The following is a 55538-nucleotide window of genomic DNA, read 5'->3' as shown; positions in this document are numbered from 1 at the left end:
TTCTTCGTTTTACTGCGAAAAACCACTCGATATGACGTTTTTTATAATCAAATAACCTAAGATTCGTCATTACGAACGATAGTGAAGTAATCTGTTTATAGTGTGATGTTACTGTTGTTGGAAGAAACAGATTGCTGCATCATGCTTCCTCGCAAAGACGTATTAAAAAAATAGTGTTTTCTAGTATATCTCGATACAATTTTTCTTCGTTTTACTGCGAAAAATCACTCAATATGACGTTTTTTATAATCAAATAACCTAAGATTCGTCATTACGAACGATAGTGAAGTAATTTGTTTATAGTACAACGTTGCTGTTGTTGGAAGAAACAGATTCCAGCGTCATGCTTCCTCGCAAGGACGTATAAAAAAGTTAGCGCGAGTTTCTCGAAGTAAACTCGCGCTAATCATATTTAACAAACTAGTTCTTTTAGAATGTGTTCAGGTACTTGTTTGTAATCTTTCAATTTTAACGTAACTGAACCTTTTCCACTAGTTAAAGTTCTCAGTGATGAAATGTATCCGAAGGTTTGTAATAATGGTATTTCTGCATTTACTTTTCTTCGGTTTCCATTTTCTTTGATCGAAACTATCATTCCACGACGTTTATTAATGTCAGAAGTCACATTTCCTAGATAATCTTCAGGACAATTGATTTCTGCATCCATGATAGGTTCTAACAATACAGGATTTGCCTGTGTAGCTGCAGCTCTAAATGCTTGACGCGCTACAGTTTCAAAATCCGCACTGCTGGAATCTTTTTCATGCATTTTTCCATCCAACAAAGTAATTTTCATCGCTTCTAATGGATAGTCCAATAAAACACCCGATTGCATAGCTTCTCGGAATCCTTTTTCTGCAGCATTGATACAATCTTTAGAAATTACGCCACCTTTGGTTTCGTTTACAAATAACAGTCCTTTTTCTGCATCTGTTCTTGGTTCCATAGTAAAGGTAATTTCTGCAAAGCTTCCACTTCCTCCGGTTTGTTTTTTCAACAATTCGGTATGTTTCACGCTACTTGTCAGCAACTCACGATAGGAAACTTTTGGATTTCCTTTGTTAATCGCTACTCCGTAATCCGTTTTTAGCTTTTCGATACGAACTTCCAAATGCAACTCTCCCATTCCATGTAATAAGGTTTGTCCGGTTTGGTTATCGTATGAAGCACTTAACGAAGGATCTTCATCAAGTAATTTCGCCAATGCGTCTCCAAAATTCTTTTCATCATTTTTAGAAACAGGTTCAATAGCCAAACTAATTACAGCTTCCGAAACTTCTATCGATTCTAAAGCAAATGGCTTCCCTAATTCACATAAAGTATCGCCTGTTTTCACATCTTTTAATCCAATAACTGCCACAATATCTCCAGCAGTTGCGCTGGTTAATTCTGTGAACTTATCTGCTTGAATGCTTAAAATTCGACTCACTCTATTTTTGGCATTCGTTCTAGAGTTTAAAACCTGTGCTCCTACCTCAATACTTCCCGAATACAAGCGTACCATGGCCAGTTTCCCAACATATTTATCGACAATTACCTTAAATACAAAAGCTGATAATTGTTCCTCAACCGTGCAATGTAACGTTGCAGTCTCATCAGTTGTTAAATCAACACCTTCAACCGTTTCAATATCCTGAGGTTTTGGTAAATAATTCGCAACAGCATCCAATAAAGGTTGTACGCCAATATATTTATACGCAGAACCACATAACATTGGAACGGCTTTTCGTTCCAACGTAATTCTTCTTATGGCTCGTTGTAAATAGGCTACAGAAATCGCGGTTTCTTCAAGATATTGTTCCATAATAACATCCTCAAAATTCGCAATGCGTTCTAGTAAAATAGTGCGCCATTTTTCTGCCAATGCAACGAGTTGTTCAGGAATATCTGTTACAATACTCGATTTTCCATAATCGTCCGCATTCCAATACATAGCTTTCATTTGCAATAAATCGATCACACCTTCAAAATCGTCTGCATCTCCTATTGGAATTTGAATTGGTAAGGTTGTCGCTCCAAATTCCTCTTCTATTTGTGATAACACTTTGAAATAATCGGCTCCAATTCTGTCCATTTTATTGATGAATCCAATTTTTGGAATTCCATAACGTTCGGATTGACTCCAAACTGTTTCTGATTGTGATTCTACTCCAGAAGCTGCACAGAATAAAGCAACTGCGCCATCCAATATTCGTAAAGAACGTTCTACTTCAATGGCAAAATCAATATGTCCAGGCGTATCAATAATATTGATTTGATACATTTCTTCATTGTATTCCCAATCGGCTGAAATTGCTGAAGATGAAATGGTAATTCCGCGAGAAGCTTCTTGTACATCGCTATCGGTTACGGTATTTCCATCATCAATATTTCCGGGTTTATGAATGTTTCCTGTGTAATAAAGGATGCGTTCGGTTGTGGTTGTTTTCCCAGCATCAACGTGCGCTATGATTCCTATGTTTCGTATGTCTTTTAATCGTTTCATTTTGTTCTAATTTAATATTTTTTGTAAAAAAGAAAGCCTCTCGATATCGAGAGGCTTTCCGCTAAGTTTGTACAATAGCAATCCTCTCCTACGTTTGTAGAATGATTTTAGTTACTATGATTTTTAATGTAAACATGATCTTTAGGATTGTTCTTTTTGTTAAATTTAAAAAGCTATTGTAAATAGTCGATTGAAATTCGGTAGAACAAAAAAGGCTTCCTAAAAAGAAAGCCCTATGAAATATATGAAGATTTATCTTTTTAGAATACCAGTGTTGCCCTACCAAAAAACACAGTTCTGATAGCGCCGTTTAATGCAATGATGTTAACGTTTGTTGTTTTCATTTTTGTAAAATTCTATCGCAAATATATATTTTTATCGCGAATAAAAAAATTTGAGTGTTTTTTTACTTGAAGAACATAAAGGTAACCCAAACAATGACAGAGGATAAAAATATTCCAATGGTATTGGCTGCAAATGCTTGTTTTCGTTCAATATTGAACAAATAGGTTGCAATCGTTCCTGCGTATACTCCAGTTCCTGGTACAGGAATCATTACGAAAAGCATCAATCCCCAAAAGCCGTATTTTTGAATTTTGTCTTTGGCGCCTTTTTTTGCTCTTCTCGCTACCCATAACGCTGCTTTTTTGTAAGATCGGAAGCGTAAAAAGTATCTATTTACGTGATTTAGGAAAAATATCATGACCGGAAACACTAACACATTTGCAACAAATGCCGCTATAAAAATTATATACGGATTTACGTCAGATTGCAATCCAATAGGAATTCCAACTTTGGCTTCTCCTAGTGGCGAAATGCTCCACAGCATGGTTATAAGAATATCTTCAATCACAATTTTATTTTAAAAAGGACTGCAAAATTACGTCAATTTGTACTGTGAACAAATTTTACTGATGTAAAGTTTTGGTAAAATTTATTTTATATTATTATCGTTATTCAATCTTTTTAGATTTATGAGAAAATCCCCACTATAGTTCACTTTTTGTATCTTTAGAATTCGCTTCAATAAAAAAATATGACTCCAATACGAACAATTCATCCTGACTTTGAAGAATATTTACATTTAAAACCAACTGAATGTATTGAATTATTTGTTGATCTAAGAAATCTTGTGTTGGAATTGTATCCAGATGCCAATGAGATTTTATACCATACACATGCGCTTACTGCTGTATTTTCTATTTCTGAAAAGCTTTCGGATGCCTTTTGTATGATTCCAATCTACAGCAAGCATTTAAACTTAGGTTTTAACAAAGGAACCTTGTTGGCTGATAAAACGAACTTATTACAAGGCACAGGAAAATTGATTCGACATATTCCTATCGCAACTACGGTTGATTATAGAAATGATGCGGTAAAAGAACTTCTGAACAATGCCATTGAACTTGCCATCTCAGATATGAAAAAGCCTTCAAAAGTTAGTAGCAACACAATTTCTAAGATAAAAAAGTAACTTTTTGCTTATATTTATACTTATAGAGTATTAAAAGCAACATACTTATGATTTCATGGATAGCAGCATTTCTTGGAGAAATTTTTATCATTTCAGAAGAACTAAAGTTTTATAAAAAGAAAAAAGAACAACGTGCGTATGAGAAAGCGAATAAGCTTCCCAAAAAGCGGATGTTTTCTCCACTTACACAAGCATTTGTAATTGTACCGATTATTGTTTTTGCAACTTCGTTTCTATTTTATTCGTTTGTAAAACCAGTACAGCAAGAGCGAGATACAAAAGATACCTTACGCTCGCTTTCGTATTTACTCCATCAAGATAAAGAACATAATGGTGTATATCCTGAAAATATTAGCGAACTCTCTCGTAAAAATCCAATTTACGGCGATATGACAATTGATAGTTGGCAACAAGGAATCATGTATCAAAAAACTGAAAACGGTACATCGTATACCTTAGTTTCAATAGGAAAAGATGGTATTTTGAATACCGCAGATGATATCACGATGAGTCCAGTAGATTAATTCCAGTTTAGATATTGTTTTTTTAGTCAATTTTTCCCACAAAATTGTATATATTTATGTTTATATGAAAAGCATTGTATCCTTTCAAAAAATAGTTTCTTATATCAGCATTGTTGTGTTTTTTTTGGTGACTTTTTTATTTTTTACTTCATATACAACTTTAAAAAAAGAACGCCGAACGAAATGGCGATTGTATAGATGTGCTGAGTTTTTAGCATCTGAAAAAACCAGCGTTGATGAATATCCGTATAGTTTGAGATGTTATGTAGATAAAGGCTTTAGAATTAAAGACGGCTGGGGAAATGTTTTTAAATACGAATGTATTGATGACGGAAAAGATTATATTTTATTTTCTGTAGGCAAAGATGGTATTCCGTATACAGACGATGATATGCATGCTAAAAAACATCAACCTCGTTATTATTAATTCGTAGCTTTGTATACACACAATTACTACTACAAAGCACTATGAATCCTCTGAATTTATTTATTACATGGCTTGAAGAAGAACGCCAGCAACAAGAGTTACGATTTCCAATGGCGTGCTGCTTGTCTACCATCGGAGTGGACGGATATCCAAATGCTCGTTTTGTTTCACTGAAAGAAGTTACTCCAGAAGGTTTTATTATTACAGGAACACTTTCGTCTCAAAAAGGACGTGAATTGAAACAGAATCCAACTGCTGCACTTACTTTTTGGTGGACAGCTACCGAGCGACAAGTACGTATACAAGGTGATGTTTTTGAAATATCTAAATCGCAAGCTATTCAATATTTTAAAGAACGAAATCGGGATTCACAGTTAGTTTCTACTGTTTTCGATCAGGGAAAGAAGATTGAAAGCTTTGAAATTTTAAACGAGATTTTTCAACAGAAAAAAGAAGCTTTAACTACGGAAACAATCGAACTTCCTGATGATTGGAGTGGAATTTGTATTCGTCCAAAACGAATAGAGTTTATGGATTTTAAAACGAGCCGATTGCATGAACGCACTGTTTTTGAAGGTGAAATAGACAATTGGACATCGTATTGCATTCAGCCATAATTATACTTACATAACTGTAAATCAACTCATTTATGACATTTTTAAAATAAAAACATAAAAAAATGCAATAGATTTAAAAAGTCACGTCTTTTAAATCGAAAGACCATTACAAAAGGTTAGAAGAGTTTGGAATCAGAAAACAGTAAAAAGCTACAAGATTTTTTTGGGAGAGAATATAATTCTCTTAAGTTTTTTGTGAACACTAAAATCAGTGATTCTGTAAATCGCAATGCAGAAGATATTATACAGGATGTTGCTTTAAAACTATTTTCTGGAGCAGATCGATATGCTCCTATTAATAATGTGGCAGGTTTTGTATACAAATCTATCCGAAATAGAATTATTGATATCATGCGAAAACCCAAAAAAGTAGATGCCGTAGAAGTCGATAGTGAGTTTTCTGAGATTGCCTTGATGCTGCATCAATCTACAGACAATCCTATTACTGAAGAAAAGATTTCCATTCTAAAAAGATGTATCAAACAATTAAAACCTCCGTATAGAGATATCATTATTGCGGTTGATATTGAAGGATATACGTATAAAGAAATTTCAAACGAAACTGGAATTCCAGAAGGAACATTAATGTCACGAAGACATAGAGCCATTGGAATATTGTATAAAAAAATTGAATTAGAACTTAAAAAATAACGAATATGAAAAATTATTTTGCACATAAATTTAGAACAAAATCTCCTATAGAAATTGTTGCGATGATCATTTTTGGGATTATCGCCATTACCGGATTGGCCATTTTGTTTGGCTATGTAATTATGTGGTTGTGGAATTGGTTGATGCCAGAAATTTTTGGTCTCCCGGAAGTTAGTTATTGGCAAGCAGTTGGTCTGTTTATATTATTCAAAATATTGCTTGGTGGTTGTAGCAGCAGCAGTTCTTCTAAAAAATGTGATTCTAAAAGTCATAAGAAATCGAAAAGCGATTTTTCGAAATGGGAACACTATGATAAGTTTTGGGAGGAAGAAGGTGATGAACTATATATGGAATATGTAAAGCGTAAGGAAAATAAAATAGAACCTGTAGATGAAGAATCTGAATAAGGAAATAAACGTTGTTAGTATGGAAATTTTAATCTTTCAAACAGATATAAAATCAGTAGAAAAAGTAGCGATGCTAGAACCTGTTTTTAATAATCATGCCGATATTTTAAGTTGGTCTGTTGATCTTGAAGATATTGATAAGGTGTTACGAATTGAAGCCAATGCCTGCTTGACTGAAACAGCCGTTATTGAGCTAGGAAAAGCGCATGATTGTACGATTGAGGTATTGGCAGATTGATTCGTAAGCATTCAAAAAAGCGTTTCTCACCATCAAAAAAGAAAAAGCGGGTAAAAAACCCGCTTCTCTTAAATTCTTAATGTTTATCAATTGTACAACAAAAGGAGACAACAATTACACTGATGTTTAATCCTCCTTTTACTTCGTGCTTTTTAAAATTTGAAACTACTGTTTTTTTCAATTTTAACGATGTAAGACTTCTTTTTTTCATAATATAAATATTTGATTATCACGAAATATAGATAAATCAAATAGAAACTACTTACGGGAATACCATAATTCAGATAGTACCGTTTGAATTTTAGAATTACTCAAAGTAAATAATTAACTTCTTCCTTTAAAAACTTCCTGAATTGTATCATGCTGAATTTCATTAAAATCTGAAATCACCATGTTGGCAATGCTATAATCTTGGTTTTTGGAATGCTGACTGTCATAACCCACACAAAAGATTCCTGCAGCATTGGCAGCTTTAATTCCGTTGGTAGAATCTTCAATCACCATACAATTGGAACGTTGATATCCAGTAGCATGCGCCGCTTTTTCAAAGATTTCCGGATGCGGTTTGGATTGTTTTAAATCTGCTCCACTAAATTTTGCAATGAAGTATTGATTCAAATCAAAACGATCAAAAACATTGTCAATCGTCATCATAGAAGCCGAAGAAGCTAATACCAACTTTAAGTCGTTCTCGTAATATTCTTTTATAATATCCAATACGCCGTCAATGAGTTGCAAACTGGAATCGTTGGCAAACAAGTATTTAAAATTATCACGCTTTGCATACATTAAACTCTCTGGAGTCTTTGTCAGTTTAAAATGATCTACCAAACGTTTGCAGATATTAATGGTTGATTGTCCTGTAAATGATTGATATAGCGCTGGAGAAACCTCGATTCCTACTTGATCAAACATTTGATAATACGCTTTATGATGTAAAGGTTCTGTATCTACAATAACACCATCCATATCAAATAAAACTCCTTGTAACATGCTTCTATTTTTGGCGAATATACTAAAAGTGCAATGATTATTTGTATGCAAAAGATTATCGAAAAGTTACCATTTGCGCTTTATCGTAGGTTTTATTTTTTGAAAATTTAGTACTATTGTACTCTCAAAATAATATTTTATGACCATTCACGATTTTACGACACAATCTTCATTATTAAATCAATTTATTTCAGAACTACGCGATGTTTCTATTCAAAAAGATTCTATGCGCTTTCGCAGAAATATTGAACGTGTTGGTGAAATTTTGAGTTATGAATGTAGCAAAGTTCTTGAAAATACTTCGGAAAGTGTGACCACTCCTTTAGGAACCAAAGAAATGAGTCTTCCTGCAAAAGATGTGGTAATCTGTTCTATTTTACGTGCTGGTTTGCCATTGCATCAAGGAATTTTGAATTATTTTGATCAGGCAGAAAATGCTTTTGTTTCAGCCTATCGCGATCATATTGACGATGGAGATGAATTTGAAATTGTGGTGAATTATATGGCAGCTCCGTCTTTGGAAGGAAAAACATTGTTATTGGTGGATCCGATGTTGGCTACAGGTCGTACCATGAAAAATGTCTATGAAGTATTGTTACAACAAGGAACGCCAAAAAACATTCATATCATTTCTGTATTGGGTTCTACGGAAGGCGTTTCGTATGTAGAAACACATTTTCCAGAAGAAACACACTTATGGATTGCTGCTGTGGATGATACGTTGAATTCTCGCGGATATATTGTTCCAGGATTGGGCGATGCTGGCGATTTGGCGTATGGAACGAAGCGTTCGTAAAAGTGAGATTTATTAAGGTAATTTCAAAAGAAACACAAAAACCCTAGCCAATTTCGCTAGAGTTTCTGTCAAAACAATTAAAAAAAATTACTGTGCAAGTATTTGATATTGTTCTATTTCTGCTTCAGTCATCCAATGAATATTATCCGCGGAAGCTGCATTGATTGTGAAAAAATAAAAATCTGTTGACCACTGATTCGAATAACCTACATTTTCATAATATTGAATATATCGTAAATGTTCAGTACTGTCATTCGGATAATCAGTAGCTTCATTTCCGCTACCATCTGCCCAAGAATGCACACCAATTTGCGTATTGTTTCCGCTCGTTCTTTGTATGCCCGCTAAGAAAAAGTCAACACCTCCAGAAGCAATCAATCCATTATCAAGTATATGTGTATTGATCTGTAATTGGTGAACCCTTGCTCCTACTTGTAAATTTATTTCATCATCACTAGAACCTGGAACTTCTGCCATATTGATGCGTTTTATATTTGGATGTCCCGCTATCATATTATTGAAATCGTCCAACGTTCTACTTTTAATTTCTCCGTTCATCACCACTGTTTCACCGTCTGATTGTACTGTAAATATGTCGAATACTGTTGTTTGAGAAAAATCTGTTGTAGTAGTATCATCATTCTTGCATGATACCAATAACAGTAGTAAGCATGCAAACAAAGTGTAGTGTTTTATAGTTTGTGTTTTCATAGCCATTCTTTTTAGTTATTCTGTAATTTCCAGTCTTTGATTTCTTTTTCAGACATATAATGAATGTTCTCTGGCGGTGCAGCGGAAAGTGTATAGAAATAAAATTCTGGTCCGTTCTTTGCTCCTAGCATTTGGGTAAAATAAGCGATTTGGTACTGATGTGCTGGATGATCTTTCGGCAATTCGTCTGCTTTGATATCTTCTCCTGCCCAAGAATGTACGCCTAACTTTGCTCCTTTTTCGATGATTCTTTTGTTTCCTGCACAGAATAAATCTACGCCACCAGAAGCAATATCACTGTCCGAAAGCACTTTTGTATTTAAACCAGCTTCTCTTAGAATTCTACCTGTATGCATATTCACGGCATCATTGATAGATCCGTCTACTTGCGTTAACACAATTGTTTGTACATTTTTATGATTCTCTATGATATTTTTTATTTGATGATACGTGATCGTTCCTAAAGTACCCGAGAGATACGCTTCGTTGCCTTTCACTTCTATTTTACTGTTTCCAGCTCCCATAACCGCTTCATTTCCTTTGATCGTGATTGCGTATTGCCCATTGACACCTTGCAATTCTCCATCAATTTCTACATTAAAATCCTCATCAATAGTTCCTACGACAATTCCTTGTGCAACCATTTCTGGCTCTATATCACTGTTCATAATGTCTCCTTTCATGTAAATTCCTTGTGCCTCAAAGCTTCCTTTTTTCTCTCCCATGATATCTTCTTGTGAAGCAATGACTAAAATTGTCTCTTTCATATCTTTAAAAGATGTTACTAACAACACATTTTCATCTTCTTGTTCTGGAAAAAAGAAATCAATAGCATGTTTTTTATCATTGATCGTAATGGTAGCATCTTTCAGCAATTTCATTTGTGCAATAACAACACTGTCTATATCTTTTTTGGAGATTCCTTCATCTTTAAATCCTTCCCAACATTTATTGTTGTACCAATAGCCATCTTTCGCTTCGCAAGTTTGTTGTGTAGTTGCACTGACCACTTTTTGTCCGTTACAAGAAGTTATCACACAAAGAAATAGCACAGGCAAACTCCATAGTATATTTTTCATACGTATTATTTTTTTAGATTATTGTTTCTTTAAATCCCTTAATAAGTAATAACTGAGCAAGATTATTCCTGGTAAAATAATGACTAAGTCAACTCGTATAAGTACATTTTCAAACGCTTCTGTCCATTTGATGACTTGTAATTCCCATATCAGGAAAATTGTCCAAATAATGAGCAGAAAGCCTAGATTTTCTTTTTTGTAGTTTTTGAAATTCATCTTCACTTTTTTGGCAGTTGGTTAGCTGGGAAGATTGAAAATTATTCTTTCGTTTTTTGTGTTTGTTCTTTTACACGCTTAAAGATGTATCTGGTAATATAAATTCCTTGTCTATCTTCATCGCCTCCATCACTTTCTACACCACTTACTACAAAAGCTAAGTCCCAACCTTCTTCAACCATTCCGTTGATTTTTGAACTGACAACTGCGTCATTTGCAGCAATGTTTTGAAAACGAATTCCTCCAATATTATAGAAGTTTAAGAGTTTGGTTTCTTCAAAATTCTTGACACGAATGTCTTTTCTTTTCGATTTGTTTCGCTTGTCATTTTCTTCCGTACGATTGGAAGTGAATTGTTTGTAATCTCTATTTTCTGAAGCCGATATTAAACGAGATCTTCCCAATCCGCTAGATACAATTGACTCTACACTTGTAATGACTTTGTATTCATATTTTTGTTGTGCGTTTACGCTGAATACTGAACCAAGGACTAAAAGTCCCATGAGAAATACTTTTTTCATAATTGTTTTTTTTAATTGATATTTGATTTTGTGATTTTGTTGATACAAAGATGAAATATAGTACTCTGAAAAGAGTCTTGGAAAGCGAAATGGAAGTCTGAAATCGTGATTTTAGACTCTTTTACATAATTCTGGACTGTACAAAAATAAGTTAAACTGCTTGTTTATAAGCGTTTGGAGTTTTTCCGACAAATTGTTTGAAAACTGCGTAAAAAGTAGCTTTGGAACTAAATCCTGACTCAAACGCAATTCCTAACATGTTCAAATTGTCATATTCAGGATCTTTTAAAAGTCGTTTTGCCTCTTCTACGCGATAGTAATTTACAAACTGATTGAAGTTTTTGTTGGTATGTTGTTTTATGAGTTGTGAAAGATTTCGTTGCGGAATTCCGATGGCTTTGGCAAAATCAGCTAATGATAAATCAGATTCTTTGTACAGTTTATCAGTTTCCATAAGTGCAATGATTTGCTGACTTTCTGCTGTAGATAATGCTTCTAAACCATTTTTTTCTGCTACAGGCACGTTCATTTCATTGGTTTGCATGGCGATTTTTGATTGTTTCAAACCAGAAATTCCAATCCAAAAAATAAATAATACATTGATGGCTGATAGTATTGGATAGGTATAATCTTCAAAGAAATTTTCTTCTTGAAAAACTTCTATAATCCATAAAAAGCTAAAAACTAGCATGAAATAAGCGACTCTTCGTGCCCAAATTAGGCGTTTTCCTGCAGTATTAGAATACAATGCATTTACTTTTTTGTTATGCTTATGAATGTGTTTTATTGTCTTTATTACGTAGAATACAGAATATGGAAATGATAAGATTATTAGTATGATAAACGGAATGATGAAAAATTCATTTTCGTGTAATTCAATTTTTGTGGCTGTAGGCAATAAGAAAATGATCGAAATCATCACAAATTCAATAATTCCAGGAAGAAGAACCGTTAAAATATGCCGATTTGAGAGTTTTATGTCTGTAATGTGCTTTACATATAAGTAAAACAACGGCATGGTTAAGTAATGAAAATTTACAGGTAAAAATAATAAGGAAGGATAGTGTTCTATGAGGTTTGTATCGTCAATAATTGTATCAAGCAGCTCAAAGCTAAAAGCAATCAAAAAGGCTCCTAACAGTAACGTAGGTCTGTTCTTTTTGTTTTCAATCATTAAATAGACACCCAAAAACAATCCTTGAACTAAACCAAGAATATCTACAAGACTCGTAATGGTATAATTAATATTGTCCAAATTTTAAGTACGACTAAATCTTATTGAATAATGATTTTTTTGGTGATGGTTTTACCGTTCGATATAATCTTAGAAAGGTATACACCTGTGGTCAAATTTAGATTAATTTTTGTGATTCCAGAAAAATTTTGTGCATGTAATTTTCGTCCGTCAAGTGCGTAGATTTCAATAGAAGCTTCTTCTTGTATCCCCGCAATTGTAATATTATTTTTTGTTGGATTTGGATAGAGTTTGATCGTTTCTGTGCTAAACTCTTCATTGGATAATGGTTGCATCCAGACAACTCCTGTTTGATTTCCCCAAAGATGTTCGGCGAGTTCAGGATGATCTATGAACGGATTTCTATTGACTTGCCAAGTATATACGACATTGTTTCTATTCATTTCAAAATCATCTGGCGGATCGTTTCTATGCCAATCTAAAAGTGTGGCTAAATCACCTATTTGTCCTTCCACAGAAGGAAAACCGTTTTCTACAGATAATCCGTTGTAACGCACTGCTAAGAAGAAAATACTTCGAGCGACATCGCCACGAAAACTTCCTGCGGTTCCAGTTGGTCCAGTGTATTGTCCGTAATGCTGATTTCCTCTTGAACTGTTTTCCGGTCCGTCGCTGGCTCTTAGTGCATGTCCATCAGAATTCCCATGTCGTAATGAATCTGGTTTGGTTTCCCAAAATACAGCTCTTCCATCCGCTACATCATCTGCTTCAATACTATTGTATCCTGCTAATGATCTTGGAAACGTATGTTCTCTATTCCAAGTTCCGGTATTGTTTGAACCAGTTTGTACATCTAGTTTTGCTCTTCCTTGTTCTGTATATACCAACCAAACTTGATTGCTATTTGCTGGATTTTGATCTGCTTCTCTTAAAATTTCATATACATCTGCATACGTATGCGCTCGTACGGTCATTGGATCGGCTATAATTGCTTGCATAGCATCTTTTAAATTGTCATCTGCCAAACCATCCATGGTATCATAATATCCATTAGGCGCAGTACTTGCTACAACTCCGAACGTAGGATTTAGTGGTGTTCCAAAAGGTGCCATTGTAAAATCATCGTCTACCGCACGAATTAAAACTTGGTCATTTAATATGATATATTCTACTGAAAAGTTTTCTACCAAATCAATTATAAGTTCTTCATCACCTTCATCCAAAGTATCATCAACCAGTGTAATCATGGTTGTCGCCATAGTTTGCCCTGTTGGAATTGTTACAGTAGTTGATCCTGTAAAGTCAGCAGCATCAAAAGTTCCATTGTCAAGTGTAAAAGTGATGTCTAAATCTGACATTACAGCAAATTCAGTCGTAAATTCAATTGTAAACGTATCTCCTTCGTTATATTGATCATTGGCAACATTGATTCCGATTCCGTTTAAAACCACGCCACTTCCATCATTTAATTGTCTTGGTGTTGGTGTTCCTGTAAAATATGATCCATCAGTTTCGTTTCGCTGAATGGAATTTGTGTTGTTGTTTCCGCCTTCGCTAATTTGTGTGGTTAAGCCTAATAAACCAAGTAATCCTGTATCATCTGCTTCTCCCGTATCATATACAATTGCATCAACTAAATCTGTCGTCGTAGCTTGTGTTCCTTGTGGAAAATCGAAACTATTTGCTTGATAGATGGCAACTGCATCTGCTCCATTTTGAATGACATTAGAACCAATTAAAAGTTGTGGTACAGGTGAAACTGTACTGCTTCCAATGAGTAATAAACCGTTGACATCAGTGACTTGTCCATCTAAATCTAAAGCAAAATAACTACTATCATTCCCTGAAGTAGAGCCGTTAAATAAGACGACAACATATCCATCAAGCGGAAAGTTTGGCGTTGCAGATTTCAATTCAATAAATTCGCCAGTATCCGTGCCTGGTGTATCACAATCAATTTCATTAATAACCACTGCTTGACTGAATGCTATTTGAGTTATCAATAGCAATATATATAAGGGATATAGTTTTTTCATTATTCTACTTTTCACAAAAGTACAATAATACTCGTATAAACCTTTGATTATAGATAGAATTCACTAAAACCTGTTAAAAAATAATATTCTGATACTATGAAGATTAACGACTTGTATCTCCAATGGTAATGGTAGTATTCAATACAATATCGCTTGCAGGAACATCTTCTAATTTTGATTCTAAACGAAGTAATAAGATTTTGGCGGTTTGTTTGCCAATTTCCTGTGGATGTTGATCGATATATGATATTTTAGGATAGCATAAATCATTTTGCGCGGTATTTACATATCCAATTAAAGAAACTTCTTTTCCTGGTGCTAAACCGTGTTTTTGTATGACACTATTACACAATAGAGAAGCATCAATATCAGCGGCAATAAAACCGTCTATTTTACCTTCTTTAAGGGTATTTTCGAGTGTTCGTTGCAATTCTTTTAAATCTTCAAAGGCAATTACCGTAGGATTGTTGGTTTGCGATAAATATCCTTCTTCACGCGATCTGCCAACAATAAGTGTTGGAATTGAAGATACAAAGGCAATGTTTTTACAATCCTGATTTTCAAGATATTGATATGCACTTATAATGCTGTCATAATCATTTACTTGTACCACATCAAATCCGAGTGGTTGCATAGGAATACGATCAAATAATACTAAAGGAATTCCTTTTTGCTTGATGTTAATGATATGATCAAATGTTTTCTTTTTGTTGGTTTCTTCCGCAATACAAATTAAAATTCCATCTACATTTCCGCGTGAAAAATAGTCTAAGCATTCTTTTTCTCGTTCTAAACTTTCATTGCTTAAAAACGTGATGATATTGTATTTTGAAGAGCTTACCAATTCGTCAATTCCTTTTAGGACAGAAGCAAAAAAAGGATTTTCAATATTTGGTAAAATAACACCTATTTGCATTGTTTCTTGCTTTTGCAAGCGTACAGCAATAGGATTAGGAGAATAGCCTCTGAGTTTGGCTAAGTTTTTTACGCGTTCTTTGGTCTGTTCACTTATTTCTTCACTATCGTTCAATGATTTTGATACTGTTGAAACAGATATATTCAATTCTTTTGCAAGCGATTTTAAAGAAACTACGTTTTTCATTTATGGTATTTTATGTGATATGACTCCGTAAAAGTAATAATTTAACATTTCAAAGTATAAAAAGTGTGCCTATTTTCATAGACACACTTTTCTATTTGTGTACTTACACTTAGTTTTTCACTAATTTCACACTACTAGCACCTTTGTCAGTACTAATTTTAGCAAAGTAAATTCCTCCTTGCAATGACGTAGCATCAATAGTTGCAGAAGTAGCTTTTGGATCAATTGCCATTACTTGTCTTCCAGCAATATCAAATACTTGAATTGTATTGATTACAGTATCTTCTGTTACAATATTCCAAGAATCGTTTGTTGGATTTGGATATGTTCTGAACGATGAAGTATTGAATTCATCTACACTTAATACTGTGTTTTTGTGTAAATAAATATTGTCGTACCAAACATTTGTCAAGTTAGCTGTTGTAATACCAATTTGAGCAACATCACTTCTTGTAAGGTTTCCTGCTACCACTCCACCAAGAGCTGTAATATCGATATCAACAGAAACCCAAGTATTAGCTACAATTGCAGGCGTTGTTCCTGTATTGATGTTTACTTCTAATGCAGAAGCTTCTCCGCCTCCACCAGCAAAATCAACTAATTTTACATTGAAAACGTCTCCTACTAAATCAACATCATCTGTGTAGAAATCGAAATGTATGTGTGTAAAGTCTGTTAAATTTTGTCTGTTTGTAGAAAAGTCTATTCCTTGACATGGAATTCCAGTATTCTTTTTAAATGTATTGTTACCGTCAACTTGTACTTCTGTGATTGCTACACCACACCAACCTGCATCGTATGTACCTACTGCAATATTTGGATATGCATCACTATAGATAGAAACTACATCTGCAGCCGGTCTGTTTGGTGGTTGAGGAGCTCCTGTTGCTGGTCCGCTGATCACAAATGATACTGTATACGTTTGCATTACCGTACCATTTTGAGAAGTCACCATAACAGTTGCATCACCTGGAACTGCTGGAGCTTGGTTGATACTTACCATTGCTCCTGGATCTGTTGGTGTTGCTGTTGTAATTTGTGGAACTACGGTTGTTCCAGGTGCTAAATCTACTGTGTAATCAAATACTCCTGAACCAAATCCTGTTAAAGGAGCTGAATCAATTTCTAAAGCACTTAAAGTAGCGTCTGAACCTGCTGCAGTTGGATTTTTCCAGAAATATACATTGTCAAGATAAATATCTACAGGCACTGTACTTCCTGCTCCGTTTGCTGCAAATTTCATTTGAAAAACACTATCCCATGTCATTCCAGTAAAGGCTGATTTTGGAATATCGACACTTGTCCAAGTCCCAGATGTGTAAGCAATAGAAACTAAAGTTTCTCCTGATCCTGATCCGTTGTTAATTGGACTCACCTGAATGTCCGTTGATCCTGGGCTTGCAGATGTCCAGATATCAATATGCAAAAATTCCATTTGAGAAGCATCGGTTGTTGTAACCTCAGTACCTTGATAGTTAAAATTAGGGTATGCTAATAATAATTGTCCTGTTCCTGGATCGTAGCTAGGATTTACCATCGTATGACCAGATTGTCCCCAGTTAGGGTCATAGTTTGTTGCAATATTTGTATAGGTATCACCGTATACAGAAATTACATCTACAGCATCATTTGTAGGCGCTGCCGGATTTGTTGTTGGTTGTGCAAAAGCTATTGCCGAAATCAATAGCATGCAAAAGAACGTAATTTTCTTCATAATAGTATATTTAAAATTTGAATTGTTCGTGTTTGTCCCAAAGTCCCCAATACGCACCAACGTCTCCTTCGTCACCTATTTTCCACGATTCGTCGAAAGATGAGAAATAAAAGATTTCGATGCCTTCTTCTTGAGCCCATTTTTGGGTGTTAATAAAAAATTTAATGGCATTCATATCAGATGGATACGCACCTTCTAAGCTTGTTCCATTGTTTGGCCATCCAGTTTCAGTAATGATGACTTTTTTGCCATCTCCTGCACGTAATGCTCTGTTGTACATATCTTTCATGTACAATAGTGAGTAATCTTGGTCACAGCCTTCCCAAAAAGGATAGCAATTGGCTAAGATTACATCGCAGGCTTCTGTAATTTCTGGACGTTCAACGAATTCGTAGTAAGCATCTACATAGCCTACAGGAATTCCATTCAATTCTTTTTTAGTATCGTAGATAAATTTTAGCAGTTCATCTTCTTCTAAATCACCTCGATACATGACTTCATTTCCGACGGCAGCAATATCAACATAGTCATTCTCTGCGAGTTTGACGAGTCCTTCAATTTCTGCTTCGTTCGTTTCTGGATTGTCTCCTAACCATGCGCCCACTAAGGTTTTCATACCCATTTCTTTGGCGATTTTAGGAATCAATTCATTTCCTTCAGTACATGAAAACGATCGTACCCAGTTTGTGTAGGGTTTAATAATTTCTAAACGGCGTCTTACTTGTACTTCAGAAAGTGTATCACCTGGCTCTTGCCCTTCAGCATAAGGACTAAAGCACATACCGTGCATTCCTGTTTTGAGGGTTTTTCGCCACAATTGTTTTAAGTCCTTGAGAGAATATCCCTCGAACTCTACAGCTGCTAGTGAAAAAAATTTTTCTTTACGTAAAGACATTGTTTGTTGTGTATTAAAATTTGAGTTGTTCATGTTTGTCCCAAAGTCCCCAATATGCTCCAACATCTCCCTCATCACCTGTTTTCCAAGATTCATCAAATGATGAGAAATAGAAGGTTTCTATATTGTCTTTTTCGGCCCAAACCTGCGTGTTAATAAAATATTTCATGGCATTGATCTCCGAAGATTCTGCTCCACGCAAACTTCCTCCTTGACTTGGCCATCCAGTTTCTGTTATGATTACTTTTTTACCTTTGGCAGCATCCGATGCTTGTCCAAACATTTGCTGCATATGTGCTAACGAACCATCAATATGGCAACCTTCCCAATATGGATAACAGTTGCTTAGAATGACATCACTGATTTCTACCAATTCTGGATGCACAGAGAATTCGTAATAAGCATCTACATATCCGACTTGAACATCTGGCACCGCGTCTTTTACTCTTTTGATATAATCTAATAGTTCTTCTAATGTTAGATCGTTTCTGTACAACACTTCATTTCCAACGGCAGCAATATCTACAACACCTTCTTTTGCCAATTCGATTAAAGCTGCAATTTCTTTTTCATTGTCATCTTTGTCATCTCCTAGCCAAGCACCAACCATTGTTTTCATACCGTGCTTCTTAGCATATCGCGGAATGTGTTCATTTCCTTCGATACAAGAGAAAGAACGCACCCATTTTGAGTATGATTTTAATATTTTGATTCTTCTTTCTACTTGTTCTTCACTGATGATATCGCCAGGCTCTTGCCCATCTTCATACATACTAAAACAGATACCGTGCATTCCTTTTCTGAGCGTAGCTCTCCAAAGTTTTTGTAACTCTTCAGGAGAATATTTGTCAAAGTCTATTCCTGAGTGTTCGGTGAAATTGATTCCTCCGTATAAGTGATAATCTTCGTCTCTATATGACATTTCTTAGTTTTATTCTGATTGTTTGATTTATAATTCTCCTCTTCGTTCTACTAATTTGGCTTTGATTTCTAAAGCTCTTTTTTCATTTAAGCTATATTTCCACATAACCCACATAGCTAAAGCAGCTGTTATAACTGGTAAAGCAATATCAGTAATTCTCATACCTAGTATGGCATCTTGTGTTTGAGTGTCTGCTCCAGAAACATATCCTAATAATTTTAAAATAAGTCCAGAAGTAACTAATGCTATACCTTGTCCAACTTTAATCATCCACCAATAGATTGCTCCAAAAGTTCCTTCTTTACGTGGCATTCCATTTTCAAGTTCATCTAAATCGCAGACATCTGCTGTCATAGACATCATTAGTGTAAATAAACATCCCATACCAAATGCCATTAAAGGAATTGGAAGGAAGATCATGTACACATTATCAGGGTCAAATCCCCACCATTTTAATATGTATCCTATGATAGATATACCTGTTGCGTATATAAAAGCTTTTTGTTTTCCATACTTACTCGCCATTACATTGATTATTGGAATGGCAATAAATGCCGTAAATGCAGCAGTTACCGCTGGAAATAATGTCATCCACAGTCCTGCTTGACCAAAGTCACCTCCAAACATGTGAAAAGCGATGATAAATAATCCAAATTCTGCTACAATTTGATATCCGTTGAATACAAGAAAAGTAGCTACACAGAGTTTTACGAATGGTTTATTTTTTAGGACAAGTTTAATTCCGTTGAAAATTTTCCCCATGCTATTCCATAATGCTTTTGGTGTAATTTCTTCTCTTCCTTCCATCTTACTAGAGTCAATTCCTCTACAGAAGAACGCAGGTAATATTCCCAATAGAATAATGATTACTCCAGATATTAGCGCTATGGTTCGAACCGCTGCTGGTGTATCGGTAAAGAGTTCTTCGTTTGGTAAAAGCAGATATAAGAAAGGAACAAGCATCCAAGCTATTTGACCAATGGTATTCGCAAATCCCATCAATCTTGTACGCTCTTTATAATCGGATGTCATTTCATATCCTAAAGCAATTAAAGGCGTAGAAAAGATTGTATTTCCAAATATTAATAAGATGGAGAATATCAGTAAATACCAAAAATTAAACATTTCGGAATTACTTTCATCTACTTGCCAAAGTATTGCAAATATGATTCCTGTGAAAATTGCTCCTATGAAAATATAAGGTCTTCTTCTTCCATATTTAGAGCTTGTATTATCAGATATGTATCCCATTAAAGGATCTGTAATAGCATCAAAAATCCTTGGAATTCCAACAATTAGTCCTGCTAAGAAAGGGTCCATTCCGAAAGCTTTTGTTTTAAGAATAAAAACAAATACTCCTAAAAGACCTGGTATTAAATTGTTGACTAAGTGACCAGCTCCAAAGGCTGCTTTTTGACCAATTGGAACTCTATTTCTAGATGCGTTTTCTACTTTTGCCATAATAATTGGTTAGTTTTAATTGGTTATCACGATGGTTTGAATCGCTTGTGGGTTAATTGATATAGTCTTTGATGTTTCACCTAGATGTAGTGAAAAATATTTTTCAGTTTTACCTTCATTGAATACTACGACTGCAATGCTTCCATCAGGATTTTTCGCAGCAGTCACCATTAAGTCTTCGTCTGTATTTTGTGCATCAATGATTTTTGCACCAGGACGAATGTACTTGCTAAAATGTACCATGGTGTAATAGATTGGTGTCATGTATACCTCATCTGCATCTGGATCTACAATGATGGGTGCTATACACCAGTTTTTGAACCAGTTTGGCCCTCCTTGTCGGTCTAATACCATGTTCCAGTCTACCCAACCATCAACCCAGTTGTTTAAACAACCTATAATGTCTCGTGCATAGCGATTGACAGGTGCGTATTTTGGGTGTAAGTATTTTTGATTTTCCGGAGCCCATTTCCAACCCCAATCAGTGGCTTCTTTTTTCCAATACCAAGCATCATCTTTCCACACAGGAACTTCGTCATCAATACAACCTTCTGTTTCTATGAGATATTTGTTTGGTGCTTTGTTGTGTGCATATTGCAAATCTTCTGCAAATATTTCATAGGTACTTTCATACCAGTGAATGGCAGTTCCGTCATAATATTTTGAAGAAGCTTCATCTTTGTACATGACATCTACCCATTCTTTGAGTCCAGCACGATTTTGATCGTATCCTAAAATGATTAAATCACCTTTGCCATCTTTTTCAAGTTTTGGTCCAAGGTGATGTTGTACAAATTCGGTCATTTCTTCTGGAGTAAAGTGCATACTTTCCCAGTTGTTTCCGTTTCCATGTGGTTCGTTTTCAACGGTGAATCCCCAAATATCAATACCTTCAGCTTTGTAAGCATCTGCATATTTTGAGAAGAATAATGCCCATGTATCGTAGTATTTTTTTAAGAGCTTTCCGCCTACCCAATTGTTATTGTCTTTCATCCAAGGTGCTGCTGACCAAGGAGACGCAAAGATTTTGAAACCATCTTGTGAAGCTGCCATGGCATCTTTGATCATAGGAATGAGATCATCACGATCTTCTTCTATGGTGAAATGCTCTAGGTTTACATCATCCGCTACAGGCGTATATGAATAGTTTGTTAGCGAGAAGTCACAAGAATTCATGTGTGTACGCGTGAGTGAATAGTTGGCTTGATCTTTATCGAAATACGCTTTTATGATGAGATCTCTGTTTTCTTTGCTTAGTTTGTTCAATAAATACGCAGAAGATTCTGTAAATGCGCCTCCAAATCCTGTAATGGTTTGGTATTGCTTTTCAGTATTTAGAACGATCGAAGTCGTTTTCGTTATTGTATCTTTTGGTGTGTTGAATTTTGTCAGTTTCGTAAGTTTGTTTCCACTTTCAGAAGTTTCAAACACTTCCGCATTCAACTGCAACACTGCTTTTTCTTCTTTTTTATCTTTGTCTTTGCACGCTGTAATCATAATGAGTAGCATTAAAAGGCTATATGTTTTTAGTTTTTTCATGGTTAGTGATTTACAACTAGTTTAGCTTTTACTGGAGGCAATTGTACTTCTAGTAAAAGAGAATCCTTGTTACCGTTATACGTTTTTATGATTTGATTTCCATTTCTGGTCAATCCTTTAAACACACCTTGATCTACTAGATTCCAAAGTGCATATTTTGCTTTTCCATCGATGGTAAATAGTCCGAAATGATTTTCAGATCCTCCAGGATTTCGTGCATCTTTCCATATTTCATCAAACGCTTCAAAATAGAAACAAGACATTCCTGCTTTTTCTGTCCATTCACGCATATGCTTGTAATAGATAGCTTCTTTGTATTCGTCTGTTGCTTTGCTTCCCGTATCACCATAGTGTCCATTAGAATAGGAAGCCCATCCAGTTTCACCAATATGGATTGGTTTGTTTACTCCCAAACTTTTCATGTAGTTGTGCACACTATCGTATTGAGAAATGGCATATTCTTTTGCTTTTAGCATGGCATAGTCTATTTTTTCAAGACTTGAGCGTTTTCCATCATCTATGGTTCCCCAAAATATTGGGTGATAATGTGTATCATGCATTGGATAGGTATGCATTGAAATGTAATCAACAGCTTTGATCAGTTTGTTTAAATCTTCTACATGATAGATTGTATCGCCTCCGCCCCAAGAGGCAAAGTTGTCTGAACTTGTAATCCACAAGTCTTTGTCAAGCTTTCCTTCTTGCTTAAGATTTTGCAGATGATTCACCCATTTTAAGATGACACCAGGTTGCACATAGTAACTTGCAGCCCATTTGACCATGGCTTCATTACCAACAGCAATTATTTTAATGATATCTGGATATTGATTCGCCAATGCGACAGCTCTTTCGATTTCGTCCTTGTTTTTTTCACTTTCCTGATTGTGATCGGGAGTTTGCTCTGTCCAAGCATTTTTACAATCAATCCACGCTCCTAACATTACATACATCTCAAAATTTGTACTTTCGTTTTTCAGTTCCCTGATTGCTTTTAAAAGGTTAGCTGCGTGTGGTAGTTGTACATTATATGTACGTAAAACTCGGATGCCCATCGCATGGAGAATCTTCATATCATCTTTGAGCTCTGCTATGGTAGGTTGTACATCGCGTGTTTTGGTGCGATATCCACCATAAGAGATAGCTACATAGTTTTTATTTCCTAATATATCTTTAGCGGTCACTTGTTTCTGTGTTGATGGTTCTGATGACGTTTTCTTTTTCTGCGTCTTTTCACAAGACACTATTAAGAGCGTTATCAATATGTATTTAGATATGTGCTTTAATGTTCTCATGACTGTCAAATATTTTTTACTTTAAATGATCTTTTTTGATGTGTACATTAATTTGAGTTACAGCTCCAGCTCTATCAAATACTTTTTGACTTGTAGCTTCGTCTAAACTTAAGCTGTTGAATGATTGCACACTTCCATCACCAAGATGAACTTCTAATGCATACTGATCTGCAATAGTGTATACAATTGGCACTTGACAATACGTAAAACATAAAGATCCTTTTGCTACAGAAAGTTCTGTTGTTCCTGAATTGATGCTTATATAGTTGAATGTTTTGTCTTCTAATAAGAATTCATCTTTACGCAACATACATGGATCAAAGAATAGTTTTCCTTCGTTTACAAATACTCCTAGTTCGCCAAAACGACTTAAGATATCTTCTTTTACTTGTCCTGTCATTCCAGGTTGTTGTGCTCCTTTTCCAGCTGGCGTATGTGAATACGGATCTGTTGGGAAAGCTCCATATAAGGATGGTGATTTATGCACTCCAATTCCTTCGTTGATTTCGTAATAGTGTTCTAATAATCTACCAACGATTTCATCACTTTCTTTATCGCGAATTGCTTTTAAACAGCATTCTAATACGGCTAATTGCAGTTTAGATACCATGTGCCAGTAGATTGAACCTAATCCTTCATATCCGTAGAAGGTTCCGGAACGACCTGTAAAGGCTTTGTGGTTGAATACTTCTTCAAAGATTTCTAATACATAAGAAGCATCTTCTTCGGCAAGTTCTTGATATGGTGTTTCACTTAGTTCTTCTAAGGCAGCACTTAAGTCACCTGCATTTTTAAAGTTTCCATTAAAGTGATATTCACCGTTTACATCACGTGTTATGATACTAGCATCAGCATCATTCAATAGTTTGTTTAGCAATGCTGATTTTATAACCGCTTGCTTTGGTATTGTGTTACGCTCAATAAATCCTTTGAGTTCTTTATTTGGATAGAGTAAGTAACTATACTGATCTGGTCGGAATAGTTTGCTAGATTTTAATCCATCTAATACCGCTAATGCTTCTTTTGATGAGATATATCCTGAACTTAATACTGCAACTTGACCTTCTAGCATTTCGTTTAGATACGAAATAGAGACTTCATCATTGTTTTCAACCGTCATTAAGTTGTATGCGTGATATAGATTGTCTTCTCGCTTGTTAGCTTCAATAGCATGTTCTAAGTATGTTAAACTCGTAGTGACAAAAGATTGAATTTCATCAATAGTAATGCTAGACTTACGACCTGTGAATGCATGATCATAAATTTGCTCTCTATATATGCTTCCTGCTTTTCCTAAACCATCTAAAACCGTTTTACGATCTTGATCGTTAATTTTACCTGATAAGATGTGTTGGTTTTCAGTAAGTGTTACCGCTACTTTGCGGAAGAAGTCTACTAGTTCTTTTGAGATTTCTACTTTATCCGTAGTCGATTTGTCAAAAACAGTTTCAAAGAATTTAAGGAAACGACGTAGGTAACATAATGTGACCATAGACACTCCATTTCCTACCAATGCATTGTTTGCATCGTTCCATTCTGGACGTTGTGTATTCATCCAAATTCCTCCTTCTGGAATGAAGTTAGAAATTTTTGCCAGTGTTGTAGCTAATATTTTTTCGATGAAGTTTACTTTAACGATGAATCTGTTTTCATCACGAAGTAAAGCACCATCTGCTCCTAATTCTTCACGTTGATCGTTAATTTTATGATCGGATGCTTCATCAAATTCGATCGTATCTTTTGGATTCTTTAGTAAGTCCTGATATTGCTTAATTCTGTAAGGAACATTCGCATATACAAATAAGTCTTTATCAAAAAAACTTTCCAGTCTTCCTGGTTTGTGATTTTCTATAATTTCTAAAAACTTTTGTAAGTATATGATTTGGTGATCGCCCCAATATCCAATGTACGACCAAGGATCATCTGGTTCAATGGTTTCCCAATCAAAGCCGCCTTTGGTTACACGATACGGATTGTATCCATCGAAAGTTGTTGCATTTAAGAACTTGTGAATCATACTTTCGATAAATTCTGGATATGAATGTGCTAGCGCTTCCCAGTTTTGGAAAATATCGCGCCAGTTTCCTTCATAATCTAATATTTTAGAACCATCTACTTCACTTCGCGTGTTGATAGAGAATTTGTTCCAAGGACGACTTGGATCTCCGTGACGACGACTGAATTTTAATGGCATGTATTCCAAACATAAGCGTCTGAAGTTTTTATCAGTGCTTTCGTAAGCAATCTTTTGTATTTGTGCTAATGAGAATTCTGCTGGTAAAGCATCAATAACATTTTCTGAAGTTCTTGCTACTTTTTTATTGGCTTTTGCCAGATAGTTTTTAAAGTCCCATTTTTCTATTTGATAGTTGTTGTCAAAAATTCCACCACGCATGATATTGAAAAGCGTATTAGAGAAATGACGTGTATCTCTGAATTTATCGGCTGTTAATTGCATACTATCTGAAGCTGCATTTAATGCTAATAAATCTTTTGTTCCTTGATCAATAGAATCTTGAATCTTTTCAGCTAAATCTGATTCATTTTTGATACGATTTGATAAGGCTGCAATATCATTATGATCTTGATTTACATTCGTAACTGTCATCCAATGTTTACTTTCAGCTGCTTGCAAATGCACTTCTGTATTGATGAAGTATGCACCTTTTTCTGCTTTTACATCTATTTCTTGTTGAATTGGATGACGTTTACGATATGCTTTTAATTGTAACGACGACAATAAGTATTGTGCGTTTTCTATGCCTAATGACCAAACTATGTTTGCTTTTAAAGCTTCGCTAGGTTCTGCTTTATCTACAATAATTGCGCTTAACGCAAAGATTCCCAAACCAGTACTTTCTTCAAGTTCTGTTCGTTTGTAAGCATCTACCAGATTACTACTTGCATTTTGCAAATCTGAACCAACTCCGTATGGCAAAATGTTTTGAATTCCATCCAATACATTTATCTGTATAGCTTCTTGGGCGTTATTGATGAGATTCGATTTTTTTACAAATCCGAATTCATCGCTAGAATTCCATTGGTAACGAAACGTAAGTTCTAAATCGTGGTTGATTTCTTCGAACATTACTTTGTTTCCGTAATTGTTTTTATACAAATTACGTGTTACATGGTACATGCCTTCAAAACGTTCTGAGAACGGTTCCCATAAATGGTTTTTACTATTTTTTGTGACTTGAAAAATAGATTTGCTTCCAGTTATTTCAGCAGATTCTGTGATTTTATCATCTGTGTAATATGGAAATAACGAAAATTCAGCGTTTTTACGTCCTGCGGTTAATCCGCCATTACTAGATATGAACATCCAATGGTCGGAATCACTTACGATACTCATAAAAAATGGTCGAATGGTATCGCTATTAGAAATTTTGTAAAAACGTTCGTTGTCTATGTGTACTGTTTCTATTTGAGACATATTTGATAGAATATCTTGATCTAAGCTTGCTTCTTTAATCATTATTGGTCATTATTTTCACTTCTCAGGGAAGTAGGGGAATTTTATTGTGTTTCGTTTGATTGTTTATTCTTGAGTGATATCATCAAAATAGTAAACATCACCATCGCAAGGTGCGTTTCTATCAAAATAGATAATCATACTTTTAAAAGTTCCGGCATTGACACCTGTAAAATCAAAACTAAGTTCTTGCCACTGTCCTACTTGTGTGATTGTTGCAATTCTTTCTTGGAAAGGATTTACGTTTGGAAAAGGCATAAACTCTAGTCTTAATGTAACATCTGTCACTTGCGTTTGTGCTAAAACTTTCATTTTAAAAGTTTTGTTCGTAATTGTTGAAAAATCTAATGCTGTAGCCAATTCAACACCTACTCCAGACCAAGTTTGGCAACCAATGGTCTTGTCATAGATTTGTACAAAGCAACTGCTGTTTACATTGTCTAATACTGGATTTGCTACAATAGCACCGCCGATATCTCCAAAGGCATCAAAACCTGTATCATCACTTAGAAAATTCCAGTTTAAATCACCATTTGCAGGATCTGTGTTTTCTTCGGTTTCGTCAATACATCCATCAATCGTGAATGTTTCTTGAAATGTACTAGACTCACCATTGTCATTAAATGCTGTTAACACCACTGTATAGGTTCCATTAGAATATCGATTTACAGGATTACTTAATGAAGACGTTGTTCCATCACCAAGATCCCATGAATACGAAGTAGCATTACTGGAAACATTGATAAATGAAATTGTTTTAGAATCTATTTCTGTTATAAATTTGGCTTCTAAACCTATTAGTGTGACTCCACTTTCATTGTCATCTTCACATGAAGTAAACATTGCCAATGACAATACTACCAAAGAAAGTAGGCTTATTTTATATTTTAAAAATTTCATGTCTTTGTATTTTTTAGTTATAAACTCTTATGTAGTCAACAAGCATTCTTTGTGGGAACGTAGTATTTGCATCTGGGCTACCAGGCAAGTTTCCTCCAACAGCTACATTCAAAATGATATAGAATGCATTATCAAATACCCATGTTCCTGCACCATTCGTTTCTTCTGCAATTGTTTCTGGTGTAATGCTTTGATACAAAACATCGTCTACATAATAATTAATTCGTCCTGGGCTCCATTCGATCCCAAACACATGAAAGTCTGTATCAAACCGATCATTAGTGAGTTGATATTCTTTTGAGATTGATTCTGCTCCAGAGAAATTAGGTCCGTGAACACTTCCTAAAACAACTGTAGGTTGATCTCCTAAATATTCCATCACGTCAATTTCTCCGCATGCTGGCCAAGGGTTTTGACTACAATCATTTCCTAATAACCAGAAAGCTGGCCATAAACCTTTTCCTTGAGGCAGACGAATTCGCGCTTCAAAACGACCGTATTGTTGCTCAAATAATCCTTGTGTTTTTATTCTTGCAGAAGTATATCCTCCTGCGGTATTTTCTCTAGCAGTAATTACTAAAAGTCCGTTTTGAACTTCTACATTTTCAGAATTGCTGGTATATATTTGAAGTTCATTGTTTCCCCAACCGGCTGGTAAGCCTTGTTGTGTTCCGTCACCTAAGTCATACGTCCATAAGCTTGGGTCTGGTGCTCCATCAATATCAAACTCGTCAGACATTACTAAGTTGCTTAGCGTAGCCACAGTTTGAGTCTCATCTGCTTCACAACTAACAAAAACAACACTCGAGATGATTGTTAATGCTAGCATACTATTTTTTATGATTTTTTTCATTTATCTTATTTTATAAATTCTTAATAGAAATATATGTTGTCGACTAAGAATGAAGCTCCATTCGAAGAAACAAAAACAATGTAACCGATATTAGCTAGGTTAGGATTCCCTGCTCCACCACCACCTGTAGGCAATGTAAAAGCACTTAAAGGGATATCGATACCAACCCACTGACCTTCCATCAATTGGCTACTTACGTTAAATCCACCTGCAGTTCCGTCGCCGAAACCATTGTCGGTATCGTCTGGACCAAAATCGATGAGTTCCATCACAAGTGCTGAGCCAGCTCCGCTTGTTAATTGGATGTCTACGTGAACCATTGTTTCACCTGTGACATTTACCGTTCCATCCCATCCAATTCCAATGAAGTCAATTCCTTCATAGTTTACATGGCTGTTACCTTCAAAAGTTTGTACTGAAATACTTTGTGTATTTGAGCCTGCAAAGACTCCTGGATTGAATCCAGTAACACTAGGATAAGATTCACTGTATATAGAAATCACATCTGCTTGTGCTTGGGTTGGATCTGGTGCATTTACAAAAGAACCTGTAGAATTTAATGTCAAAGATCCATTCGCTGTTGCATTTCCTATGCTTCCTGTAATTGTAGCTGTACCCGCTCCAATTAAATTTACATCACCAGTAGCACTTACCGTAGCTACAGAATTGTCAGATGACGTAAAATCAAAATAAGCTCTTGATGCTTCTACAGATATATTTTGACCGTTACCCAAGTTAAACGTAGCTCCTAAACCATCGATTGTTTGTGTATATCCAGTAAAGTTGTCTATTTCTACATCTTGTCCGTTTAGAATAAAAGGATATAGTAAATTTGTAGTTCCAAGGTTTTCAAATTTTAATTCATCTAGCCAAAATGTGTAGCCAATATTGTCACTAAAAGAGTTTGCATCGGCTGGATTGTCATTTCCTAAAGCATCGAAAGATCCTGCAGAAAATAAGAACATTCCTCTTTCTTGAACTAATCTTGAAGGATCAGGAATTGGAATGACATACTTTCTCCATCCGCTTGATAATTGAATTGCTGTTGAAACTGGATATGTATCTGTTAAGAAATCGGTTCCAAAACCAACTTGAATAGTTCCAGTTAGTGAACCTTTTGCCCAAAAAGTTAAAGCATCGTATCCTGTAAGATCTCTACCTTCTCCACGGTCTCTAAAAATTCCACCTATAAAATTACCATCTGGGTCATTTGGAGCTGGCACATCAATACGTATAGAGGATGATCCTGCATACGCTTCATTTTCATCTGTTCCAAAACCTTCAGTATTTGCACCAACAGCGGGATCAAACGAGATGAAAAATTCATCTGTTAAACTCACAGGAGCATCAATAAATATATCTGGTGTATTTGGGAATGTCGCTTCTATAGCTTCATCCGATATATCTCTTTCACAGCTTACCGTTAAGGCTATTGCAAAACCAGCAAGTAGTGTGTTTTTTAAATATGTTAATACTTTCATTTTTATAGCTGATTTATTATTTTCCGATATTGATATGTATGTATGTTCTTATTTCCCATTCTGTTCCATTGTCAAATCCTACTGGACTTAATACTGGTGTGTTTGAGAATTGACCTGCTGTAGCGTTTGGCGAGTATCTTGGCGAAAACTCGTCTAATGAACGCCATGTTCCGCGAATTCCGATTCTTGTACTCGGTAACACGAACCAATCTGGTTTTCCTAATGATGTAGAGATATCTAACATTAACTGTGTTGGATATGTTAGGTTGAAATCTCTATGGTAATCAAATGGTCCCCAATCATTAAGTTTTACATGTGTTTCTACTTTGATGTTGTTGTAAATCATTCGAACATCTCCACCAAATCGTTTGATCAGTCTGTTATTATCACCATTTGCTTGTGCATTTCCGTAGTAGAAGTTTCCAATGATTCCTAATTCCGGTGATACTTTAGATACCATACGTGAGTTGATTTCCCATAAATCTTCCGCTGGTACTGTATTTGGGAATGCAAAGAATGTACGATTTGCGTTGAATCCGATATGTGCATCTTGTTGTGTTGGTAAGTGACGGAATACAAATCCTAAGTTGGCTGCAAATTTTGCATCTTCTGCTCTGTCATTGTTCCACTCGTACATCCAAGTTCCTGGAGTAGGATCGTATGTGAATAAGATTTCACCCGCAGTCATTTCACGGTTTCCTCCTCGTACAGCAAATGGATCGTCAATTACATTACGTAATCTTCCTGGCGCTTGTACATCTGTTGGCATAGCGTCTACTAATGGTTTTTGATACATGAAGTTTGGAGCTATTTGAAAGTCTCCCATTGTATATGTAAAACCAGATAAGAAGTTAGACATGTTTCCGCTACCAGAGTCTCTTAATCTCCATCCGGTAAAAGTTTGTGTTTGATCGGCTCCACCATTGGCAACTAATCCCATTACACTACCTTGTGCGTACCAGTTGAATCGTCCGCCTTCATATGTAATTTTTGCTTTTGCTCCCCAATTGTCGCTAGATTTAATTTTGTCTTCAACGACTGTATAGTTTCCAGAAGTTCCTCTAACATCTTGGTATACACTACCATTTAGAGGATTTCCTCCCCAGATTCCTCCAACTTGTAATCCAATTTTACCAAAGTCTTTCTCAATTGCTAGAGTTGCTCTTTCTATTGGCCATGCTGGAATTACACCACTTCGGACTTGATTGGCATCTAATACACGACGTCCAGTCTGATCAAATTCAAGATCTGTTTGCAAGTCTCTGTGATAAATACCTGTAACATCCCAACCTTTGATATTTTTTGTATACTTGAATAACATTGTTGGATTTGCTCCCCACCAAAGTTGTGGACCAAATGCAGCTTTTGCACCTGCTAATGCTCCTTTACCATCAACTTCAATTCCTAAAATTTCACCTCCGTAGATATCTAAGTTAGGACCGTAGTTTGCTTCTGGATATAACCCGAAGATATCTCCTTCATATCCCCAGTGATAGTGTCCTGTACGGTAAAATCCTCGTACATCCGCATTTTTTGTTTTCCATTCAAATTCAGCATTGTATACTCGTACTCTGTTGAAATCAGCAACTTCTACATCAATATCGTTTCCTCCATCAACACCAACAATTGTGATAGGTCTTCCTGCATTTTCATAGAAAATTTCGTTGATTGGATTTTCTGCAACATTTCCTAGAATATTGAAGTTTACATTGGCTCTCATGTTTGGAGCAGGATTTCCTTCAATTCCTACGTAATACGATTGCATGTGATCAAAACCTAATTGATTTGGGAATACATTTTCATTCGGGTTTTCTGTGTCTGGCGTAGTAATTAAACTTCCACCTGTATTGAATGTTGTGAATTCGGCTCTTAATTGGCTTATGCGTATTTTTTGGTTACTTCCGCCACCCATAGCAGCTTTGTCTCCTCTTGCTCTTAGGACAGCATCCATAATTTGAATGTTGTCTATATGATTTTCTACGAAGTCTTTAGATATTCCTTTATCGTAAGGATTAACTTGGTGAACTTCTTTTAATGCGTAGTATGCGGCACGAGGATATAACGTGTATAAACCTCTTGCATTTGTGGGACCTTTGGCACAGATACCAAACCACTCTTCGTTCATGTTATTGTCTCCTTCTTTTGCTTGGTCTCTAGAGTATCCTCCATTTGGCCAAGAAGCATTGTTGTCATGAACGTCTAAATTTTTTGTTTGAAGATATTTCCACCAACCATCAGAGAATTGGAATGTAAATCCTCCTAATGAGTTTTGAGCTCCACCAACACCTGCGGCATTTGCGTAGATTTCTTTCCAGTTTCCAACCATGTAGTATGCTTGTGAATATTGATCTTCTTCGTTATCTCTTGCGTTGAAAGCATCTGAACCAAACTCTGCAAAAAGAATTGGCATGTCTAGTTCATTTTTTACTCTTGTAAATGCATCTCCAAAAGAAACGCCTCGATACATGTTTGTACCATATATATCAACGTCTGTACATTCTTGCTTTACCAAGTCAGCATATAACATATCTCCGTTACAAATTGCCACTGGATGCGATGTATCAATTTTCTTTACTTCTAATGAAGCATCGTTGAAAGCTTTGTATAATGCACGTGCTGCTTTTATTTTGTTTGAATCAATTCCTTCAATTGGAATTGCTTCTGTTTCTGCTCCTGTCCACGATAAATGATAGTTGTTTTCGTTTCCTATCATATATAATAGTAGTCCTGGCGTATTTTTGTAAGTATTGGCCATATCAATGGCTTCCTTCATCAATACTTCTCTAGTTGCAGGATCAGCGTAATCCGTTTGTGGAGTCCAAGCTCCGTTTATGGTAAGTCCATAGGCTCCAAAAGTAATGTTGAGCATTGTGTAAATACCGTAGTTTTCGTAGATATACTTAATCCACTTTGGTTTTAGGTTATAGGTCCTAATTGCATTTACACCCATGTTTTTTAGCAATGACATTTCTGCGTCAAGTGCTGACATAATAACATCGTCTGATCTATTCCAAATTCCTGGATCGGTAATTGTGGAACCAATTGGCACATAATCCCAGTTCATACCATTGATCATAAAATCTTTTCCGTTAACTACCAATTTCATTCCTTGATCTGTTTTCTTGACAGTAACATTGTCAGCTTGAGAAAACATAGATGTTGTTAAAAAAATCAGTGCTAAGGTTAGAAAGGTTTTTTTCATCTGTTTGTTTTTAGTTTGTTAATTTGGTCAGATGGAATTCGCGAAGGATCTTTATATTAAGGTAGGTTAGATCGTTTCAGCTAATTACATTGTCTATTTAAATTCTTGATGGTTTATTTCGAGCCTAGACTCTACTTATTTTATCTGTTACTAAAACTATATATTATTATTGCGAAATCTTAAATATGAACCACAACAAAAAACATACATCTCAATAAAACCGTACTAAAATTGCGTTATTGTCAATTTAATCCCTCTGATTTTGCAGGATTGATAATGATTTTAAAGTTTACTTTTTTTTTAATTAAAACAGCGCAAACACTTGATTTTCACTATATGTTGTAGTAATGTTGTAGTGCTTGTATAGTCTTTTGTATATGCTTTTTATAGGTTTATAGACTTTTTCACTGTTTTGTGCCATTTTTGATATGTAAAACGATATCGATGTCGTTTTGAATTATTCGTATTTTGCTACTCTATTTTTTGCTTATTTGATGATTTAGTATCACCTTTTTGAGAAAATGTACCAGTCCGCTTTTCAAGCTTAAGTTTTGTACATTTTGCATTTTTTTCTTGCTCTGTTTGTTCTTTCCGAATTCGAAAAGAACAAACATTAAGCAAGCTTGGTTGTTATAGCTGTATCCAAGTAAATTTTAATTATTGATACACTCGTACATAATCAATCTCCATTGAATCTTGAGTGAATGCTGGATCAATTTCTCCTCCTAAAGTTCCACCCATAGCGACATTTAAGATTAGGAAGAAGTCTGCATTGAATGGTAGTGTAACATCATTACTAACTGTATGGTATACAAAATCGTCTACTAAGAAAGTAATTGTTGTATCTGTCCATTCAACCGTATAGTTATGAAATTCTGTCGTAGATGTTGGCAATGCTGTTGTTGCTCCATCTCCAGCTCCTGGCGAAACTCCCGGATGGTGTACCGTTCCTAAGACTGTATTTTTGTCTTGTCCTTTTTGTTCCATGATGTCAATTTCTCCACAGGTTGGCCATCCAACCGTATCAAAATTGGCTCCGAGCATCCAAATAGCTGGCCAAGTTCCTTGTGAAGCAGGCAATTTAGCACGAACTTCTACTCTACCATATGTAAATTCATAAAGGTTTTCCGATTTTAAACGTGCTGATGTGTAGTTTCCTCCAGCTTCTTTTACGGCTGTTATTTTTAACATTCCATCTTCTATAATGACATTACTAGCATCGTTGGTATAGGTTTGTTCTTCTCCATTTCCCCATCCGCCATCACCGAGGTCATAGGTCCAATTGGCTGCATCTGGCGCACCATTTACATCAAAATTATCTTCCCAAACTAAGTTGTTATACTGAGTTTGAAAGTTGCTTCCTGTTGATGGTTCTGCAGAAGTAATGATAAACCACCAATCAAACTCACCGTTTCCATCAGTTGTTCTTAGTATTAATTCATTTGGTACAGAGCGATCAAAAATTTCATAATTATGTGATCCTCCAGTATAGTATCCAATGAATCCATTTCCTGTAAGGTTGATTGTTTCTACACCACTTGGCGCAATAAGTACCCAACTTTCTTGGAAATCATCGTATGGTAAGTTTTCAACATCTGCTCCGTTGATTTCTCCACCTGAACTTCCTAATTCATCTATTAAATTTACACGTCCAAATACAGTTCCTGCAGGGTCCGTTCCTGCATCATCATTGGTATTATTCGTAATGAAAGTAAAAGTTCCATCAGCATTGAAAATATATCTGTCATCGTACATTCCAACAGTAGCTTTTTCATCTGGTTGTGCACCGTACCATTCTGTTGGCACAGTTCCTCCTACAGGTCCTAAACCAAAGTGTCCTTGTTGTTCTGATTTGATTCTCCATGTTCTAGAACCATCTCCCACTAATTTTTCTAATAATTCTGCTGGAGGCGCATACGTAGCCAATACATCTACGGTAATTGTAGTAGTTGTTGAGATTCCTCCCGTACCATATGCAATTACGGTTACTGTATACGTGTTTACTCCTAAATTGGAAAATATAAACGACGCTGTTCCTGTAGCAGCAGTTTGCTGATTGGATTCATATATAAATCTATACGTAATAGCATCATTGGCCGTAGCTGCAAAGTTTACAACACCGCTTCCGTCTCCGTTTGGATTGCTTGCATCTTGCCCAACTATAGTTGCTGTGACTTGCAAGTTACTTGGTGTGACTAAATCGCCCACTGTAGGATCATCATCTTGACAGCTAACCGTGAGCAGCAAGATACCTAAAAGCGATGCGAATATGTTTTTAAGTTTTTTCATCTTTTTCTGTATTAATTTTTGATTAGCTTGAATGTCCAGAATACGCCACCACCAGCTTCTATTTCAACTGTGATGGTATTGTCATCAATAAATGTGACATTATATGTAATGGAACTTGGTGCATCTCCAGGACTTGAAAGTTCTCCTGAATTGTTTGCTTTCGGAATTCCTAAGTAAGATCCTGTTCCGTTAAGTGTTACTGTTCCTGCTCCTTCATCATACGTAAATGTTGCAGGTGTATTTCCATCATGCGGTGCAATTGGCGCTCCACAAGCATCTCCACTTCCACTTTGCCAGCCTTCTATCCATGTATCAGTTCCTAATACATTACTGAATGAACCATCGTTTCCAAATACATATTCGTCATCGTAGAAACATGCTCTTTCTGCAACTTGTGCATCACTGATTGCAAACCATTCTCCTGAACCTGGTGATGGTCCAACTGCTAATGATCCTGCTTCTGGAGCAACACTCCATGAACCTGCCAATGGTGAAGTAGGAACATCGCCATCTCTTACCAGTTTGAATGTCCAGAATACGCCGCCTCCAGCTTCAATTTGTACAGTCATATTATTGACATCATCAAGTGTAACATTATATGTTATTGAACTTGGCGCATCTCCAGGGTTTGAAAGTTCTCCTGTATTGGTTGCTTTTGGTAACGCTATATACGCTCCTGTTCCATTTATGGTTACTGTTCCTGCTCCTTCATCATACGAATACGTTGCTGCTGCAGATCCGTCATGTGGTGCAATTGGCGCTCCACAAGCATCTCCACTTCCACTTTGCCATCCTTCGATCCAAGTGTCAGCTCCTAATACATTACTAAAAGAACCATCATTTCCAAATACATAAGTATCATCATAATAACATGCTCTTTCTGCAACTTGTGCATCACTGATTGAGAACCATTCTCCTGAACCTGGTGATGGCCCCACAGCTAACGATCCTGCTACTGGAGCTACTTTCCATGTTCCTGCAATGGTTGGTGCCGTTGAAGCTTCTTTGTAGAAATAAATATTGTCAATGAACACCGTTCCTGCTGCCCATGGAGTTCCTACAAATTTTAATTGAAAGATTTCATTTACAGATAATCCTTGATCTACATATTCCGAGATTGGAATTTCTATAGTTGTCCATGAATCTGCCGTTAGTGAGCGTGTTACAGGTGCTTCAGATGAACCTGCTGGATTGTTGATTAGCGAAACTTCTAAATCCGTTACGACATCAGCAGTCCAAACATCTAAGTGTAAATATTCCATTCCTGAAACATCTACCGTTGTTCCATCTGCCAAAGCAATTCCTTGATAACTTAGATTGATGTATTGAAGCATTTGATCTCCGTTTAAGTCGAACATTGCCCAACTACTACCTTGACCTCCTTGTCCCCAATCTGGGAAATAGTTAGTGTCTGGTACATCATTATATGCACTACTGAAGATAGAGATTACATCACCATCTGCTCTTGCAGGTTGTGCTGGTGCAGACGTAAGTGGTTGTACAATTGCTGTTACTTCAAAATCTTCTGTATATGTGGTCGTTTCAATTGCGCCACCCATAGCAACTACAGTAATTGTATATGTTCCTGGATCATCATAGATATGTGAAATGGTTTCTCCAATATTTCCTGAGACAGCGTCGCTTCCATCACCAAAATCAATTTGATTGGTCATTGCAAAATCTGCTGTAGCAGTTACATTTACCTGTTTTGATATACCTGGATCATTTTCAATAGTCACCGCTAAGTTTTGTGGTGCTAAGAATGAAACAACGATTTGCTGCGTTAATGAAGTTGTTTTTCCGTTTAACGATTTAGCCGTTAGCGTAACATCATAACTTCCTTCTGCATACGTATGTTCTACATAGCTTCCTGGTAAAATTTCAGCAGCTACATCAGAGCCATCTCCATAATCAAGACTGTAGGTTGTAACTCCTTCTCCAAGCGGAGTAATTTTCACTAAACCAGTGTTGTCTTGTGTAATTTCTGTAAGTAAGGATAAGTTTGTAGGAGCGCTTGCCGTTTCTACAAAATCCAAATTTTCGTCATCTTCACAACTGATAACGATCAGTGCGACTAGACATAAACTGAATACATATTTTATTATTTTCATCTTGTATTGTTTTCTTTTTTCTAGCGTTTAATATCCTGCATTTTGTGACCAACGATTTCCTGCCAATTCAATTTCGATTCTTGGAATTGGAAATATTTCGTTTTTCCCTGATGTAAATCCTGGAATAGTGCTTGTTTGTCCTGTTCTAACTTGATCGAAGAAACGATGTCCTTCTCCCGCTAGTTCTCTTCTTCTTTCTGCTAATACATTTTCTAATGTTGCAGGTATTCTGTTATTGGTATCTCCAAAAGCTCTGTCGCGAATAGCATCTAAGAATGTTTGCGGATTTGCCACTGGTGCTGGTGCCAATAGATTTGCTTCGGCAGCCATTAACAATACATCTGCATAACGAATAGCTCTGTAGTTGTTGCTTCGGTTGATATTTGCATCTTGAATTACATTGTCATTTGCATATGGAATGTATTTTAGATTGAAATATCCTGTATGTTCTGAACCAAGTGTAAAAGTTACGTCTGGTCGTGATACTACAAAAGCATCAATGTCTAAGACTGTTGCTGCCAAACGTGTATCTCCAGCTTGGTATAAGTCTACAACATCTTGTACTGGTACATTGAAGCTAAACCCGGATGCATACGGACTAAAGTTTCCGCCTTGAAAACGCGGTCCCATAAATCCTACGGCTACATTTCCTTCAACACATTGGAAACAACCGAAACTTGCTCCTTCTTGCGTACCAGAATATTGAATTTCGAATACTGCTTCAGAATTGTTTTCGTTATTGTTTAAGAAGATTGTATTGAAATCCTGCACCAACTGATATTGCCCAGAGTTGATAACTTCATTGAAAGCTTCTGCTGCAAGCGTATATTTTTCTTGGTATAAGTATATTTTTCCAAGCAATGCCCAAGCTGCTCCTTTAGTGGCTCTACCATTTTGAGTTTGTGTCCAAGGTAAATTTGGAATGACATTCATTAAGTCAACTTCCAAACGTGCATATACATCTGCTTTTGGCATTCTTTCAATAGACTGTGTTTCATCTATCGTGATTCTTCTGTCCGTATACATTGGCACATCTCCAAAGAATTTTACCAATTCAAAATAAAAGTACGAACGTAAGAATAGGTTTTCTGCTAAGATCTGATCTTTTCCGTCAAAGCTTATATTGTCTTGAAATTCTACAATATAGTTTGCTCTACTTATTCCTGCATACATCCATTGAAACACATTACGCAACGCGCCATTGTCTGGTGTATGAATCATGTCATCGATTTGTTGCCAATCCAATACATCTGTTGGGTTTTCTCCTCCACAGAGACTGTTATCAGAGGCAATTTCGCCTAAAATATTATTCAAATACGTAGTAGACAATAAGTCATACACACCAATAAGTGCATCTTGATAATTGTCTGGCGTATTGAAAAAGTTTTCTGAATTTTCTTGCCCTGGAGGCAATATTTCTAAGTAATCATCACAAGATTGTATGCTCATAATGATCAGCAGTGTACATGCTATTTTTGTTATCTTATTATACATAGTGATGTGTTTAGAATGATACATTAACTCCTGTTGTAAAGGTTCTTGCTAAAGGATATTGTCCTAAGTCAACTCCTGCCGATAGTGGATCTGAGTTTGAAACATCTGGATTGTATCCTCGGTATTTTGTAAACGTGTGTAAATTGTTTACTCCGAAATAGATTCTGAAGCGATCCAAGTGGATTTTTTCTAAGACTGAATCTGGTAACGAGTATCCTATTTGAACGTTTTGTATACGTAAGTACGAACCATCTTCCACGAAGAAATCTGAGAACAAACGATTGTTTGATGCGTTTGTTGAAGCTCTTGGTACAGAATTCGAAGTTCCTTCGCCTGTCCAACGATCTAAATATAAGGTTGGTTTGTTGCTATACGTTAGGAAACGCTCATAACTTCTTGCAATATCGTTTCCGATAGAAGCATATAAAGACGTTCCAAAGTCAAATTGTTTGTAGTTTAAGTTTAGATTGAATCCCATGGTGAAATCTGGAATTGGATTTCCAATCATTCCTTGATCGTCTTGACTTCCATATTCAATGACACCATCTCCATCTAAATCTACGTAACGAATGTCTCCAGGTTGTGCATCTGGCTGAACCGCATGTGCATCAATTTCTGCTTGATTTTGAAAGATTCCATCTGTTTGTAATCCCCAGAAAGCTCCAATTGGCAATCCAGATTGGAAACGTGAAGTTGATTGACCTAAACCAAATAATCCACCAGGTAAAAATCCTGCAGCATTGTTTACTTCAATAGCTTCGTTGTTGATACTTGTTAAGTTGTACCCAACTTGAATGCTTAAGTCGTCCGTAAAATCATGTGAGAAGTTGATACTTAAATCCAAACCTTTGTTTTCTACGATTCCGGCATTTACTACTGGCGCCGAGCTTCCTCCTGCACTTGTTCCTAATAAAGCGGATACTTCCGGAACTAATAATAAGTCTTCCGTACGTTTTTTATAGTAATCAACACTTATGTCTAACTTTCGATCAAATAAACTTACATCAAAACCGATGTTGGTTTGTGTCGTTGTTTCCCATTGTAGTTTTGAGTTTGATAAAGCTCCGATAGCATTTCCAAACGATAATACATCTCCAAAAGGATATGAAGCTTCGGCGTTGGCTCCTTGTAAGAATCCTAACCAACGGAAACTGCCAATTCGGTCATTTCCTGTGATTCCCCAACTTCCTCTAAGTTTTAAACTGTTGATTGTGTTTGATTTGAAGAAATCTTCTTGTGTAATCACCCAACCTCCAGAAAGTGATGGAAAGTATCCAATACGATTGTCTGGACCGAAACGCGTAGAAGCATCACGTCGTAACATTGCTGAGAATAAATATTTTCCTTGATAATCGTATTGAAGTCTTCCAAATATGGAATATACACGATCTTCTCCGATTCCTGTGGTAGCACTTAAAGTTTGCTGAATGTCCTGTGGATCTCCGTTTGGCGTATCATCATCATCAATAATAAATGATTGCGTATTGCTCAAATACGCATTGCTCCAAGCGTCTGGACCGTTTACTAAGAATCCTGTTGCAAAAATTCCGTCATATTGTAAACTTTGTAACGAAGTTCCTAGTAAACCACTGAAGTTATGATCTCCAAATGATTTCTTATAGTTTACAAAAGTTTCCCATGTGTAATCAAAGAAATTCTGTGTATTCTCACTTACCGTACTGTATACATCTCTGTCTCCATCATCGTTGGTATCTAATACGAATTGATTGTTGGCAACATTGACATTGTTTTGAACCTTGTTTGGTCCGTAATATTGTAATGGATTGTATGAACGCGCAATGACATCTGCATAATTGAAGTTAAAACGAGAAGTAACTTCTAAATCTTCAATAATATCATATACCAATTCAATTTTTCCAGTAAAACGGTTTGTTTTGGCTTCATTAAAGGTATTGTTGATCACTGCAAATGGATTGATGATTTCAATTCCTTGTTCCGTTCCTATATATGAAAATCCTCTTGAAGGACCTGTTCCGTCTGTTCCGTCGAAGATTGGAGTTAACGGAGAAGCATTCGCTCCATAATAAAGTATAGAACCTCTTCCGCCTTCTGGAATTCCTCTAGTTTTTCTATTCGTATATAAAAGTAGTGTGTTTAATTTTAATTTTTCTGATAGATTGATGCTTAAGTTGTTCTTAAGAGTCCAACGTGTAAAGTTTGACTTATCGCTCGCAATAATTCCATCTTGTCCTAAATAACTACCACTGATACCATAAGAGATATTTTCAGATCCTCCAGCAGCGCTTATACTATGGCTGAATAATGGTGCTGATGTGAATAATTCATCTTGCCAATCGGTTCCTTCTCCAAAGGAAGAAACATCTGGAAAAGGCAATGCATTTCCGTCTGCAACTTCAGTTTCATTAACATAAACGGCATATTCCGTTGCATTCATTAAATCTAACGTATTAGAAGTTTCTTGCACGGTATAATAAGCGTTGTAAGAGAATTTCGTTGCTGAATCTCTACGTCCGCTTTTGGTTGTAATTAAAATGACACCATTGGAAGCTTGCACACCATAAATAGCAGAACTCGCATCCTTAATCACATCTAATTGTTCTATATCATTAGGATCAATGACACTTAAATCGTTTCCAACATTTACACCATCTACAATAATAAGTGGGTTGTTGTTTCCATTTGACGTAATACCACGAATACGAATGTTAAGCGCAGCACCTGGCGAACCAGAAGTAGCATTTACTTGAACTCCCGAAGAAGAACCTTGAAGCGCTTCTTCAACTCTCACTGGATTCCGCTCTATAATTTTGTCGGCTTCTACTGTTGTAAAAGCTCCAGAGACGAGTTCTTTTCTTTGTGAACCATATCCAATAACAATGACAGACTCTAATGCTTCTGCATCTTCTTTCATGAGAATGGTTAATTCTTTGTTTGAGGTGACCACAACTTCTTGAGTTGCATATCCAACGGAAGAAAATACAATTGTACTTCCGTTTGGAACATTTTTTAGGCTGAAATTTCCATCGAAATCAGTAGAAGTTCCATTTGAAGTGTTTTTAAGTAAAACGGTTACGCCTGGCAATGGCATTTGACTACCATCTTCTAAGACTTTCCCTTTTATCTCAAAATCTTGTCCATAGCCCCATATCGAGGTGAGCATGAATACAAGGATGATTACATAACGGTTCATATAGTTGTTTTTTAATTGATGACAATGTATTTACAATTGTTAACGATTCCTTAAAAAACACCTATACAAAAAACATACATGTTAATTTTTTAGCATTTTTATTGAAGAATTATCATTTCAAACCCTTTGTTTATGTGTTATTGGCAATGATTAAACATTTAAAAAAAAGTATCACTTTAAGTAAAAAAAAGATCACTACAACGTTATTGTTGTGGTAATGTTGTGGTGTTTTTTGAAAATGTTGAGGTGTTTTTGAATATGCTGTAGATGTATATGCATCATATTTAAACGATTCGCTAATAATTCTGTTGATTTTATAAGAATTATTAATTTAAAACTTTAAACCATTAAAAAGTCAGTAAAGAAATTAAATTTAAACAAAAGGTCTATTTTAAAATTAAATGAAATGCCAGCAATTTCTGGAGGACTACAAGCTCCTATTGAAGGATCTGGGAAACAAGGATGTGGAGGTTTTACAACGCAACCAGATTGTCCTCCTAGTATTGGCTGCTAATATATTATTTTAAATAAAACTTTGTTTGATAAGCTACAGTATAGAAATATGATGTAGCTTATTTTTTTGTGTTATTTTAAGAAGATCCTTATAAGTTTAGGAAATAATCATTCAGATTAATCTCACGAGCAAGACTGATCTTTTTTCGCAGACGATAACGCTTGATTTCCACACTTCGCACAGATATGTTGAGGAGTGGCGCAATCTCTTTTGATGAAAGATTTAAACGTAAATATGCACACAATCGGAGATCGTTGGCAGTTAATTGTGGATGTAGTTCTTTTACCTTCTTGAAGAAATCCTTATCAGCATGATTGAACGCTTCTTCAAAAAACTTCCAATCTTCCGCATTGTTAATGTTTTTATCTATCAAACGAATTACAGGTTTTACATCTTGCATTTCCGTTTTTTGTTTTTGCAATTCTTGTTTGATACTATTTAGAGTTTCATTCTTCTTAATCATATTCATCGTAGCAATGGCCAATTCACGATTTTTTGATTCTATATCATTATTAAGCTGCGTATTTTTTAATTGAATGATTTCTTTTTGTGCTTCTAATTCTTTTACGGCCAACTCTCTGGTTTTCTTATCTAATAAACGTTCTCGCTGTTTTTTGTAATATCGTTTGTAGAAACCATTGATCGCTGTAAAGAGTAAAATGGTTAGAATTACATAGATGATAATTGCAACATTTGACAAATACCAAGGACGATTGATTACAAACGAATATGCTGCCGTATTTGCCGTCACTTGATTGTTGATTCGTGCTTTTACTTTAAACGTATAACTTCCGTGTGGTAAGTTTTCAAATGATGCATCTGATTTTGTACTCCAATCACTCCATTCATCATATAAACCTTCCAATTCATATGAATATTCGGCAACTTCATACTTATTGAAAGCCGGAATGCTATACATAAATGCCAAATAGTTTTCATTGGCATTAAATTCTTGTTCTTCTTCGGTAACTAAGGCAATTTCATGAAAATCGCCCGTAAGCGAAGCATTCGTAACACTATTTATTTTAATGGTGTATTCTTTGGAATGCATCTCAGCCAAATCTATCGTAATGTATCCGTTCGAAGTTCCTAAAAGATAGTTTTTACCTCTAAGATGTGAGATGTTTTCATAACCTTTCATCTCGTTACGTAACGATTGTGGAATGGCAATCCGTTGAATTTTAAAGTCTCCGTTGAGTCGCTCTTTAGTTACATAATTGATATAATTGTTCGTAAAAGCCCATAAATAACCTATATCGTCTACCACTAACCTACCCGATGTATAATAATCTTTTTCAAATATGGAACTTAATATTGCGTCTTTCTCAAAGGTATGTGATGCATTATCATATCTAAAAATACCATTCTTATTGGCTTGATAAATATTGCCATCAAACAATACCAAACTCGTATTGGCGCTTTTTTGAATAGAAGCATTTTTGGTGTATGCTGTTACTTCTTCATGATTTTCATCGAGTGTAAGCTCGTACACACCTTTGTATTCATGATTCATCAAGATTTTGGTTTGTGTTACCCATTCAAAATGTTTAGAAGAGATATCAAATCCTTTGAGTTTATATTCTAATTTCCAGTTGTCATTCTCCTTTTTTAGCACATACAATCCATCATAATTTCCTTGAATGATTTGATTTTGTTTTCCCGGAATCGTTTTTAAATCCCACGTTCCTTGAACATTTCCAACTTTTTGTGGTATCGCATCTTTTATGATAAAAGTGCCGGAGTCATGTCCGCAGAATAATTCATTATCAATGATACGCAAACACCAAACTTGTCCTTTTGTTCCTTCGATAAACTTAAAATCATCTTCGCTTTGATTGGCTTTGTAGAATAAACCTTGATTCGTTCCTAAATACAAATATCCATTGTGAATGATAGATGCGTAAATTGTTCCTATGCGTCCCGTTTGATCCGCAAAGTATTTGAATGGTTCTTTGGTATTGATACAATTGATTCCATTATCCAAACCTGTCCATACATTGCCATCTATATCTTCAAATAGTGAAAGTGCCGTATTATCGCCCAAACCACTTGCTTGATCAATTTTGTAACGCAATTCACCTTCTGGAGAAATATGATAAATCCCTTTTGCAATGGTTCCTAATACATAACTTCCATCCGACAGTTGAATGCTGGTATAAATACTTTTTTGATTGTATTGTTGCTGATACGGAAGTTGCATGGCCGTTAAACCTTCTTCATCATACGTGAACCAGCCTGCATCACGTGTAATGATTATTTTTTGATTTCCTTTCGGAAAGAGTCCAACAATTCTAGTTTTCCGCAAAAGCGCATTATCACTGATCAGTTTTTTTTCTCCATTTTCGATACTATACAAACCTTCTTCCAATACTTGAAAAAACAATTCATCTTGAATCTTGTATAATTTTGTAATGGTATGATCGGCGCTAATTACTTTTAATGAATTGTCGGTCGTATGATAAATGTAAATTCGATCTAAAGATTGAAAAAGTACCCATTCGTCTAATTGAATTATTTGCCAAAACTGTTCGTCTTCTTCCATTTCAACATGCAGTTCATCGGTCAACGAAGTATATTTTAATATTCCTGTATCCTGGCGTTTCCAATATCCGAAATCCATATAAGAACCCGTATACACACGATCGCCAATGACTTTTACAGAACGCATAATGGTTTCGTTTGGCGATTTGTAGAGTTTCCATTGCGCACCATTAAATTCTAACAGCCCTTTGTTATTAGCTACATAAATACATGCATCGTCCGATTGTGAAATCATCCAATTTTGGTTGTCTGCCTTATAAATTTTCGGAGTGTAGTTAATAATTGGTGGCAATTCCTGTGCAAAGGAACAGCTAAAAAACAGTACTAGGAATACATTAATTATGGTTCGCAAAAATGAATCGGGTTTGGGTTGTATTGTAAAAATAGGGCTATTTTTTGACTTTTATCCTAATATATATGCTATAATCTGTGGAAAGTAGTTGTTTTTTCGATGTTGTGACGAGGAAATTTTACCTTTGTAAAAACTTATTTTATGGATATACAGAATTGGTTCCGTCTTGTACATGATTATTTAAAGGCTAAAGGCTATGAAGGAACTGCCATCTACCTAAATTTAATCGCTGGTATTGTTGCAATTAGTATTCTTGCTTTTATTGTCGATTATATTATGCGCCGTTTTTTAATTGCACTTGCACATCGTTTGGCGCCTCGAACAAAGAATAATTTTGATGATTTTCTGATTAAGAATAAAACTCCTCAAAACTTAGCACATTTAATTCCTGTATTTTTAATTGAGCAAGCAACTCCGTATTTGTTTCAAGATTTTCCAAGTTTTCAACGTAGTTTTTTAGTCGCGATTGATATTTTCTTAGTCGTTCTAGTGATTAAAGTGATTCGTAGCATTTTGAATTCATTACGCGATTTCTTGAAAACCTTGAATGCTTTTAAAGACAAACCGATTGACAGTTATATTCAAGTCTTTATGATTTTTGTGTGGTCAGTTGGAGTTATTTTGAGTTTTTCAATCCTTACGGGAAAATCCATTATTGCCTTTGTAACTACTTTAGGAGCACTTTCTGCCGTTATTTTGTTGATTTTTAGAGATACAATTCTTGGTTTTGTTGCGAGTATTCAAGTCGCGGTGAATGATATGGTTCGAATTGGCGATTGGATTACAATTGAAAAATACGGCGCCGATGGTGATGTTGTGGAAATTAACTTGGCAACCGTAAAAGTGCAGAATTTTGATAAAACCATTACCACCATTCCGACCTACGCATTGATTTCCGATTCATTTAAAAACTGGCGCGGAATGAATGATTCTGGCGGAAGACGTATCAAACGTGCCATTATTATTAAAACACAAAGCATTCATTATATCACTGAAGAAGAAGTGAAAGAATTGGAGAAAATTCAACTGATTTCTGAGTATATGAAAACGCGTCAAGATGAAATTGCACAATTCAATGCCGAACATCATATTGATAAGTCTTTGCTCATCAACGGACGAAATATGACAAATATTGGTGTGTTTCGAAAGTATGTAGAATCGTATTTACACACACATCCTGCAATTAACAAAGAAATGACAATCATGAGTCGTCAGTTGGCACAAACTCCCAAAGGAATTCCTTTAGAGATTTATGCGTTTAGCACAGATAAAGTCTGGAAAAACTACGAACATATCATGGGCGATATCTTTGATCATTTGTTGGCAGCACTTCCCTATTTTAATTTGGAGATTTATGAGTTGTCTTTGGATGATTCGAAGCGCTTGTCTTAGTTATTGGTAACATATTTTCTGTATTGCAAATCAAAACGTAAACTTATAAGAACGGAAGTCTTTTCTTGGAATTTGTTTTGGTGATAACTACTTTTTCTTTTTTCTCCTGTATACAATAAAACTTCCAAGACCTACTAATAATATTGTCAGGCTTCCAAAAATTAATTTGTTTCTTTCGGACGCGATTCTTTCTTCTTCTTTTTTCTTTAAATAAGAAACTGTTTCTTCAGGTAGCGAATACATAGAAGTATTATCAGCAAATGCAAGCGTATCATTTACAAATGCAAATCGAATGGCTCTCTCTTCTTCCAAATAGTCTTGATTATTGGATATATAATCAACTTGATAAATAGATTTTAATTGTTTCTTAATGTTTAAATATATTTCTTTTAGTTTTTTAGGATCGTTTGTGTAATAGTAAAGTCCGACTGTACTTTTTGATAATTCTGTTAGTAGTGTATCGTTAACATTACCAAGTCCAATTGTATAAATTGAAACCTCTTTTTCATTTGCTAAATCAATTACTTCTTGTATTGAGTGTTTTGATTCATTGTCTTGACCATCTGTAAGCGCCACAATAACAGATTTACTCGCACTTTTTGAAAGATTCTCAATAGTTAAATATAAAGCGTCATAGTATGCAGTGCCTCCATCTGGTGTAACTTTTTCTACAAATGATTTAATTCCAGCTACATCATTAGTTAAAGGATATATTTTATCAACTGTTGTTGAAAATCCTACAAATGAAATTGAATCCTTAGATAATTTTGTTTCATCTAAGAAACCCAACACTCCTTCCTTGGCATAATCAATTGCCATCACATAATCCTTTGGCATTGTACCATAAAAATATGCATACTGCATCGTTTCTACATCTTTTGGCATTTGAGCTGGGTTATCAACCATAGAACCGGAATGATCAAATACCAATCCAATGTTTATTGGTTTGTCTTTAGAGATATTCAGCAATCGAATTACTTCACAATCTTTAGCGTTTTCTTGTACTTGTATTTCAGATGTTTCTAAAGTCCATAAAGGTTCTCCAAGCTTATTTTTAGCTTGAAATATGACCGAAATATTAGGAAATGAATCAGGATAAACCTGAATAATTGATAAATCGAAAATATTTTCAGATTTAATTTCCGTTTGAATATTTTCAGTCTGTCCAAAACAAACGAGCGTATTTAGGAATAAGAGTATTATAAGTATGTGCTTCATTGCTTTCATTACTGACAACTTTTGTTTCAGAGAAATGCTATTATTTCTACGATCACAAAATCTATTATTAAGGATTTAGTCATTTTGAAAACTACAATTTTCTTACTAAAGGTCAAAACTATTTTAATTTTAATCTGTTATCTCTGAGTGACGATTGTAATTTTTAAACTCCTAAACTATTAAACCTATAAACTTCTTATTTGTTGATTTGTTATTTGTTTTTTGTGGATTCGTGAGTATTCTCGACTTTGTTCGAATTGATATTTGAAACGTTTCCTACTTTTAAATTTAAAATTTAGCATTTATAATTTAATATTTTAACTTGGTTTTCATAAGTATTCTCGACTGCGCTCGAATTGACATTTGAAACATCTCACTACTCAATACTAATACCTCACAACTATAAACCCATAAACAAAATCAATCGTTCTGTATGTTGTATGAAACGTTTTCTAAGCAATATGTCGTATCTTTGTCATCAAGTTTGGAAAGACTAAAGAAATGATTGATACCTTACCAAAAGATAAAAAAATTGTATTGTTCGACGGCGTTTGTAATTTATGCAACGGCTTTGTCGATAAGATCATTTCGCATGATAAAAAAGATGTCTTTCGTTTTGCGTCGTTGCAGTCAGAGATTGGTGTAGCGATACAGGAACATTTGCAACTCGACACTTCTCAATTGGACTCTGTGATTTTGTATGTACCTGGAAAAGAAGTCTATTACCATAAATCTTCTGCGGCTTTTCGTATTCTAAACGAATTTGGTGGCGCATGGAAATTGTTGCAAGTCTTTCGTATACTTCCTAAATTTATCAATGACTTTGGGTATAATATCATAGCCAAATACCGTTACAAATGGTTTGGACAAAAAGATACCTGTAGAATGCCGACTGCTGAGGAGCGTGCTAGGTTTTTGGGGTAGTTATTCTTTTTTGGCGTTTTTTTGTTTTTCTTTTAGGTAGTCTTCTACGTCTATATCCCATTTTTCTAGAACTTGAAAAGCACTTTTTAGATAGTTTTGGATATAACTTATTTCTTGAAAAGGTAGCAGCATAATAATTGCTTCGTCTATAAATTGTACAGATAATTCTTTATCAATTTTAAAGTTTTGATAGAGAGTCCCTATATTAATTAATGTTAATCCTAGATCTGGTAAATACGTTTTTGGATTCTTTTCTACTAAATCTCGATAAATAGATATAGCTTCTTCATAGAATGCTTCAGCCTTAACATGCTCATTTTGATCACTTTGCAAAATTGCTAAACTATTTAAACTATTTGCCAATTTAGGTAGGTAAACCCTTGAGTCTAATTCAGCAAGCTTTCTTCGTATTGATAAAGCTTCCACATAAGCATCTAATGATTTATCTAGCTCATTATTAACATGATACAAATACCCAATATTATTTAATGTTATTCCAATATTTGACATATATGCTTGTGGATTTTTAATTGCTAATTCCCTATCAATACTTAAGACTTCTATTAATAATTCCAAAGCAGTTTGAATATCTTTTTGACTAGTTTTTAATACCGCTAAATCATTTAAAGTTGCTGCCAAATCTAATAAATATACTTCTCTATTAAAATCACATAACTTTCTTCTTATTGATAATGCTTGACTCAATAATTCTTCTGACTTATCAAACTCTCCTGCTTTACGATATAAATGTCCCAAGCTATTAAGACCAAACCCCAAACTAGGTAAATATCTACTTGGGTTATTAACAGCTAACTTTCTTTTAATTGATAAAGATTCTTCAAAGTATATTTTAGCTATGTTAAATTCATTCTTTATTCTTTTTAATTCAGCAAAATTATTTAACGTAATCGCTAAATCATATGAGTATAATTTTGGATTCAAATCAGCTAATTTCTTTCTAATTGACAAAGCTTCTCTATAAAATTCTTCTGATTCTTCTAATTCATTTCTTTTTTGTTTAAAATATCCAAAATTATTTAATGTGCTTGCTAAATCATTTAAATATAATTCTTGCTTTTCTTCTGCTAGTTTCCTCCTTATTTTTAAAGACTCTATAAATGACTCTTCTGCTCTATTAAATTCATTATTAATTTGCTGCAAACTAGCTAAACTATTCAAAGTAGATGCTACATATAGCAAATATCTTTTTGGGTTTGAACTAGCTATTTTTCTTCTGATTATAAGAGCTTTATTAAATAATTCACTTGATTTATTGAGTTCATTTTTGATTTCTAATATATGAGCCAAGTTATGAAAAGTAGCTGCCTTTTGTTCATCAGAGACTGCTCTATTTAAGCACTTACCAAAATAATTTTCAGATTTACTAATTTCATTAATGTACCAAAAATAATTCGCTGCTTCATAATAGGTTTCCCAACTCTCATAAAGAGTTACTGCTTTTTCATAATTTTCACCTGCTTCCTTATACTTATGATTTACACGCAGTAATTGTGCTTTAAGAATTCTAGTTTCAGCAACTTGTTTCATTTTCTCAGTAGCCAATCGTTCTTCTTCTTCTAATTTTGCTTCACTTAAAACTGAAATAGCTTCTTCAATTTTTCCTTTTACAAATAAATTAAAAGCTTGTTTATATAAACTGGTTTCTTCGCTGATATCCTTTCCTGAAACTTCTTGTAACAAATGTTCTATTTGTGTGGTTCGTCGTTGTTTTTCTTCTTCTAATTGTTGAATTTTTTGTGATAACGAAAGAACTTCTTTATTTAGATACGATTTGTTTTCATCTTTCTCTTTAGTTAATTCAACTTGAGTTTTAAGATTCTCTTTTAATATATCTATTTGATTCAAATACGGCTCGATAAATGGTTTTAAGAATTCTTCAAAAGATTTTTGTTCTTTTACTAGTTTTCCATCAACATCAATATATTGAAAGATGAAGATATTACTTCCTTCAACTTTTTCAATTTTGTTTATGTTAGAAGCACCAAACATTACTTTTTATTGATATTTTGATTAACAGTTATATTTTCTCCATTTATACTTCCTACAGAATTGCTATTTCTACTAAAATCCAAAAAAGTTCCTTCTAACTTCCCATTTCGTTCCAAGAAAAAATATCGTAAACTTACTAGTGAAATGATCCCAAGAAAAGCAGTTGTAATATAACTTGCCGTATCATTTTTTAAAGTAAATTCTACACCAAATAATTTACCTGTGGCTTCAAACGCAAATTTGTTTAAACCTAATAATGCTGAGAATGCATAAATAGCTATTCTGGCGAAGAAAAGTTTTGGATTCAACCATAAACTAATCCCTGTTACTGGAACTGACAGTATCAAAGCTATTTTCCAACTATCCGTTAGTAAATATGCAATGACTCCACTAATGATTCCTATCAAAATAGAAATTAAAGTCCAATTATTTTTCATTCAGTTTTCACGTTATAAGAGAGATTTTAGAATTCAGCTATTAGGGAATTACTCAAATATACGATTTTTCTTATTTTACACTTAGACATACTTTACAAAATTCTTTTCATCCAAAGTATCTCGACTCCGCTCGATATGACAATGAGTAATTATAATTCAATTCCGATTTTGCATTAATTCTTTTTGACAAGTAACTGCTATTTTCAAACCTTTCACCCAAAAAAATCAACACTTGGTATACTTTTCGCTAAAAAAATAACAAAGGCTTTATTGAAAGCGTTATGGATATAGTATTTTTACATTACAACTAATAAGAACATGAAAAAACAGTTTATAACAGTATTTTTTCTTTTGATAACAATCACAACATTGGCACAGAAGAAAGAAAAAATCAAAGGAAATCGAGAAGTGACAACCGTGATTTATGAGATTGATCCGTTTACAACATTGGAAGTAAAGGAAGAATTGGAAGTGGTTTTACTGAATGGCGAAACACCCAAAGTAGAAGTGATTGCTGACGAGAATTTACACGAGATTTTTAATATTGATGTTGTCGATGGAACACTAAGCATTTCTACATCAAAACAGATTCGTAGTCATAAGAAATTGGAGATTTATGTGACAATTTCAAAGGATTTGCAACGCATTCATGCCGAAAGCGAAGCCGAATTGAAATCGGTTACAACTTTAACTATTGACAAAGCAGAAATTAATGTACTTGGTAAAGCAGAAATCGATTTGAGAATTATGGGCGATTCACTCGCGATTAATGGTTTTGGAAGAACGAAACAACGTTATGAAGTAAGTGCACGCGAATTGATTGTAACTGCGTTTGAAGATGCAAAAATTGCTGCAAATGTAACGACTACAAAGCTGACTTCTCAAATAGAATATGCAAATGTGCAATTGCAAGGACAAGCAGATACATTGTATTTAGAAGTAAAAGAGAAAGGCGAATTCATTGCGCACGAATTACGAACCAAAGAAATTCACGTTACCGCAACTGAACAAGGAAAAGCTGTATTAAACGCTACAAATCAAATTACGATTGATGCACACGATCGTTCAGAGATTGACTTGCTTGGAAGTCCAAAATCAATCATAATTCACAAATTTGAAGAAGAAGCCATTTTACGCAAGATTAGCGAAGCGAATAAAGGATTTTTGAAGCGAATTTTTTAAGAATAAGTTTTGTTCTCGTCATGATGAATGAAATGAAGTCACCTGTTGCTCTAATAACAGGTTACTTCGTCGCATACTTCTCGCAATGACGTATTAAATTATTAAATTCAGCATAGTCTAAAAAAACAAAAAACGTCAGATCGAGTGGCGAATCTACGATTCGTTGTATCGAGATTTGCTAAGAATTAAGTACCTTTCCATATTAGTATAACGTACTTTACCAAAAGAATAAAAACAATACACGATTCCTATGGATTTTTTCACCATCATGATTATTTTGATTACACTCGTAGTCTTTGTATTTATTGTATTGATTGCGTTTGTGTTGAAAAAATCAAAAGATGTAAAAACACAGGAGTTTTTAGAAAATGAACGTACAGAACTCCGTCAAAATCTATTAAAAAAGCGCAAAAAACTCTTGTCGTACAAGGCAGAACTCTATCTTCAAATTACGGATGCAATGACGTTTACACGTACAACAGCCGTAACCAATGAAAAGATTTCTGGATTATTATATAACAAACAGCAAAAACCAATAATTGCTTTTGAACGTGTAGAACGCAGCATGAATACTACAGGACAACTCATTGCGATGACCAAAAAGCAAGAGTTTGTATATGAATTTCAAGGAATGCATATAAAGTTGTTTTGTGATGATATTTTGTTAGGTACTTGGGACAAATCTGGAATTTTGTATGATGCGAATAAAAAACGATTTGGACAATTCAAACGTACTGCAGCTACTACGGATACACAATTTCCATTGATTTTAAATAACAGGCAAATTGCAAGTATCAAAAAAGCGCCATTGTATGATGGTATTACTTCATCCTCTGTTACACAAGTTTTTGACGAATTGAATTTTGGAGCTTCACTCCTAACGCTTGATGATATTCCGAATCCTACAGAAGAAAATTGGTTGCTTGCCTTGACCATTTTTGAGATTACTTTCTATGGAAATACGACCGTTCACTAATTGAAACGACCTGTTTACGTATTCATAGTTCCTTTTTACGGATGATTTGCGTAGTTTTAAATCATCAATAATCAATCAAATTATGAAGAAAATATACTTAATCTGTGCATTATGTTTATCTGTGATGATAAGCAATGTACAAGCGCAAAGCAACAATGTCTTTGTAACAGAAACTTCTGAATCCATCACGCCATTTATAGATAAATTACAAGATGGCGAACAATTTACCATTCATTATAAATCTACAGGATGTTTTCACAATGCGAAAGAAACAATGACTTTTCTGCGCGAAAACAACAGCTATTATGTCATCTACAAAAAAGAGAGAAAAGCATTAACTGATGATTCTATTCAGAATATTAGAGATTTTGAAAAGCAATTGGCACAACAGCACAGTTATGGTTGCACTACGGTAGATAATTATTTAGTAATTTATAATGACGTACAACGTATTGCTACCGACGGAAGCTGCTCGTGGAACGGTTATGGAAAATTGAAAAAACTATTTGGTTTTACAGCCTAAGCGAACGTTTACATTATTTTTTCTAAAAAAGCAAAGCGCCAATTCAATATCTGAATTGACGCTTTTTCGTCAGTTTCCTAAAACTATAGTTGTTGACGTTTATTAAATGTGGCTTGGACAACAAAATCCACCACCTGAACAAATCCAACCTGGAGGGCAATCACCACTTCTATCACAATAAATTTGAATTCCTCCGTTGATCTTTGCTTGCGAATCTTTACTTAATGTTTCAGCATTCTGTAAATCTTTAATTTTTTTTAACATAATTTAGTTTTTTGATTTGATTCCTACTCTATTATGGCTTTTCGGACAGCGCCATTAACGTTGTTGAAAGTAGCCATAAACCGCTATAAAACTGTATATCCCGATAGATATTGACAAGTTTGTGTAAAGGTTGACATTTTTACAAGAATCCATAAAAAAAACACGCGAACATAGGATGTAGCGTGTTTTTCATATTTATAATAATGAACAACATATAGTTGTATTATCGTCCAAAAACATGTAAAGTAGCTCTGCTTTTGGAAAGGTTTTTAGTATCGTAAATAAACGTGATTTTTGTAATAAATCGCTTGTTTCCGTTCAAATCAATCACACGAGAATCACTTCTTCTGCTGAAATTATGTTTTAGTTTGATTTCTTCTGTTGAACCGTTTCCGTAATGCACTACCATTTTATGCATGTTGATAGCGCCTTTGGAAACGACTAATTTTAGTTTTTTAAAAGTTCCTTCGTGTTTTCCGACACGAATAACATCTTTGTCTAATCGATAATTGACTTTTTTACTGCCAAGTTTCTCCCATTTCTTTGTAAATGTTTCTGTGCTTGCTGTATCAAAACTTGACAATCCAATAAATAGAATGGCACTTAAAATGAAGGTTGCATATAATCTCATAATATTCCTTTTTAAAGTTATCAATATGTATATGTCTAGACGTTTGCTTCTATGACTTTCAAATTGAAAAAAGGTTTAATATGATGATTGATGTTCGATATCTGATTGTAGATTTTTGGTCTCTAATTGCCATCTTACAAAGAAAAACCATGATCAGCAAAATTTTAAATGCTAAATTATAAATGTTAAATTTTAAATTTTAAATGTAAAAGTGTTTAAGAAACTACGCGAAGCGATCAAAAAGCGAAGCGATCAAAAAGCGAAGCGATCAAAAAGCGAAGCGATCAAAAAGCGAAGCGATC

Annotated in this window: 43 protein-coding genes; 13 read left to right on the top strand and 30 right to left on the bottom strand. The window is 35.0% G+C overall.

The genetic code is table 11. The features are described 5' to 3' along the window. Window positions 1–412: 412 nt before the first annotated feature. Both fusA and Q0845_RS26080 read right to left on the bottom strand, forming a co-directional pair. Window positions 413–2485: an elongation factor G gene (fusA, locus tag Q0845_RS26085; RefSeq protein ID WP_298520478.1), complete on the bottom strand. Its 2073-nt coding sequence runs from the start codon at window positions 2483–2485 to the stop codon at window positions 413–415. A gap of 406 nt (window positions 2486–2891) precedes the next feature. Beyond that, on the bottom strand, window positions 2892–3338 hold the full coding sequence (locus tag Q0845_RS26080) for a small multi-drug export protein (RefSeq protein ID WP_298520473.1): 447 nt from the start codon (window positions 3336–3338) through the stop codon (window positions 2892–2894). Between the two features lie 183 nt (window positions 3339–3521). On the opposite strand from Q0845_RS26080, the gene Q0845_RS26075 reads away from it, so the two are divergent. The 7 genes from Q0845_RS26075 (at window position 3522) to Q0845_RS26045 (ending at window position 6823) form a co-directional block, all read left to right on the top strand. Next, window positions 3522–3959 carry a DUF1801 domain-containing protein gene (locus Q0845_RS26075; RefSeq protein ID WP_298520469.1) on the top strand — a complete coding sequence of 146 codons (438 nt, stop codon included), beginning with the start codon at window positions 3522–3524 and terminating at the stop codon, window positions 3957–3959. A 47-nt stretch (window positions 3960–4006) separates the two neighbouring features. Beyond that, on the top strand, window positions 4007–4483 hold the full coding sequence (locus Q0845_RS26070; RefSeq protein WP_298520466.1) for a hypothetical protein: 477 nt from the start codon (window positions 4007–4009) through the stop codon (window positions 4481–4483). Window positions 4484–4547: 64 nt separating this feature from the next. Then, window positions 4548–4910, top strand: coding sequence for a hypothetical protein (locus Q0845_RS26065; RefSeq protein WP_298520463.1), 363 nt, complete (start codon window positions 4548–4550; stop codon window positions 4908–4910). A 41-nt stretch (window positions 4911–4951) separates the two neighbouring features. After that, a complete protein-coding gene (locus Q0845_RS26060; RefSeq protein WP_298520460.1) occupies window positions 4952–5527 on the top strand; it encodes a pyridoxal 5'-phosphate synthase in 576 nt (191 codons plus the stop codon). Between the two features lie 126 nt (window positions 5528–5653). Next, window positions 5654–6178, top strand: coding sequence for an RNA polymerase sigma factor (locus tag Q0845_RS26055; protein WP_298520457.1), 525 nt, complete (start codon window positions 5654–5656; stop codon window positions 6176–6178). Window positions 6179–6183: 5 nt separating this feature from the next. Beyond that, complete coding sequence (locus tag Q0845_RS26050; protein ID WP_298520454.1) at window positions 6184–6585, top strand: hypothetical protein; 402 nt, start codon at window positions 6184–6186, stop codon at window positions 6583–6585. Window positions 6586–6604: 19 nt separating this feature from the next. Continuing rightward, the gene (locus Q0845_RS26045) at window positions 6605–6823 is read left to right on the top strand and encodes a hypothetical protein (protein ID WP_298520452.1); all 219 of its coding nucleotides are present in this window, start codon (window positions 6605–6607) and stop codon (window positions 6821–6823) included. Between the two features lie 324 nt (window positions 6824–7147). On the opposite strand, the gene Q0845_RS26040 is transcribed toward Q0845_RS26045, so the two are convergent. After that, window positions 7148–7816 (bottom strand): HAD family phosphatase, encoded by a 669-nt coding sequence (locus Q0845_RS26040; protein WP_298520449.1) that lies wholly within the window; start codon window positions 7814–7816, stop codon window positions 7148–7150. A 139-nt stretch (window positions 7817–7955) separates the two neighbouring features. Between Q0845_RS26040 and upp the strand changes: the two genes are divergently transcribed. Next, entirely contained in the window at window positions 7956–8612 is a 657-nt protein-coding gene (gene upp, locus Q0845_RS26035) for a uracil phosphoribosyltransferase (RefSeq protein WP_298520446.1), read from the top strand. An 87-nt stretch (window positions 8613–8699) separates the two neighbouring features. Here upp and Q0845_RS26030 read toward each other — a convergent pair whose 3' ends face one another. From Q0845_RS26030 to Q0845_RS25925, 22 genes are all read right to left on the bottom strand, one after another. Next, complete coding sequence (locus Q0845_RS26030) at window positions 8700–9323, bottom strand: hypothetical protein (RefSeq protein WP_298520443.1); 624 nt, start codon at window positions 9321–9323, stop codon at window positions 8700–8702. An 11-nt stretch (window positions 9324–9334) separates the two neighbouring features. Then, the gene (locus tag Q0845_RS26025) at window positions 9335–10402 is read right to left on the bottom strand and encodes a hypothetical protein (protein ID WP_298520441.1); all 1068 of its coding nucleotides are present in this window, start codon (window positions 10400–10402) and stop codon (window positions 9335–9337) included. A 257-nt stretch (window positions 10403–10659) separates the two neighbouring features. Then, window positions 10660–11139: a hypothetical protein gene (locus Q0845_RS26020; RefSeq protein ID WP_298520438.1), complete on the bottom strand. Its 480-nt coding sequence runs from the start codon at window positions 11137–11139 to the stop codon at window positions 10660–10662. A 151-nt stretch (window positions 11140–11290) separates the two neighbouring features. Continuing rightward, on the bottom strand, window positions 11291–12394 hold the full coding sequence (locus Q0845_RS26015) for a helix-turn-helix transcriptional regulator (protein WP_298520435.1): 1104 nt from the start codon (window positions 12392–12394) through the stop codon (window positions 11291–11293). 20 nt (window positions 12395–12414) lie between these two features. Continuing rightward, window positions 12415–14370 carry an endonuclease gene (locus Q0845_RS26010; RefSeq protein WP_298520432.1) on the bottom strand — a complete coding sequence of 652 codons (1956 nt, stop codon included), beginning with the start codon at window positions 14368–14370 and terminating at the stop codon, window positions 12415–12417. A 103-nt stretch (window positions 14371–14473) separates the two neighbouring features. Continuing rightward, window positions 14474–15472 carry a LacI family DNA-binding transcriptional regulator gene (locus Q0845_RS26005; protein WP_298520429.1) on the bottom strand — a complete coding sequence of 333 codons (999 nt, stop codon included), beginning with the start codon at window positions 15470–15472 and terminating at the stop codon, window positions 14474–14476. Window positions 15473–15581: 109 nt separating this feature from the next. Continuing rightward, window positions 15582–17186, bottom strand: a complete 1605-nt coding sequence (locus Q0845_RS26000; RefSeq protein ID WP_298520426.1) for a T9SS type A sorting domain-containing protein — start codon at window positions 17184–17186, stop codon at window positions 15582–15584. 10 nt (window positions 17187–17196) lie between these two features. Beyond that, entirely contained in the window at window positions 17197–18081 is an 885-nt protein-coding gene (locus Q0845_RS25995) for a glycosyl hydrolase family 17 protein (protein ID WP_298520481.1), read from the bottom strand. A 13-nt stretch (window positions 18082–18094) separates the two neighbouring features. Beyond that, the gene (locus Q0845_RS25990) at window positions 18095–19003 is read right to left on the bottom strand and encodes a glycosyl hydrolase family 17 protein (RefSeq protein WP_298520423.1); all 909 of its coding nucleotides are present in this window, start codon (window positions 19001–19003) and stop codon (window positions 18095–18097) included. A gap of 27 nt (window positions 19004–19030) precedes the next feature. After that, complete coding sequence (locus Q0845_RS25985; RefSeq protein ID WP_298520419.1) at window positions 19031–20464, bottom strand: MFS transporter; 1434 nt, start codon at window positions 20462–20464, stop codon at window positions 19031–19033. Between the two features lie 15 nt (window positions 20465–20479). Next, complete coding sequence (locus tag Q0845_RS25980; protein WP_298520416.1) at window positions 20480–22003, bottom strand: glycoside hydrolase family 30 protein; 1524 nt, start codon at window positions 22001–22003, stop codon at window positions 20480–20482. Between the two features lie 2 nt (window positions 22004–22005). Further along, window positions 22006–23295 (bottom strand): glycosyl hydrolase family 17 protein, encoded by a 1290-nt coding sequence (locus tag Q0845_RS25975; RefSeq protein ID WP_298520413.1) that lies wholly within the window; start codon window positions 23293–23295, stop codon window positions 22006–22008. 16 nt (window positions 23296–23311) lie between these two features. Continuing rightward, window positions 23312–26773, bottom strand: coding sequence for a hypothetical protein (locus Q0845_RS25970; protein WP_298520410.1), 3462 nt, complete (start codon window positions 26771–26773; stop codon window positions 23312–23314). Window positions 26774–26836: 63 nt separating this feature from the next. After that, window positions 26837–27670: a PKD domain-containing protein gene (locus tag Q0845_RS25965; protein ID WP_298520407.1), complete on the bottom strand. Its 834-nt coding sequence runs from the start codon at window positions 27668–27670 to the stop codon at window positions 26837–26839. Between the two features lie 13 nt (window positions 27671–27683). Further along, the gene (locus Q0845_RS25960; RefSeq protein ID WP_298520404.1) at window positions 27684–28523 is read right to left on the bottom strand and encodes a glycoside hydrolase family 16 protein; all 840 of its coding nucleotides are present in this window, start codon (window positions 28521–28523) and stop codon (window positions 27684–27686) included. Window positions 28524–28543: 20 nt separating this feature from the next. Beyond that, the gene (locus Q0845_RS25955) at window positions 28544–30004 is read right to left on the bottom strand and encodes an Ig-like domain-containing protein (RefSeq protein WP_298520402.1); all 1461 of its coding nucleotides are present in this window, start codon (window positions 30002–30004) and stop codon (window positions 28544–28546) included. A 16-nt stretch (window positions 30005–30020) separates the two neighbouring features. Next, the gene (locus tag Q0845_RS25950; RefSeq protein WP_298520400.1) at window positions 30021–33206 is read right to left on the bottom strand and encodes a glycoside hydrolase family 2 TIM barrel-domain containing protein; all 3186 of its coding nucleotides are present in this window, start codon (window positions 33204–33206) and stop codon (window positions 30021–30023) included. A gap of 657 nt (window positions 33207–33863) precedes the next feature. After that, the gene (locus Q0845_RS25945; RefSeq protein WP_298520397.1) at window positions 33864–35495 is read right to left on the bottom strand and encodes a glycoside hydrolase family 16 protein; all 1632 of its coding nucleotides are present in this window, start codon (window positions 35493–35495) and stop codon (window positions 33864–33866) included. 11 nt (window positions 35496–35506) lie between these two features. After that, the gene (locus tag Q0845_RS25940) at window positions 35507–37606 is read right to left on the bottom strand and encodes a PKD domain-containing protein (protein ID WP_298520394.1); all 2100 of its coding nucleotides are present in this window, start codon (window positions 37604–37606) and stop codon (window positions 35507–35509) included. A 27-nt stretch (window positions 37607–37633) separates the two neighbouring features. Next, window positions 37634–39100, bottom strand: coding sequence for a RagB/SusD family nutrient uptake outer membrane protein (locus tag Q0845_RS25935; protein WP_298520391.1), 1467 nt, complete (start codon window positions 39098–39100; stop codon window positions 37634–37636). Window positions 39101–39110: 10 nt separating this feature from the next. Next, window positions 39111–42272, bottom strand: coding sequence for a TonB-dependent receptor (locus tag Q0845_RS25930; protein ID WP_298520388.1), 3162 nt, complete (start codon window positions 42270–42272; stop codon window positions 39111–39113). A 602-nt stretch (window positions 42273–42874) separates the two neighbouring features. After that, window positions 42875–45679 carry a triple tyrosine motif-containing protein gene (locus Q0845_RS25925; RefSeq protein ID WP_298520385.1) on the bottom strand — a complete coding sequence of 935 codons (2805 nt, stop codon included), beginning with the start codon at window positions 45677–45679 and terminating at the stop codon, window positions 42875–42877. Between the two features lie 141 nt (window positions 45680–45820). Between Q0845_RS25925 and Q0845_RS25920 the strand changes: the two genes are divergently transcribed. Beyond that, a complete protein-coding gene (locus tag Q0845_RS25920) occupies window positions 45821–47071 on the top strand; it encodes a mechanosensitive ion channel domain-containing protein (RefSeq protein WP_298520383.1) in 1251 nt (416 codons plus the stop codon). Between the two features lie 87 nt (window positions 47072–47158). On the opposite strand, the gene Q0845_RS25915 is transcribed toward Q0845_RS25920, so the two are convergent. Continuing rightward, the gene (locus Q0845_RS25915; protein WP_298520380.1) at window positions 47159–48289 is read right to left on the bottom strand and encodes a VWA domain-containing protein; all 1131 of its coding nucleotides are present in this window, start codon (window positions 48287–48289) and stop codon (window positions 47159–47161) included. A 501-nt stretch (window positions 48290–48790) separates the two neighbouring features. Here Q0845_RS25915 and Q0845_RS25910 point away from each other — a divergent pair. Next, complete coding sequence (locus Q0845_RS25910; protein ID WP_298520377.1) at window positions 48791–49213, top strand: thiol-disulfide oxidoreductase DCC family protein; 423 nt, start codon at window positions 48791–48793, stop codon at window positions 49211–49213. Here Q0845_RS25910 and Q0845_RS25905 read toward each other — a convergent pair whose 3' ends face one another. Both Q0845_RS25905 and Q0845_RS25900 read right to left on the bottom strand, forming a co-directional pair. Next, a complete protein-coding gene (locus Q0845_RS25905) occupies window positions 49214–51223 on the bottom strand; it encodes a tetratricopeptide repeat protein (protein ID WP_298520374.1) in 2010 nt (669 codons plus the stop codon). Then, the gene (locus Q0845_RS25900; protein WP_298520371.1) at window positions 51223–51660 is read right to left on the bottom strand and encodes a hypothetical protein; all 438 of its coding nucleotides are present in this window, start codon (window positions 51658–51660) and stop codon (window positions 51223–51225) included. The genes Q0845_RS25905 and Q0845_RS25900 overlap by 1 nt, the downstream gene beginning before the upstream one ends. 318 nt (window positions 51661–51978) lie before the next feature. Here Q0845_RS25900 and Q0845_RS25895 point away from each other — a divergent pair, with 318 nt between their 5' ends. The 3 genes from Q0845_RS25895 (at window position 51979) to Q0845_RS25885 (ending at window position 54341) form a co-directional block, all read left to right on the top strand. Then, window positions 51979–52842 (top strand): DUF2807 domain-containing protein, encoded by an 864-nt coding sequence (locus tag Q0845_RS25895; protein WP_298520369.1) that lies wholly within the window; start codon window positions 51979–51981, stop codon window positions 52840–52842. Window positions 52843–53092: 250 nt separating this feature from the next. Then, window positions 53093–53818, top strand: a complete 726-nt coding sequence (locus Q0845_RS25890; protein WP_298520366.1) for a hypothetical protein — start codon at window positions 53093–53095, stop codon at window positions 53816–53818. Between the two features lie 82 nt (window positions 53819–53900). Next, complete coding sequence (locus tag Q0845_RS25885; RefSeq protein WP_298520363.1) at window positions 53901–54341, top strand: hypothetical protein; 441 nt, start codon at window positions 53901–53903, stop codon at window positions 54339–54341. A 102-nt stretch (window positions 54342–54443) separates the two neighbouring features. Here Q0845_RS25885 and Q0845_RS25880 read toward each other — a convergent pair whose 3' ends face one another. Both Q0845_RS25880 and Q0845_RS25875 read right to left on the bottom strand, forming a co-directional pair. Next, window positions 54444–54605 (bottom strand): hypothetical protein, encoded by a 162-nt coding sequence (locus tag Q0845_RS25880; RefSeq protein ID WP_298520360.1) that lies wholly within the window; start codon window positions 54603–54605, stop codon window positions 54444–54446. A 223-nt stretch (window positions 54606–54828) separates the two neighbouring features. After that, window positions 54829–55236, bottom strand: coding sequence for a DUF2541 family protein (locus Q0845_RS25875; RefSeq protein WP_298520358.1), 408 nt, complete (start codon window positions 55234–55236; stop codon window positions 54829–54831). Between the last annotated feature and the right edge of the window lie 302 nt (window positions 55237–55538).

The sequence above is a fragment of the uncultured Kordia sp. genome (assembly GCF_947489565.1).
Taxonomy (GTDB): Bacteria; Bacteroidota; Bacteroidia; order Flavobacteriales; family Flavobacteriaceae; genus Kordia.
Note: the sequence above shows the minus strand (reverse complement) of the source record. Positions and strands in the feature narration are given on the sequence as shown.

Excerpts from the sequence above, each read along its gene's own strand:
- Q0845_RS25965 (WP_298520407.1), bottom strand. The coding sequence starts at position 27,670 with ATGAAATTTTTAAAATATAAAATAAGCCTACTTTCTTTGGTAGTATTG.
- Q0845_RS25970 (WP_298520410.1), bottom strand. The coding sequence starts at position 26,773 with ATGATTAAAGAAGCAAGCTTAGATCAAGATATTCTATCAAATATGTCT.
- Q0845_RS26025 (WP_298520441.1), bottom strand. The coding sequence starts at position 10,402 with ATGAAAAATATACTATGGAGTTTGCCTGTGCTATTTCTTTGTGTGATA.
- upp (WP_298520446.1), top strand. The coding sequence starts at position 7,956 with ATGACCATTCACGATTTTACGACACAATCTTCATTATTAAATCAATTT.
- Q0845_RS25895 (WP_298520369.1), top strand. The coding sequence starts at position 51,979 with ATGAAAAAACAGTTTATAACAGTATTTTTTCTTTTGATAACAATCACA.
- Q0845_RS25910 (WP_298520377.1), top strand. The coding sequence starts at position 48,791 with ATGATTGATACCTTACCAAAAGATAAAAAAATTGTATTGTTCGACGGC.
- Q0845_RS26010 (WP_298520432.1), bottom strand. The coding sequence starts at position 14,370 with ATGAAAAAACTATATCCCTTATATATATTGCTATTGATAACTCAAATA.
- Q0845_RS25955 (WP_298520402.1), bottom strand. The coding sequence starts at position 30,004 with ATGAAAGTATTAACATATTTAAAAAACACACTACTTGCTGGTTTTGCA.
- Q0845_RS25935 (WP_298520391.1), bottom strand. The coding sequence starts at position 39,100 with ATGTATAATAAGATAACAAAAATAGCATGTACACTGCTGATCATTATG.
- Q0845_RS25885 (WP_298520363.1), top strand. The coding sequence starts at position 53,901 with ATGAAGAAAATATACTTAATCTGTGCATTATGTTTATCTGTGATGATA.
- Q0845_RS25900 (WP_298520371.1), bottom strand. The coding sequence starts at position 51,660 with ATGAAAAATAATTGGACTTTAATTTCTATTTTGATAGGAATCATTAGT.
- Q0845_RS26070 (WP_298520466.1), top strand. The coding sequence starts at position 4,007 with ATGATTTCATGGATAGCAGCATTTCTTGGAGAAATTTTTATCATTTCA.
- Q0845_RS25960 (WP_298520404.1), bottom strand. The coding sequence starts at position 28,523 with ATGAAAAAAATCATAAAAAATAGTATGCTAGCATTAACAATCATCTCG.
- Q0845_RS25920 (WP_298520383.1), top strand. The coding sequence starts at position 45,821 with ATGGATATACAGAATTGGTTCCGTCTTGTACATGATTATTTAAAGGCT.
- Q0845_RS25995 (WP_298520481.1), bottom strand. The coding sequence starts at position 18,081 with ATGTCTTTACGTAAAGAAAAATTTTTTTCACTAGCAGCTGTAGAGTTC.
- Q0845_RS25950 (WP_298520400.1), bottom strand. The coding sequence starts at position 33,206 with ATGAAAAAAACCTTTCTAACCTTAGCACTGATTTTTTTAACAACATCT.
- Q0845_RS25985 (WP_298520419.1), bottom strand. The coding sequence starts at position 20,464 with ATGGCAAAAGTAGAAAACGCATCTAGAAATAGAGTTCCAATTGGTCAA.
- Q0845_RS25975 (WP_298520413.1), bottom strand. The coding sequence starts at position 23,295 with ATGAGAACATTAAAGCACATATCTAAATACATATTGATAACGCTCTTA.
- Q0845_RS26040 (WP_298520449.1), bottom strand. The coding sequence starts at position 7,816 with ATGTTACAAGGAGTTTTATTTGATATGGATGGTGTTATTGTAGATACA.
- Q0845_RS26045 (WP_298520452.1), top strand. The coding sequence starts at position 6,605 with ATGGAAATTTTAATCTTTCAAACAGATATAAAATCAGTAGAAAAAGTA.
- Q0845_RS26065 (WP_298520463.1), top strand. The coding sequence starts at position 4,548 with ATGAAAAGCATTGTATCCTTTCAAAAAATAGTTTCTTATATCAGCATT.
- Q0845_RS25915 (WP_298520380.1), bottom strand. The coding sequence starts at position 48,289 with ATGAAGCACATACTTATAATACTCTTATTCCTAAATACGCTCGTTTGT.
- Q0845_RS26005 (WP_298520429.1), bottom strand. The coding sequence starts at position 15,472 with ATGAAAAACGTAGTTTCTTTAAAATCGCTTGCAAAAGAATTGAATATA.
- Q0845_RS26000 (WP_298520426.1), bottom strand. The coding sequence starts at position 17,186 with ATGAAGAAAATTACGTTCTTTTGCATGCTATTGATTTCGGCAATAGCT.
- Q0845_RS26075 (WP_298520469.1), top strand. The coding sequence starts at position 3,522 with ATGACTCCAATACGAACAATTCATCCTGACTTTGAAGAATATTTACAT.
- Q0845_RS26030 (WP_298520443.1), bottom strand. The coding sequence starts at position 9,323 with ATGAAAACACAAACTATAAAACACTACACTTTGTTTGCATGCTTACTA.
- fusA (WP_298520478.1), bottom strand. The coding sequence starts at position 2,485 with ATGAAACGATTAAAAGACATACGAAACATAGGAATCATAGCGCACGTT.
- Q0845_RS25990 (WP_298520423.1), bottom strand. The coding sequence starts at position 19,003 with ATGTCATATAGAGACGAAGATTATCACTTATACGGAGGAATCAATTTC.
- Q0845_RS25905 (WP_298520374.1), bottom strand. The coding sequence starts at position 51,223 with ATGTTTGGTGCTTCTAACATAAACAAAATTGAAAAAGTTGAAGGAAGT.
- Q0845_RS25875 (WP_298520358.1), bottom strand. The coding sequence starts at position 55,236 with ATGAGATTATATGCAACCTTCATTTTAAGTGCCATTCTATTTATTGGA.
- Q0845_RS25880 (WP_298520360.1), bottom strand. The coding sequence starts at position 54,605 with ATGTTAAAAAAAATTAAAGATTTACAGAATGCTGAAACATTAAGTAAA.
- Q0845_RS25930 (WP_298520388.1), bottom strand. The coding sequence starts at position 42,272 with ATGAACCGTTATGTAATCATCCTTGTATTCATGCTCACCTCGATATGG.
- Q0845_RS26050 (WP_298520454.1), top strand. The coding sequence starts at position 6,184 with ATGAAAAATTATTTTGCACATAAATTTAGAACAAAATCTCCTATAGAA.
- Q0845_RS25945 (WP_298520397.1), bottom strand. The coding sequence starts at position 35,495 with ATGAAAAAACTTAAAAACATATTCGCATCGCTTTTAGGTATCTTGCTG.
- Q0845_RS26060 (WP_298520460.1), top strand. The coding sequence starts at position 4,952 with ATGAATCCTCTGAATTTATTTATTACATGGCTTGAAGAAGAACGCCAG.
- Q0845_RS25980 (WP_298520416.1), bottom strand. The coding sequence starts at position 22,003 with ATGAAAAAACTAAAAACATATAGCCTTTTAATGCTACTCATTATGATT.
- Q0845_RS25890 (WP_298520366.1), top strand. The coding sequence starts at position 53,093 with ATGGATTTTTTCACCATCATGATTATTTTGATTACACTCGTAGTCTTT.
- Q0845_RS25940 (WP_298520394.1), bottom strand. The coding sequence starts at position 37,606 with ATGAAAATAATAAAATATGTATTCAGTTTATGTCTAGTCGCACTGATC.
- Q0845_RS26020 (WP_298520438.1), bottom strand. The coding sequence starts at position 11,139 with ATGAAAAAAGTATTTCTCATGGGACTTTTAGTCCTTGGTTCAGTATTC.